This is a genomic window from Amycolatopsis sp. NPDC051371, from assembly GCF_040682155.1.
In the GTDB taxonomy this organism is placed as follows: domain Bacteria; phylum Actinomycetota; class Actinomycetes; order Mycobacteriales; family Pseudonocardiaceae; genus Amycolatopsis.
Window position 1 is genome coordinate 1 of record NZ_JBFBAG010000006.1, and the last position, 54,847, is coordinate 54,847.

General features: G+C 70.5%; 56 protein-coding genes (1 of these 56 cut by a window edge). 31 read left to right on the plus strand and 25 right to left on the minus strand.

Annotation, left to right across the window (positions count from 1 at the left end):
• Window positions 1-156: 156 nt before the first annotated feature.
• Complete coding sequence (locus AB0M59_RS09710; protein ID WP_364612205.1) at window positions 157-942, minus strand: hypothetical protein; 786 nt, start codon at window positions 940-942, stop codon at window positions 157-159.
• Window positions 943-1,389: 447 nt separating this feature from the next.
• On the opposite strand from AB0M59_RS09710, the gene AB0M59_RS09715 reads away from it, so the two are divergent.
• The 5 genes from AB0M59_RS09715 (at window position 1,390) to AB0M59_RS09735 (ending at window position 5,530) form a co-directional block, all read left to right on the plus strand.
• Complete coding sequence (locus AB0M59_RS09715) at window positions 1,390-3,717, plus strand: GH92 family glycosyl hydrolase (protein WP_364611488.1); 2,328 nt, start codon at window positions 1,390-1,392, stop codon at window positions 3,715-3,717.
• Window positions 3,718-3,765: 48 nt separating this feature from the next.
• Complete coding sequence (locus AB0M59_RS09720; RefSeq protein WP_364611491.1) at window positions 3,766-4,329, plus strand: TetR/AcrR family transcriptional regulator; 564 nt, start codon at window positions 3,766-3,768, stop codon at window positions 4,327-4,329.
• Between the two features lie 90 nt (window positions 4,330-4,419).
• Window positions 4,420-4,614 (plus strand): zinc finger protein, encoded by a 195-nt coding sequence (locus AB0M59_RS09725; RefSeq protein WP_364611494.1) that lies wholly within the window; start codon window positions 4,420-4,422, stop codon window positions 4,612-4,614.
• Window positions 4,584-5,024: a hypothetical protein gene (locus AB0M59_RS09730; RefSeq protein ID WP_364611497.1), complete on the plus strand. Its 441-nt coding sequence runs from the start codon at window positions 4,584-4,586 to the stop codon at window positions 5,022-5,024. The genes AB0M59_RS09725 and AB0M59_RS09730 overlap by 31 nt, the downstream gene beginning before the upstream one ends.
• A 26-nt stretch (window positions 5,025-5,050) precedes the next feature.
• Entirely contained in the window at window positions 5,051-5,530 is a 480-nt protein-coding gene (locus AB0M59_RS09735) for a DUF2127 domain-containing protein (protein ID WP_364611500.1), read from the plus strand.
• On the opposite strand, the gene AB0M59_RS09740 is transcribed toward AB0M59_RS09735, so the two are convergent.
• Complete coding sequence (locus AB0M59_RS09740; RefSeq protein ID WP_364611503.1) at window positions 5,527-6,237, minus strand: serine/threonine protein phosphatase; 711 nt, start codon at window positions 6,235-6,237, stop codon at window positions 5,527-5,529. The two genes, AB0M59_RS09735 and AB0M59_RS09740, sit on opposite strands and share 4 nt — an antisense overlap.
• Window positions 6,238-6,348: 111 nt before the next feature.
• Here AB0M59_RS09740 and AB0M59_RS09745 point away from each other — a divergent pair, with 111 nt between their 5' ends.
• On the plus strand, window positions 6,349-7,077 hold the full coding sequence (locus tag AB0M59_RS09745; RefSeq protein ID WP_364611505.1) for an AfsR/SARP family transcriptional regulator: 729 nt from the start codon (window positions 6,349-6,351) through the stop codon (window positions 7,075-7,077).
• On the opposite strand, the gene AB0M59_RS09750 is transcribed toward AB0M59_RS09745, so the two are convergent.
• Window positions 7,056-7,820 (minus strand): hypothetical protein, encoded by a 765-nt coding sequence (locus AB0M59_RS09750; RefSeq protein ID WP_364611508.1) that lies wholly within the window; start codon window positions 7,818-7,820, stop codon window positions 7,056-7,058. The two genes, AB0M59_RS09745 and AB0M59_RS09750, sit on opposite strands and share 22 nt — an antisense overlap.
• Window positions 7,821-7,905: 85 nt before the next feature.
• On the opposite strand from AB0M59_RS09750, the gene AB0M59_RS09755 reads away from it, so the two are divergent.
• Both AB0M59_RS09755 and AB0M59_RS09760 read left to right on the plus strand, forming a co-directional pair.
• Window positions 7,906-8,328, plus strand: coding sequence for a nuclear transport factor 2 family protein (locus AB0M59_RS09755; RefSeq protein ID WP_364611510.1), 423 nt, complete (start codon window positions 7,906-7,908; stop codon window positions 8,326-8,328).
• Between the two features lie 51 nt (window positions 8,329-8,379).
• The gene (locus AB0M59_RS09760) at window positions 8,380-8,949 is read left to right on the plus strand and encodes a hypothetical protein (protein WP_364611512.1); all 570 of its coding nucleotides are present in this window, start codon (window positions 8,380-8,382) and stop codon (window positions 8,947-8,949) included.
• Window positions 8,950-8,987: 38 nt separating this feature from the next.
• Here AB0M59_RS09760 and AB0M59_RS09765 read toward each other — a convergent pair whose 3' ends face one another.
• Together AB0M59_RS09765 and AB0M59_RS09770 are read right to left on the minus strand one after the other, a co-directional pair.
• Entirely contained in the window at window positions 8,988-10,832 is a 1,845-nt protein-coding gene (locus AB0M59_RS09765; protein ID WP_364611515.1) for a glycosyltransferase family 39 protein, read from the minus strand.
• On the minus strand, window positions 10,832-12,088 hold the full coding sequence (locus AB0M59_RS09770; RefSeq protein ID WP_364611518.1) for a bifunctional glycosyltransferase family 2/GtrA family protein: 1,257 nt from the start codon (window positions 12,086-12,088) through the stop codon (window positions 10,832-10,834). The genes AB0M59_RS09765 and AB0M59_RS09770 overlap by 1 nt, the downstream gene beginning before the upstream one ends.
• A 263-nt stretch (window positions 12,089-12,351) precedes the next feature.
• On the opposite strand from AB0M59_RS09770, the gene AB0M59_RS09775 reads away from it, so the two are divergent.
• Window positions 12,352-12,612 carry a hypothetical protein gene (locus AB0M59_RS09775; protein ID WP_364611521.1) on the plus strand — a complete coding sequence of 87 codons (261 nt, stop codon included), beginning with the start codon at window positions 12,352-12,354 and terminating at the stop codon, window positions 12,610-12,612.
• 44 nt (window positions 12,613-12,656) lie between these two features.
• On the opposite strand, the gene AB0M59_RS09780 is transcribed toward AB0M59_RS09775, so the two are convergent.
• Window positions 12,657-13,229 (minus strand): hypothetical protein, encoded by a 573-nt coding sequence (locus tag AB0M59_RS09780; protein WP_364611524.1) that lies wholly within the window; start codon window positions 13,227-13,229, stop codon window positions 12,657-12,659.
• On the minus strand, window positions 13,226-13,543 hold the full coding sequence (locus AB0M59_RS09785; RefSeq protein ID WP_364611527.1) for a hypothetical protein: 318 nt from the start codon (window positions 13,541-13,543) through the stop codon (window positions 13,226-13,228). The genes AB0M59_RS09780 and AB0M59_RS09785 overlap by 4 nt, the downstream gene beginning before the upstream one ends.
• A 279-nt stretch (window positions 13,544-13,822) precedes the next feature.
• Between AB0M59_RS09785 and AB0M59_RS09790 the strand changes: the two genes are divergently transcribed.
• Genes AB0M59_RS09790 through AB0M59_RS09805 form a run of 4 tightly spaced genes read left to right on the plus strand, consistent with a single transcriptional unit; the run spans window position 13,823 to window position 17,466 of the window.
• Window positions 13,823-15,097: a helix-turn-helix transcriptional regulator gene (locus AB0M59_RS09790; RefSeq protein WP_364611530.1), complete on the plus strand. Its 1,275-nt coding sequence runs from the start codon at window positions 13,823-13,825 to the stop codon at window positions 15,095-15,097.
• A gap of 11 nt (window positions 15,098-15,108) precedes the next feature.
• Window positions 15,109-15,858, plus strand: a complete 750-nt coding sequence (locus tag AB0M59_RS09795) for a hypothetical protein (RefSeq protein ID WP_364611533.1) — start codon at window positions 15,109-15,111, stop codon at window positions 15,856-15,858.
• Window positions 15,855-16,448 (plus strand): dCTP deaminase, encoded by a 594-nt coding sequence (dcd, locus tag AB0M59_RS09800; protein ID WP_364611536.1) that lies wholly within the window; start codon window positions 15,855-15,857, stop codon window positions 16,446-16,448. Before AB0M59_RS09795 ends, dcd begins: the two co-directional genes overlap by 4 nt.
• Window positions 16,432-17,466: a thiamine-phosphate kinase gene (locus AB0M59_RS09805; RefSeq protein ID WP_364611539.1), complete on the plus strand. Its 1,035-nt coding sequence runs from the start codon at window positions 16,432-16,434 to the stop codon at window positions 17,464-17,466. Before dcd ends, AB0M59_RS09805 begins: the two co-directional genes overlap by 17 nt.
• Here AB0M59_RS09805 and AB0M59_RS09810 read toward each other — a convergent pair.
• From AB0M59_RS09810 to AB0M59_RS09825, 4 genes are all read right to left on the minus strand, one after another.
• On the minus strand, window positions 17,463-18,080 hold the full coding sequence (locus AB0M59_RS09810) for a hypothetical protein (protein ID WP_364611542.1): 618 nt from the start codon (window positions 18,078-18,080) through the stop codon (window positions 17,463-17,465). The two genes, AB0M59_RS09805 and AB0M59_RS09810, sit on opposite strands and share 4 nt — an antisense overlap.
• Window positions 18,077-18,361, minus strand: coding sequence for a hypothetical protein (locus AB0M59_RS09815; protein WP_364611545.1), 285 nt, complete (start codon window positions 18,359-18,361; stop codon window positions 18,077-18,079). The genes AB0M59_RS09810 and AB0M59_RS09815 overlap by 4 nt, the downstream gene beginning before the upstream one ends.
• 80 nt (window positions 18,362-18,441) lie before the next feature.
• Complete coding sequence (locus AB0M59_RS09820) at window positions 18,442-19,104, minus strand: Crp/Fnr family transcriptional regulator (protein WP_364611548.1); 663 nt, start codon at window positions 19,102-19,104, stop codon at window positions 18,442-18,444.
• 20 nt (window positions 19,105-19,124) lie between these two features.
• The gene (locus tag AB0M59_RS09825) at window positions 19,125-19,742 is read right to left on the minus strand and encodes a hypothetical protein (RefSeq protein ID WP_364611551.1); all 618 of its coding nucleotides are present in this window, start codon (window positions 19,740-19,742) and stop codon (window positions 19,125-19,127) included.
• 307 nt (window positions 19,743-20,049) lie between these two features.
• Here AB0M59_RS09825 and AB0M59_RS09830 point away from each other — a divergent pair, with 307 nt between their 5' ends.
• Together AB0M59_RS09830 and AB0M59_RS09835 are read left to right on the plus strand one after the other, a co-directional pair.
• Window positions 20,050-21,036, plus strand: coding sequence for an XRE family transcriptional regulator (locus tag AB0M59_RS09830; protein WP_364611554.1), 987 nt, complete (start codon window positions 20,050-20,052; stop codon window positions 21,034-21,036).
• Window positions 21,033-22,205 (plus strand): hypothetical protein, encoded by a 1,173-nt coding sequence (locus tag AB0M59_RS09835; protein ID WP_364611557.1) that lies wholly within the window; start codon window positions 21,033-21,035, stop codon window positions 22,203-22,205. The genes AB0M59_RS09830 and AB0M59_RS09835 overlap by 4 nt, the downstream gene beginning before the upstream one ends.
• On the opposite strand, the gene AB0M59_RS09840 is transcribed toward AB0M59_RS09835, so the two are convergent.
• The 3 genes from AB0M59_RS09840 to AB0M59_RS09850 form a co-directional block, all read right to left on the minus strand.
• Complete coding sequence (locus tag AB0M59_RS09840; protein WP_364611559.1) at window positions 22,150-22,707, minus strand: GNAT family N-acetyltransferase; 558 nt, start codon at window positions 22,705-22,707, stop codon at window positions 22,150-22,152. The two genes, AB0M59_RS09835 and AB0M59_RS09840, sit on opposite strands and share 56 nt — an antisense overlap.
• Before the next feature lie 99 nt (window positions 22,708-22,806).
• On the minus strand, window positions 22,807-24,693 hold the full coding sequence (locus tag AB0M59_RS09845) for a glycosyltransferase family 39 protein (protein WP_364611562.1): 1,887 nt from the start codon (window positions 24,691-24,693) through the stop codon (window positions 22,807-22,809).
• A 4-nt stretch (window positions 24,694-24,697) separates the two neighbouring features.
• Window positions 24,698-26,236 (minus strand): ATP-binding protein, encoded by a 1,539-nt coding sequence (locus AB0M59_RS09850; protein ID WP_364611564.1) that lies wholly within the window; start codon window positions 26,234-26,236, stop codon window positions 24,698-24,700.
• A 188-nt stretch (window positions 26,237-26,424) separates the two neighbouring features.
• Here AB0M59_RS09850 and AB0M59_RS09855 point away from each other — a divergent pair, with 188 nt between their 5' ends.
• Entirely contained in the window at window positions 26,425-27,000 is a 576-nt protein-coding gene (locus AB0M59_RS09855; protein ID WP_364611566.1) for a hypothetical protein, read from the plus strand.
• Window positions 27,001-27,111: 111 nt separating this feature from the next.
• Here the strand turns inward: AB0M59_RS09855 and AB0M59_RS09860 are convergent, their stop codons facing one another.
• Entirely contained in the window at window positions 27,112-29,211 is a 2,100-nt protein-coding gene (locus AB0M59_RS09860) for a fatty acid desaturase (RefSeq protein WP_364611569.1), read from the minus strand.
• 138 nt (window positions 29,212-29,349) lie between these two features.
• On the opposite strand from AB0M59_RS09860, the gene AB0M59_RS09865 reads away from it, so the two are divergent.
• The 7 genes from AB0M59_RS09865 to AB0M59_RS09895 all read left to right on the plus strand — a co-directional run bounded on the left by AB0M59_RS09865 (window position 29,350) and on the right by AB0M59_RS09895 (window position 35,863).
• Entirely contained in the window at window positions 29,350-29,940 is a 591-nt protein-coding gene (locus tag AB0M59_RS09865) for a TetR family transcriptional regulator (protein WP_364611572.1), read from the plus strand.
• A 151-nt stretch (window positions 29,941-30,091) separates the two neighbouring features.
• On the plus strand, window positions 30,092-31,483 hold the full coding sequence (tig, locus tag AB0M59_RS09870) for a trigger factor (RefSeq protein WP_364611575.1): 1,392 nt from the start codon (window positions 30,092-30,094) through the stop codon (window positions 31,481-31,483).
• A 138-nt stretch (window positions 31,484-31,621) separates the two neighbouring features.
• Window positions 31,622-32,227 carry an ATP-dependent Clp protease proteolytic subunit gene (locus tag AB0M59_RS09875; protein WP_364611578.1) on the plus strand — a complete coding sequence of 202 codons (606 nt, stop codon included), beginning with the start codon at window positions 31,622-31,624 and terminating at the stop codon, window positions 32,225-32,227.
• A 26-nt stretch (window positions 32,228-32,253) separates the two neighbouring features.
• Window positions 32,254-32,907, plus strand: coding sequence for an ATP-dependent Clp protease proteolytic subunit (locus tag AB0M59_RS09880; protein ID WP_364611581.1), 654 nt, complete (start codon window positions 32,254-32,256; stop codon window positions 32,905-32,907).
• Window positions 32,908-33,135: 228 nt separating this feature from the next.
• The gene (gene clpX / locus AB0M59_RS09885) at window positions 33,136-34,431 is read left to right on the plus strand and encodes an ATP-dependent Clp protease ATP-binding subunit ClpX (protein WP_360276013.1); all 1,296 of its coding nucleotides are present in this window, start codon (window positions 33,136-33,138) and stop codon (window positions 34,429-34,431) included.
• Between the two features lie 50 nt (window positions 34,432-34,481).
• Entirely contained in the window at window positions 34,482-34,889 is a 408-nt protein-coding gene (locus tag AB0M59_RS09890) for a hypothetical protein (protein ID WP_364611584.1), read from the plus strand.
• A 53-nt stretch (window positions 34,890-34,942) separates the two neighbouring features.
• Window positions 34,943-35,863: an anti-sigma factor RsbA family regulatory protein gene (locus tag AB0M59_RS09895; protein ID WP_364611587.1), complete on the plus strand. Its 921-nt coding sequence runs from the start codon at window positions 34,943-34,945 to the stop codon at window positions 35,861-35,863.
• An 83-nt stretch (window positions 35,864-35,946) separates the two neighbouring features.
• Here AB0M59_RS09895 and AB0M59_RS09900 read toward each other — a convergent pair whose 3' ends face one another.
• Together AB0M59_RS09900 and AB0M59_RS09905 are read right to left on the minus strand one after the other, a co-directional pair.
• The gene (locus AB0M59_RS09900) at window positions 35,947-36,813 is read right to left on the minus strand and encodes an alpha/beta hydrolase-fold protein (protein WP_364612208.1); all 867 of its coding nucleotides are present in this window, start codon (window positions 36,811-36,813) and stop codon (window positions 35,947-35,949) included.
• A 177-nt stretch (window positions 36,814-36,990) separates the two neighbouring features.
• Window positions 36,991-37,698 (minus strand): TetR/AcrR family transcriptional regulator, encoded by a 708-nt coding sequence (locus tag AB0M59_RS09905; protein WP_364611590.1) that lies wholly within the window; start codon window positions 37,696-37,698, stop codon window positions 36,991-36,993.
• A 73-nt stretch (window positions 37,699-37,771) separates the two neighbouring features.
• On the opposite strand from AB0M59_RS09905, the gene AB0M59_RS09910 reads away from it, so the two are divergent.
• Complete coding sequence (locus AB0M59_RS09910; protein ID WP_364611593.1) at window positions 37,772-39,211, plus strand: carotenoid oxygenase family protein; 1,440 nt, start codon at window positions 37,772-37,774, stop codon at window positions 39,209-39,211.
• Here the strand turns inward: AB0M59_RS09910 and fdhD are convergent.
• Window positions 39,208-40,032: a formate dehydrogenase accessory sulfurtransferase FdhD gene (fdhD, locus tag AB0M59_RS09915; RefSeq protein ID WP_364611596.1), complete on the minus strand. Its 825-nt coding sequence runs from the start codon at window positions 40,030-40,032 to the stop codon at window positions 39,208-39,210. The two genes, AB0M59_RS09910 and fdhD, sit on opposite strands and share 4 nt — an antisense overlap.
• A gap of 104 nt (window positions 40,033-40,136) precedes the next feature.
• On the opposite strand from fdhD, the gene AB0M59_RS09920 reads away from it, so the two are divergent.
• The 4 genes from AB0M59_RS09920 to AB0M59_RS09935 all read left to right on the plus strand — a co-directional run bounded on the left by AB0M59_RS09920 (window position 40,137) and on the right by AB0M59_RS09935 (window position 43,958).
• The gene (locus tag AB0M59_RS09920; RefSeq protein WP_364611599.1) at window positions 40,137-41,492 is read left to right on the plus strand and encodes an OFA family MFS transporter; all 1,356 of its coding nucleotides are present in this window, start codon (window positions 40,137-40,139) and stop codon (window positions 41,490-41,492) included.
• Window positions 41,492-41,617: a hypothetical protein gene (locus AB0M59_RS09925; RefSeq protein WP_364611602.1), complete on the plus strand. Its 126-nt coding sequence runs from the start codon at window positions 41,492-41,494 to the stop codon at window positions 41,615-41,617. Before AB0M59_RS09920 ends, AB0M59_RS09925 begins: the two co-directional genes overlap by 1 nt.
• Before the next feature lie 58 nt (window positions 41,618-41,675).
• Window positions 41,676-43,085 carry an LCP family protein gene (locus tag AB0M59_RS09930; RefSeq protein ID WP_364611605.1) on the plus strand — a complete coding sequence of 470 codons (1,410 nt, stop codon included), beginning with the start codon at window positions 41,676-41,678 and terminating at the stop codon, window positions 43,083-43,085.
• A 297-nt stretch (window positions 43,086-43,382) separates the two neighbouring features.
• Window positions 43,383-43,958, plus strand: coding sequence for a hypothetical protein (locus tag AB0M59_RS09935; RefSeq protein ID WP_364611608.1), 576 nt, complete (start codon window positions 43,383-43,385; stop codon window positions 43,956-43,958).
• Between the two features lie 19 nt (window positions 43,959-43,977).
• Here AB0M59_RS09935 and AB0M59_RS09940 read toward each other — a convergent pair whose 3' ends face one another.
• From AB0M59_RS09940 to AB0M59_RS09960, 5 genes are all read right to left on the minus strand, one after another.
• The gene (locus tag AB0M59_RS09940; RefSeq protein WP_364611610.1) at window positions 43,978-46,284 is read right to left on the minus strand and encodes an FdhF/YdeP family oxidoreductase; all 2,307 of its coding nucleotides are present in this window, start codon (window positions 46,282-46,284) and stop codon (window positions 43,978-43,980) included.
• Between the two features lie 42 nt (window positions 46,285-46,326).
• The gene (locus tag AB0M59_RS09945; RefSeq protein WP_364611613.1) at window positions 46,327-47,625 is read right to left on the minus strand and encodes an MFS transporter; all 1,299 of its coding nucleotides are present in this window, start codon (window positions 47,623-47,625) and stop codon (window positions 46,327-46,329) included.
• A gap of 64 nt (window positions 47,626-47,689) precedes the next feature.
• Window positions 47,690-48,127: a MarR family transcriptional regulator gene (locus AB0M59_RS09950; protein WP_285480711.1), complete on the minus strand. Its 438-nt coding sequence runs from the start codon at window positions 48,125-48,127 to the stop codon at window positions 47,690-47,692.
• 74 nt (window positions 48,128-48,201) lie between these two features.
• On the minus strand, window positions 48,202-49,185 hold the full coding sequence (locus AB0M59_RS09955) for a hypothetical protein (protein WP_364611616.1): 984 nt from the start codon (window positions 49,183-49,185) through the stop codon (window positions 48,202-48,204).
• A 50-nt stretch (window positions 49,186-49,235) separates the two neighbouring features.
• Window positions 49,236-49,538: a hypothetical protein gene (locus AB0M59_RS09960; RefSeq protein WP_364611619.1), complete on the minus strand. Its 303-nt coding sequence runs from the start codon at window positions 49,536-49,538 to the stop codon at window positions 49,236-49,238.
• Between the two features lie 56 nt (window positions 49,539-49,594).
• Here AB0M59_RS09960 and AB0M59_RS09965 point away from each other — a divergent pair, with 56 nt between their 5' ends.
• Window positions 49,595-52,216, plus strand: coding sequence for a valine--tRNA ligase (locus tag AB0M59_RS09965; RefSeq protein WP_364611622.1), 2,622 nt, complete (start codon window positions 49,595-49,597; stop codon window positions 52,214-52,216).
• Window positions 52,217-52,276: 60 nt separating this feature from the next.
• Here the strand turns inward: AB0M59_RS09965 and AB0M59_RS09970 are convergent, their stop codons facing one another.
• Both AB0M59_RS09970 and AB0M59_RS09975 read right to left on the minus strand, forming a co-directional pair.
• On the minus strand, window positions 52,277-52,615 hold the full coding sequence (locus AB0M59_RS09970; RefSeq protein WP_364611625.1) for a hypothetical protein: 339 nt from the start codon (window positions 52,613-52,615) through the stop codon (window positions 52,277-52,279).
• A gap of 72 nt (window positions 52,616-52,687) precedes the next feature.
• On the minus strand, window positions 52,688-53,575 hold the full coding sequence (locus AB0M59_RS09975; RefSeq protein ID WP_364611628.1) for a LysR family transcriptional regulator: 888 nt from the start codon (window positions 53,573-53,575) through the stop codon (window positions 52,688-52,690).
• 86 nt (window positions 53,576-53,661) lie between these two features.
• Between AB0M59_RS09975 and AB0M59_RS09980 the strand changes: the two genes are divergently transcribed.
• Window positions 53,662-54,426, plus strand: a complete 765-nt coding sequence (locus tag AB0M59_RS09980; protein ID WP_364611631.1) for an alpha/beta hydrolase — start codon at window positions 53,662-53,664, stop codon at window positions 54,424-54,426.
• Between the two features lie 11 nt (window positions 54,427-54,437).
• On the plus strand, window positions 54,438-54,847 hold the 5' portion of the coding sequence (locus AB0M59_RS09985; RefSeq protein ID WP_364611634.1) for an alpha/beta hydrolase. The gene runs 367 nt beyond the window's last position; the window shows 410 of its 777 coding nt (coding positions 1-410); it begins with the start codon at window positions 54,438-54,440; the stop codon falls past the right edge of the window.

Sequence of the window (54,847 nt, forward strand, 5' to 3'; positions counted from 1 at the left end):
CCAGCTCGACCAGAGCGAAATCGAGCTGGTGCTGCTCGATCAGGATGATCACCCCGTCGACGGCCTGCTCGTTCAGCTTGCTGAACTGACACGCACCCAACGCCACATTGGGTGCGTCAGACGCACCGAACGCCACATTGGGGCGCTTGTCGGGGGCTACGGGTGGCGACTGACGGGTGGACGTGGGCGTTGTTTGGCCGCCGCGTACGCGGCACGAAGTTCGGCGATCACGTCGTCGGGTCGGGTGCGGAGCCGGATCGGCAACGTTTGCAGGAAGGCGATCCCGGCGGCCGCGTAGCGAGCGTTCCGATCGAGGGTGTTCGAGTAGTCCTCCCACTCGCTGTGCCACTTGCGCGAGTCGATCTCCCAGGCGAATGCGACGTCGTCGCACCAGGCGTCCGGCTTGGCGACGAACGTGCCGTGCTCGTCGAAGACTTGGACGTTCCACTCCGCGGGAGGCAGCCCGGCGAGTTTCCAAATCTGCCAAGCATCGGCCTCGGCAACTGATTCGGCCCCGCAGAGGATCGCCTGCAGGGCACGGCGTGGGATCGCCGAGCCCCGTTGGCTGCCGAGCCGGAGTTCCCGGTCGAGTTGTTCCGCCGTGCACCGCTTGCGTTGGACCGCCTCCGCCAGGATCGCTTGCACGGTGTCGAAGTCACGGATCCGGCGCGTCGCGTCGAGCGCCGCCCGATACGCGGGCGCGACCGGGATGCCACCTCGTGGGATCGGACTGGGCAACCTGGTCGTGCGTTCGACCAGGACGAATCCGGTGCTGGTGATCTCCCTTTCGTCCGACACGAGTATGTGCACGTCATCGGGCTCCGGGCAGTGCCGGAGCCCATGTCTTCGAAGCGCCCAAAGCCCGGTGAGCACAGCGGATCCGCCGCCCCGGATGAGCGCCGCTTGCAGCTTCTGCTCGCTCGTGGGTTCGGTGGGATGCAGAAGAATGACTCCTGGCAAGAGCCGTCGCCACGGACCACCGGGCAGGCAGCGTCGATAGACGCTGCTGCGGGGCATGCCGATCTCCTCGAGTTCGGCCGTGCGCACGACGTCCGGATTGTTCTTGTGGCCGGCAACCAATGGATGCCGTGCCCAGGTTCCCCTCGTCACCTGCCCAGCTTGACCACATTTCCGGGCGAAGCGCCAGCTCACAGCGTCGCGAACGGTCCTTTGGCGCCGTTTCATGGTCGGAATCCGCCACTCGCGGGGCTCCCGCCCGCGCGCCCCAATGTGGCGTTGGTTGCGTCTCACGCACCGAACGCCACATTGGGTGCGTGCCACGCACCGAACGCCACATTGGGGCGCTGGCGACCTCCGGGGCTTGATTTGTCCACCGGACAACGGAAAAGATCACACCGGAAATGTGACAACGTTGTCAGGAGGACACGGATGAGAACGCGGACGCGCGTCCTTGCCACCCTGCTCGCCGGAGCCACCGCCATGGCCCTCGCGACCCCCGCCCAAGCCGGTGGCAAAGCCGAGGATCCCACCACCCTCGTCGACACCTCGATCGGGAACAACGGGGACGGCACCACCTTCCCGGGCGCCACCACTCCCTTCGGGATGGTGCAGCTCAGCCCGGACACCCAGCTCAAGAAGTACGCGTCCTACGACTACGCGCAGGACACCACCCTCGGCTTCAGTCACACCCACCTCTCGGGCGTCGGCTGCCAGACCATGGGCAACGTCAGGTTCATGCCCACCACCGGCGCCGTCACCAGCAGCGATCCCGCGCAGTACGGCGCCAAGTTCAGCCACGCCGACGAAACCCGCCAACCCGGGTACTACGGCGTCAAGCTCGACAACGGCATCGACGCCGAACTCACCGCCACCCAGCGCACCGGCCAGCACCGCTACACCTTCCCGGACACGGCAAGCAGCGAGAACGTCCTCATCGAGGTCGGCGAGAGCAACGGCTACACCTACGCCGGCGACGTCCACGTCGTCGGGGACGACACCGTCGAGGGCTGGCTGCAGGGCGGCAACTTCTGCTGGGAGACGCAGAAAGAGCGCTACAAGGTCTTCTTCAGCGCCAAGTTCGACCGCAAGTTCACCAGCTTCGGGACTTGGACCGACAACAAGCTGACCGCGAACCAGCGCGACGCCGAGCTCGGCTCCCAGCGCACCGGCGCCTGGCTCACCTTCGGCACCGACAAGAGCCAGGTCGGCGCCTCTGTCGGCCTCTCCTACACCTCTGTCGACGGCGCTCGGCTCAACCGCAGCACCGAGCAGCCAAAGTCGTTCGACAAGGCCGAAAAACAAGCGCACGACACCTGGGAAGACGAGCTGAACCGCATGCGCGTCGCAGGCGGGACGACCGCCGACCGGCGGACCTACTACAGCGCGCTGTACCGGTCGCTGCTGCACCCGTCCGTCGGGTCCGATGTGGACGGTTCCTACCGCGGCTTCGACGACGAAGTACACCGAAGCCGGGACACGTACTATCAGATGTTCTCGCTGTGGGACACCTACCGCTCGCAGAACCAGCTGGTCGCGCTGCTGCACCCGGACAAGGCCGCGGACATGACCAAGTCCGTCCTCAAGATCTACCAGGACGGCGGCTGGGTGCCGCGCTGGGCGCTGGCCGGCGGCGAGACGAACGTGATGAGCGGCGACCCCGTCACGCCGTGGGTGGTCGACAACTACCGCCGCGGCATCCTCGACGACAAGACCGCGCGCCAGCTCTTCGGCGCGTTGTGGCGCAACGCCAACGAGGTCCCCGCGGACCAGTCGATCTTCCGCGGCCGCGACGGCAACCCGTCCTACGTGAAGAACGGCTGGATCGGCTACCAGGATCTGCCTGGCTACACCTACGGTGACACCCGCCAGGCCGGTTCGGCGACCCTCGAGTACGCCCTCGCCGACTGCGCGCTGTCCACCATGGCGCAGGGCCTCGGGTACCAGGACAAAGCCAAGACGCTCCGGGACCGCTGCGGCAACTTCTCGAAGCTCTGGGACACCAGCGTCGAATCCCACGGCTTCACCGGCTTCCCGCGCACCAAGGCCGCGGACGGCACCGGCGTCGGCGACCCCGACCCGGCGCAGTCCATCGGCTTCCACGAGGGCACGCCGTGGCAGTACCAGTGGCTCGCCCAGCAGGACACGGCGAAGCTGTTCGGCCTGATGGGCGGCCCGGCGCAGGCCGAGAAACGGCTCGACACGTTCTTCGACACGCCGTTGCTGCTCACCGACCCGGCGAAGGCCGCCGCGGACTCCTGGGTCCTCGGCGCGTACGACTACCACAACAACTTCGCCTTCAACCCGAACAACGAGCCCGACCTGCACGCGCCCTGGATGTACAGCTGGACCGGCGCGCCGTGGAAGACGTCGGCCGTGCTGCGCGCCGCGCGGACGCTCTTCACCGACACGCCGTACGGCATGCCGGGCAACGACGACCTCGGCACGATCTCGTCGTGGCTCGTCTTCGGCATGGCCGGCGTCTTCGAGGCCCAGCCCGGCTCCGGGACGTACCTGCTCAGCACGCCGATGTTCGAGAAGGTCGAGATCCACCCGGCCGGCGGCCGCGAGATCGAGATCGACGCGCCCGGCGCGAGCGCGGCGAAGCTGCAGTACACAAAGGACGTCCGGATCGGACACCGCGGGTACGACCGCAGCTGGATCTCCCACGAGGACCTGCTCCGCGCGGGCAAGATCGAGTTCCGCCTGAGTGACACCCCGACGAGCTGGGGGACGAAGTCGGCGCCGCCGGCGATGTGATCGCGCAACGGCCTCCTCGGCACTCGGGGAGGCCGTTACGATCCCCGCATGCCGACGCCGGACACCCGTGAGCGCATCCTCGGAACCGCCACGCGGCTGTTCGACCGGCACGGGGTCCACGCCGTCGGGCTGCAGCGGATCATCGACGAGTGCGGCTGCGGCAAGAACCTGCTCTACACGCACTTCGCGAGCAAGGACGACCTGGTCGTGGCGTACTTGGACCGGTGCGGCGCCGACTGGGATCGCCTCGTGACCGGCGTCCGGGCGGCCACTCCGGAGCGGCGGCTGGTGGAACTGGTGCGCGAGGCCGGGGTGCGGGCGACCGCGCCCGGCTCGCGCGGGTGCGCACTGCGCGCGACGCTCGCGGAGTTCCCGGAGCGGCGGCACCCGGCCCACCGCGTGGCGGTGGACCACCTGGTGCGGGCGCGGACGCAGCTGCGGGAACTGGCGGCGGAGACGTCGGCGGCGGACCCCCAGCGGCTGGCGGACCGCGTGATGGTGATCATCGACGGCCTGTACGCGAACGGCCCGATCTTCGGCGACGACGCGGCCAAGGCAGCGGTCGCCTTCGCGGAAGACGTGGTGCGCGCGGAGACCTCAGCGGACGGCTGATTTCGGGCGTGCGCGGCGTGAACGCGAACCGCGTGTCTCACCCGCTCAGTGTGTTGGTGTCAACCGGATCTGACAGGTTGAATCGACGTCATGTTGAGGTGGCAACAAGCGGAGGGAAAGCGTCATGCGCTCGACGGGGCCTTCCCGCCGCGTCCGCAAGAACAGTTCGAGGCCTTGTGCGGGGCGGAAGTGACCGTCGCGGTGCGCGACATTCCGCAGCTCGGCGGGAACTGGTTCGACCCGACCTGCGCCGAATGCCGCGCCGCGTGGCTGGCTCGGTGCTGACCGGCGCCGACCGGGACCAGCGGCTGGTCGAGCGCGTCCACGACCTGCACGGCTCGCTCGGCCTCGACGTCGCGTGGCTGGCGCGCACCCTGGACGACGAGTCGCCCCGGCCCGACATCCTCCGCGACCTGGGCGAACGGCTCGCCGAGCTGGGCGCGGACCTCGTCACGCGCGCCGACGAGCTGGACGCCCGGGTCCGCGCCACCCTCCCGGAGCACGGGTGGCTCCCCGAAGCGGGCGCACGGCGGCGCGCACTGGCCGTCGCCCACCAGGTCGGCCCGCACCCCCTCCGGTGCGGGCCGATCTTCCTGGCCGTCTGCGGCGCGGCGTGCTTCCCCTTCTACGGCACGGACCCCGCGGGCCGGACAGCGCGGCACGAACGGTGCGAAAGGTGCCTCCAGGTGCGCTGACCTGCCGTTCGTGCTGAGCTGGAGGCATGGCTGAGGCGAAGACGAACGCGACCGAGCGGTTCTTCCGGATCGCGATCGCGATCAAGGGTCTCGACGGCGCCCTGCAGGTCGTCGGGGCGCTGATCCTCGCGTTCATCCCCGCGTCGACCGTCAGCGGGTTCACCCACGCGGTCATCACGCGCGACCTGCTGGGCGACCCGTCCGGCACCCTCGCGCGCCACCTGGAGTCGGCGACGGAGAACTTCCTCCACGGCGACACGAAGACGTTCGCCGTCGCATACCTGCTCGCCCACGGCCTGATCAAGCTCGGCCTGGTCTGGGCGCTGGCGCGCAAGATCGTCCGGGCGTACCCGGTCGCGGCGCTCGTCCTCGCGGCGTTCGTCGTCTACGAGATCTTCCGGGCGATCCACACGCACTCGATCGCGCTGCCGTTCTTCGCCGCGCTCGACGTCGTGATCATCGTCCTGGTCCTGCGCGAGTACCGGCAGCTCAGGCGGGGGCGCTAGGCGGCGACGGGAAATCGCACCGTCGTGCTGTCGGCCTCCAAGGGTTCGACGTAGAGGGCGGTCGCGTTGTCCGAGCCGCCGCGGGCGAGCGCCGCGTCGACCAGCTCGGCCGCGCCGGTGCCCGGCCGGGCCAGCACCGCGCGGATCCCGCTGCCCGTCAAGGGCTTGTGGACGCCGTCGCTGGTCAGCAGCAGACCGGCACTCGACGTCTCCGCCGTGCCGATCTCCTCCGGCTTGGTCGTGCGGACGCTCGTGGTGACGACGTGCTCCATCCGCGGGGTCACCGGCTGGTGGCGGGCGCGGAAGTACTCGGCGAGCGTGTGGTCGGTGGTCAGGCGGCCGAGCGTGGTGCCGTCCCAGGCGTACGCGCGGGCGTCGCCGACCCAAGCGATGCGGTACCCGCCGTGCTCGGCCGGCATGGCGACGACGAGCACCGCGTCCCCGAGCGTCTGCTCGCGAACCGCGCGCTGCGCCGCGAGAACGGCTTCGACGGGTCCTTTGTGGACCGGAGTGCGGGCGGCGGCCGCGGCGGCGACGCGGGCGGCCCGCGCGGCGGCGGGCTCGTCCCCGACGCCGTCGGCGAGGGCGAACACGATGCCGGGGCCACCGGCCGCGGCGTACGCGCCGACGGCGTCGGCGTTGAGCGAGCGCGGCCCCTGGGCGCTCGCGGTGTGCCAGCGCGGGTAACCCGGACGTGTCGTGATCATCGCGGCCTCCTCGTCCCTCTGACCTCCATGATCCGCGCTCAACCTGTGGGCCGTCTGAGACTTTCCTGTGCCGGCGGTGTCGGTCCGGGTACCTTGGGAACGGGGTGGGGCATGGAGTTCCGGATTCTCGGTCCGCTGGCGGCGATCCGCGCGGACGGCCGCCCGGCCGTGCTCGGCGGGCGGAAACCGCGGACGCTGCTGGCGGCGCTGCTGCTGGCGCGCGGGCGGGTGGTTCCCGATGAGCGGCTCATTTCGCTGCTGTGGGACGGCGTCCGGCCGTCGACGGTCGAGGCGCAGCTGTGCACGTACGCTTCCCGCTTGCGCAAGGGACTCGGGCGGCCCGCGCGGCTCGTCCGGTCGGGTGGCGGGTACCTGCTCGCCCCGGACGGCGGCACGGTCGACGCGGAGGAGTTCGAGCGGCTGGCCGCTTCCGGCCACGACGAGCTGCGCGCGGGTGCGGCGGGGCGCGCGGCGGAGCTGTTCGGCGCCGCGCTCGACCTGTGGCGTGGTCCCGTTCTCGCCGGCATCGCCGAACCGCTCCGCGCGGGGGAGGCGGCGCGGTTCGAGGAGCTCCGGCTGGCCGTCCTGGAAGGCCGGATCGAAGCGGAGGTGGCGGCCGGCGACCACCTGCGGGCGGTGCCGGACGCCACCGGTCTCGTGCTCGAACACCCGCTGCGGGAACGCGCGCGGGCGCTGCTGATGGCCGCGCTCTGCGCGAGCGGGCGCCCGGCCGACGCGGTGGCGGTGTACCACCGGGGCCGGCGGATCCTCGACGAACGGCTCGGGATCGCGCCGGGCCCGGTGCTGCAGGCGGCGTATCAGCGGGTGCTGTCCGGGTAGGGCGACGAGCGGAAGTCCCGGTCGAGCTCGGCGGTCGAGCGCGGCAGCCAGTACCGGGCCTGCGCGCGGATCTGCTCGCGCGGCAGGCCCGGGTTGACGTGCCGGTGGTCGGGCTTCGCGATCGACTGCAGCGCCCAGGCGAAGCCGAGCATCGGGGTGATCCGCGCCCAGCGGCGGCGGTCGATGTCCAGCACCATCTGCGCGCGCTGGACGGCGTGCCAGAAGTGGTAACCCGACGGCGGATCGCCGTCCATGGTGTGCACTTCGGACTCGACCTCAGCCCGCCGCGGGTCGAACAGGATCCCCTGCCCGAAGGCGGCGAAGGCCCTCGTGAGGCCCTCTTCGTCGCCGCGGTAGAAGCGGTCGAAGTTGCCGAGCTGCAGGGTTGACAACGTTCTCAGCGGCTGCTCGATGGGCTTGACGAACTCCGCGTAGTTGTTCGGGTAGCCCGGTTCGAGGCTCAGCGCCCGCCACTTCGCCGGCAGGCCCTCCGGGGCGTTCTGCTGGATGAAGGGGAAGAGCACCGCGTAAGCGTCCTGGACCTCCTGCGCCGGGTGGTACAGCGCGATTTCGTCGAGCTGGTACCAGAGTTCGTTGGCCCTCCGGTCGCCCAGCATGCCCGGCACGGGCGGCAGGGCCGTCGTCGTCGCGGCTCCGGCCGTGCCGGCCATGAGCGTGGTGCTCGCGACCGCGACAGCCGCTCCCGCACCGAGTTTGAGCAGGTTCCTGCGATCGAGCGTCATGGATTCACCCCCGTCGGCGGCCCCCTGCCGCCGTCGCCGCCACAGTACGGAAAGTTTCCATACTTTCTCTGTACGATCGTCTCCCGTGGACGATTACCGCGCGCTCGAGAACCTGATCGCTTCGTACGCCGCGCTGGTCGACGCGGGGGACTTCGACGGCGTCGGCGTGCTGTTCGCGGACGGGGCGTTCGTGGGCAGCGGCGGGGCCCTCCACGGCGCCGAGGTCACGCGGATGCTGCGTGACACGGTGATCGTCTACGACGACGGGACCCCGCGGACCAAGCACGTCACGACGAACATCGCGCTGGAGGTCTCCGGCGACACGGCGTCGGGGCGCGCCTACTTCACCGTGCTGCAGGCGGCGCCGGGGCTGCCGCTGCAGACGATCGCGGCGGGCCGGTACGCGGACTCGTTCACGCGCACCGCGGACGGGTGGCGATTCACCGAACGCCGAGCCACGGTCGATCTCGTCGGCGACGTCGGTCACCACCTGCGGCTCCGGCCGTAACGACCCGCTGACCTGCGACGACTTCGGGTACAGGACCCGAAGGAGCCGGCCATGGGCGGAGCGTCGCAGGACTTTCGGCCACTCATGGTGTTCGGCGCGCGCCGGGACCACGCGGGAATGGTGGACCAGGGCGACCTGCTGGCCGCGGTCGAGCTGCAGGCCCAGCTCGGGGCATCCGTGCGGCTCGTCGAAGCCGAGGCGCTCACGGAAGCCGAGATCCGCGAAGATCTCATCCTGATCGGGGGCCCGGACGGCAATTCCCTGACCGGAAGGGTCCTCGAGCGCCTGGATGGTGTGCTTTCGCTCGGGTTCGCCGAGCACGGCTCCTCGGTGTACGACCGCAAGTCCGGCTTCGCGGCCTCGCCGCGGTACGACGACGCCGGTGATCCGCGCGTGGACTACGGCCTGGTCATCCGCGCCGCGAACCCCTTCGCGCCGGAAACCGCGGAGGTCGTGATCGTCGCGGGGTGCGGGGGTTACGGCACCGCGGCCGCGGCGGAGGCGTTCGACGAGGCGGAAGCCCTGGGCGGGTACCGGCATTTCGAGGCTCTCGTCGAGACGACGGTCTTCCGCCGGGCCCACCGCGACACGTTGGTCCGCGAGGCCCGGGGGATCGCGTAGAAAGGCCCGGACTTCCGTGGGGAAGCCCGGGCCTTCGATCACTTCTGCAGGTCGTAGACCGTCTGGCCGTCGACCGTGGTGGCGGTGAAGTTCGCCGTCACCCACGCGGTGATCTCCGAGGAGCCGCCGCCCGGGCCGCCGCCGCGGCCGCCGTCGATGTAGTACTCGACCTCGCCGGCCGCGACGTACGCCTTGAACTCGTCCAGCGTCGGTGCCGGGTCGGAGCCGCTCCAACCGCCGATGCCGATCACCGCCTTGCCGCTGGCCAGTTCCAGCGACGCCGCGTTCTGCGAGCCGGTCGTCGCCGCGGCCCACTTCGTCGTCGTCTTCGCCAGCAGCGCGCCCACCGCGCTCGAGGACGACTCCTCGCCGCCCATGCCGCCGCCCATCGCGCTCGACGTCGGTCCCGAGGTCGGGATCGAACCGCTGTGCGCCACCGACGCCGTCTCGACGCCGTAGGCAGCGGTGGAGACGCCCAGCGTCAGGACGACCGCCGCCGCCACGATCGTGGCCGCCTTGCGGAAGGTGGGTACGCCCATCACCAGCACCGTCCCGGCCAGGACGCCGAGCACCGCCACGATCCAGCGCAGCGCCGGGAACCAGTCCGGCGTCCGGTCGAGCAGGATGAACGACCACACCGCCGTCGCCACGACCATCCCGGCCAGCGTCGCCCGCGGGCCCAGGTGGTCCCGGCCCTGCCACAGCGCGCGGCCCGAGATCGCGACCAGCGCGGCGATCGCCGGGGCGAGCGCGACCGAGTAGTACGGGTGCACGATGCCGCTCATGTAGCTGAACACCACCGCCGTCACGACCAGCCAGCCGCCCCACAGGACCAGCGCCAGGCGCGTCCGGTCGGTGCGCGGCGCGCGGCGGGTGAACCACAGCCCGGCGACCATCCCGATCAGCGCGGCTGGCAGGAGCCACGAGATCTCCGTGCCGAAGCTCGACCCGAACATCCGGAAGAGGCCGGACGCGCCGCCGAAGCCGGTGTTCCCGCCGCCCATGCCGCCGCCACCGCCGGGGCCGCCACCGTCGCCGCCGCCGAAGATGCGTGACAACCCGTTGTAGCCCAGGGCAAGCTCGAGCAGACTGTCCCCTTCGGACCCGCCGATGTAGGGCCGTGACGCCGTCGGCCAGAGGTCGACCAGCGCGATGTACCAGCCGGCCGAGACGACCAGCGCCGCGACCGCGCCCCCGAGGTGCAGCAGCCGCTTGCCCAGCGACGTCGGTGCCGCGATCAGGTACACCAGCCCGAACGCGGGCAGCACCAGGAACGCCTGCATCATCTTCGTCAGGAAGCCGAAACCGATTGCGACACCGGCCAGCGCGAGCCACTTGGGGCTGGCCTTTTCCGTGGCCCGCACGACGAAGTAGGCGCCGGCGACCATGAGCAGCACGAGCAGCGCGTCCGGGTTGTCGAACCGGAACATCAGCGCCGCCACCGGGGTGAGGGCCAGCATCGCGCCGGCCATCAGCCCGGCGATCGGACCCGAAGTCCGTTTCACCGTCAGATAAAGGATCCCGACGGAAGCGACGCCCATCAGCGCCTGCGGGGCCAGCACCGTGAAGCTGGAGAACCCGAAGATCCGTGCGAAAGCGGTGGCGACCCACAACGCCGCGGGCGGCTTGTCGACCGTCAACACGTTGCCCGAGTCGAGCGACCCGAACAGCCACGCCTTCCAGTCCTGCGTCCCGGACTGCACGGCGGCGGCGTAGAAGGAGTTGCCGTAGCCGGACGCGGTCAGGTTCCAGAAGTACAGCACGGCGGTCGCGGCCAGCAGCCCGAGCACCGACGGGCGGACCCAGCGCGGCGGCGCGTGCGCCACGGACTCCTTGCGGTGACGCGGTTCCTGCGTCACGGTGCCGGACAGGACGGCGGTCATCAGAACTCCTTCTGGGTAGCGGCCTGGCGGCGCGGGTTGAACACCCAGCCGCGCAGGAGCAGGAACCGGAGGACCGTCGCGGCGAGGTTCGCCAGCACGAGCACGGTGATCTCCAGGACCAGGCCGGGGGTGGTGGATCCGTGGAGCAGGGCCAGGGATCCGCTCGTCAGGGCGAGCCCGAGGCCGAAGACGATCAGCCCTTCGAACTGATGCCGCCCGGCGCCGGTGCGGCCGCGGATGCCGAACGTGAGCCGCCGGTTGAGCGCGGTGTTCGCGATCGCCGTCACCAGGAGCGCGGCGAAGTTCGCCGGCTGCGCGCCGACGGCCGTGCGCAGCAGCAGGAACAGCACGAGGTAGGCCAGCGTGCTGCTGACGCCGATGGCGGCGAACCGCACGAGCTGTGTCACCAGCCGCGGCGGCACGCCCGGCGCGTCGACGCCGATCGGCTGCCGGCCGAGCTGCTCGCGCAGCCGGCTGATCGGGATCTCGCCGGTGAAGGTGGCTTTCGTGACGCGGGCGATGCCTTTGAGGTCGGCGGTGGCGGTCTTGACGATGTTGACCGACGAGTTGGGGTCGTCGACCCAGTCGACCGGTACCTCGTGGATCCGCAGCCCGGCGCGCTGGGCGAGGACGAGCAGTTCGGTGTCGAAGAACCAGCCGGTGTCCTCGACGTGCGGCAGCAGTTCACGCGCGACGTCGGCGCGGATGGCCTTGAAGCCGCACTGCGCGTCGCTGAACTTCGCGGCGAGCGTCGAGCGCAGGATCAGGTTGTAGGCGCGGGAGATGAACTCGCGCTTCGGCCCCCGCACGACGCGCGCCCCGCGGGCGAGCCTGCTGCCGATGGCGAGATCGGAGTGCCCCGAGAGGAGAGGGGCGACGAGCGGGCCGAGCGCGGCGAGATCGGTGGAGAGGTCGACGTCCATGTAGGCGAGGACGGCGGCGTCGGAGGCCCGCCAGACGGCGTTGAGCGCGCGGCCGCGACCCTTCTCGTCGAGGTGGTGGACGGCCACCTCGGGGAACTCCCTGGCGAGTCTTTCGGCCACCCGCAGCGTCGCGTCGGTGCTCGCGTTGTCGGCGATCGTGATCCGGTAGGGGTAGGAGACGTGTTCGGCCAGGTGCGCGTGCAGCCGTCGGATGCACGGTTCGAGGTCGGCCTCTTCGTTGTAGACCGGGATGACGACGTCGAGGACGGGCTGCGGACCGGCCAGATCGACCGGGACGGTCCCGGGCCGTGCTGCGGAGGCGGTGGCTGTCATGCCTCATACAGTCGCGTGCCCCGCTTTGGTGATCGTGTGATCGCCCTGTGCGGTTGCTGTGCGCCGCACCCGGCTCGATCCGGGACTTCACCTCGGCACGGGTCGGCCGGGCGCTCGATCGCTGTGGGAAGGCTGCGGAGCCGGTCTCGGCCTGTGGGCCTGGGGCAGTGGCGATCTTCCGATCCGGATGACCCTCACCGTCGCCGCCCTGCTCGTGGCTGCGTCGGCTCGCCCGCCCGCTCCACCGATGGGAGTCGATCATCGTGAAGGCTTGGTTGCAGACCTTGTTCCACACCGCAATGGCTCATGGCGCCACTGGCGTCATCGTCTTCGTGCTGGTGGTCGCTCTGGCCTGTGTTGTGTCCGGAACCTCCGCGACGGTCATCTACGCCATCGCGGTCCTGATCACCGCCTGCACCCTGCTGACCATCGCAGTGACTACCGCCCTTCGAGGTCATCACTCTGCGGATGCCGATGAAGAAAAGCGCCCAGCTCAGCGGTTTGAACGTGACCGCTCGGAGTGAACGCGCCGCACCCGGCGCCCACCTCGTGGACGCCGGGCACGGACTCAGCTGTGCGCCCGCAGCGGCACGACCTCACCGGGCGGCACGGCGCGGCCGGGTTCACGCCGGACCGCGGTGGTGCAGATCGTCAAAGTGATCAGCGCCGCGTACTTCGGGTGCCGGTCCACGTAGACCTCCGTCGCGAAGCACGCCGCCGCCAGGATCGCGCGGCCCGCGTGGATCTGCTCGAACCCGATGCCCGCCGGGCAGAACAGCGAGACCACGGTGTCGCCGTCGACCGGGCGGGTCCACAGGATCGCCGGGCGGCGGCCGTCCACCGTGCAGATCCGCGCGCCCGCGAAACCCGTGCGGAGGCGGTGCTGCACGACGATCGCGCGCAGCCGGCCGCGGAGGTGGCGGCGGGCCGCGCGCCAGTAGAAGACCCAGTTGAACGCCACCACCAGGGCCACCAGGGACCAGACCAGCCCCAGCGAGAGGACGACGTTGACCAGGGCGTAGGGCAGGAGCGTCACGGCGAGGATCTCGTAACGCCAGTGGTAGAGCCACAGGACCGGGTTGGGCCGCTTGACGTGGGTCAGCTGCCGGGCCAGTTCGGTGGCGTGGTCGTCGCGGGTCATGACCGTGCTCCTTTCCCTCCGTCGGCGGCCGCGACCGCGGGCGCCGAGCGAACGACTCCGGTACCGGCGCAGGCCGGGCAGGCCACGCCGTCGGTGAGGGTGAGCCCGTGACCGCCGCAGGAACCGCAGGCGTGCACGGTGTCCCAGCGCGGGTCGCGGTAGACGCGGGTGCCTCGGGCCCCGCGGTGGACTTCCCAGCCGCGCGCGGTGGCGCGGGCGTCTTCGTCGGCTGCGAACAGCCACTCGCCGAGGCGGAGCACCAGCCGGTCGAACCAACCGGGCTCGCGGGACGTAGGTAGGTTGTGATCTGGCATCGTGACACCCCCGGGAACACCGCACGGACTCGGACGGGCAGCCCGGCAAGGGCGCCCACGGGCGGCTCGGGGAGGCCGCCGGGCACTTTGCGTAGTGCCCCAGCTGCGCGTGGTCGCGTTCCACTACGGCGAATAGGGGGTCCGCGAGCTGGGGATTCAACCCGTTCGGGCGAGTCGGCCCCAGTCCGCACCAACAAAGAGTCGCCGATGGGATAAAGTGCGCTCTGTGTCCACATATTGTCACCTCCCTACGTTCGCCTACCTGAGTAGGTAAGGTAGATGTCGAGTGCTTACCTACATTCTACGACCGCCGGGCGGTCGTTAGGTAGTGATGATGTGGTAACGACCGAGCACGTCGGGGCCGAACTGCGCCGGCTGCGCAAGGCCGCCGGGCAGACCCAGGCGGACGTGGCCCGGATCGTGGGCGTGAGCCGCGCGAACCTGACGCAGTGGGAGACCGGGCGCTACCTGCCGTCGGTCGAGAACGCCCGGCTGCTCGACGATCACTTCCGTGCGGCGAATGCGCTGGTGGAGATGGCCGAAGCGGCCCGCTCACCCGCGCCGGCGACCGCCGGGACCCTGACCACCGGCGGCTCCCTGCTCGAGGTTTTCCGCCGGGCCGGGACCAGTCTCGCCGAGGAGCTGATCCGCGACGAAAACGGTCGCGCGGTCGGCTGGCGGCACAACCTCCAGAAGCGGGGCGCGCACACGACGCTCGCCACCGCTTACGGGATCTCGGCGATGGTCGTGGTAGGCGAGCCCTACATCGACCTACATGCCGTCGTGAAGGACCTTTACGACAAGCGTTCCGAGTTCGGCTGGCGGGGCCGGTCGGAGGGCCGCCGTCCCGAGGTCACGGCGGCGGTCGTGGGCGCCCTGTTCCAGGCCAGCACCATCCTCTCGGCCGAGGAGGGGCTCGCCCACATCGAGCACTCCCTCGACGACCGCACCCGGACGCGGCCGTTCCTGCTCGCGGCCGCTCTGCGCACTTCGGTCCGGCTCGGGCCGGACGCCCCGCTCACCCGGCGCCTGACGGACGACCTCCTCGCGGCCCGGCTCGACTTCGACGGCGTCCCGCTCTGGGGCGAGAAGAAGGAAGACGGACTGGTCGCACCCGAGCCCTCCACCGCCCACACCGCGCGGGCGGTGGTGGCCCTGCGCGAGCTGCTGCGCTCCGGGCACGGCAGCGACGAAGTCCGTGACGCCGTCGAGGTCGGCACCCGGTGGCTCGTCGAGCGGATCCACCCCGATGACGGCGTGTCCGAAGACCTCGCACTGCCGCAGCCGAACGGGCCGGACGTGCGGGTCACGATCAAGCACTTCACCTCCGCCTGGGTTCTCCAGGCACTGGCCGAGGCGCCACAAGTGCCGGTGGCCAGGCTGAGCCGCGCGCTGAATTCGTTGTGGGAACGCTACGAACCCTCGCTCGGCCTGTGGGCCTGGGGCAGTGGCGACCTCCCGATCTGGATGACGCTCGACGCCGTGACGGCTCTGCGCGCCGTCGCTCTGGCGTTCCCGGCCCCGCAATTCCTACCTCCGTCAGCCGCAGAATAGAGACCCGCACCATGAGCACGACCCCTCCGGTGGTCAACGGCGACCACCCGTTCCCGCGACAGCTCGCGGAAGCGTTGCGCGGCAACGGTTCCCGGCCCGGCTTGGACCAGCTCCAGGCGACGGCGGAGCACATCCGCGCCCACCGCGGCGCGTTCGCGGACTGGCTGCGCGACCTGGCCGCCGACGCCCCGGCCGTCGCCGAGATCGCGAAACGCTCTTACTGGCACCCCAACGGCTTCGCGAAGATCGTCCTCCACACGGGCGTCGAGCCCGAGTTCCGCATTCGCTTGCACGTCTGGCCGCGGAGCGAAACGGTGTCACGCGGGGAGTCCAATCCGCACAGTCACCGCTGGGAGTTCGCGTCCCACGTCCTGACCGGCACCGGGATGCACATGGTCGACTTCGCCGAGACCGTCGAGGGCGGCAAGCCCTTCCGGCGGTTCCGCTACGGCGCCGACCCCGCGGACCCCGCCGCCTTGGTGCCGGACGGCGAGGTGCGGCTCAAACGCCGGGCGGTGCCGCACGTCCAAGGCGGCGACGTCTACACGTGCGACACCTCGGTCGTCCACACGGTGCGGCCGATCGACGCCGGGCTGACCGCGACGGTCGTGGTCCAGGGGCCCCGCCGGACGCCCACCACCGTCGTCTACTGCGAGCCGGGGGAAAGCGACGACCAGCCGAACTTCGACCTCACCGGAGAAGATTTCGACGAGCTCGTGACCGCGGTCCTGGCGAGCCTCGACAGCGAGGTCGCACCATGATGCTCGTGAAGCGGGACCGGCAGGGCGTGCTGACCGACCGGGGCATCCAGCGGGCCCACGCGACGGGTGAACTGCGGGTGGACCCGTTCGACGCCGCGCTCGTGCGCCCGGCGGCGCTCAGCCTGCGGCTCGGGCACGAGGCGTTCTCCCTCGTGGCACACGGGCCGGTCGACGTGGCGGACCGCTCGACCCACCCCGAACTGGTCCTGAAGGAGCCGGACAGCCGCGGCCGGCTGGCCATCGAGCCCGGGGAGGTCGTCCTGGCGCCGACGCTGGAGAAGATCGGCCTGTCCGAGAACCTGGCCGGTCTCGTCGACGGCACCAGCGACTACGCGCGGCTCGGGATCGGTGTCGTGCTGTGCGGTCAGGTCAGCCCCGGCTTCGGCCGCGACACCGGTGCCGTGCTCACCCTGGAGATCGTCAACCACCTCCGGCACCCGGTGCTGTTGTATCCAGGCGCCCGGATCTGCAACTTGATGCTGTTCGCTTCGTCCGGGAGCGAGCGGCCCTACGGCGCCATGCCGCACAACTATTCGAGCGACCACGCGGTCGTCGCGTCCCGATTGGCGGATCATGTCCGGCACGACTGAGCTTTGCCTCGGCGACCTGGGTGAGCAGCGGATCCAGCGGGAAGTACTGCAGCCGAGGTACGGCGGCACCGAGGGTTTCGGGGACGACAGCGCGTTCCTGGCGAAAGTGGATACGCCGAGTGAGCTCGTCGCGACCACCGACAGCTGTCCGACGCCGGTGGTCAACATCCTTCGCGAACCCGATCTGTTCCACGCCGGCTGGTTGCTGGCCACGATCAACCTGTCCGACCTGGCCGCCGCCGGAGCCGAACCGCTCGGGCTCGTCGTCAACTACACCCTGCCCAAGACGACGACCGTGCGGGCGTTCCAACGGCTGCTCGACGGTGTCGACGCTTGCTGCGCCGCGCACGGCACGAAGGTCGCGGGCGGCGACATCCGGGACGGTGCCCTTCAGCTGACCGCGACGGCCATCGGGCGGTGTGCGCCGGGCAGCAGGCTGCGGCGCTCCGGTGCGGCGGCCGGGGACCGCCTTCTGCTCGTGGGCTCCCCCGGCTACCTCTGGGCCGCGGCGCTGCTGGAGACCGGGCGCGCGACGCTCCCGGAACCGGCCAGGACCGAGATCTGGCAGCGCGCCTGCCGCCCGATGGCGCAGCTCGATGCGGGGAAGCTGCTGGCCGGATACGCGCGGGCCGCGATGGACGTCTCCGACGGCCTGTTCGCGACGGTCCGCACGCTGTGCGAGGCGAACGGCCTCGGCGCGGCGGTCACCGGCGAGTTCGAACTCGAGGAACCGCTGGCGGAAGTGGCCGCCCAGTGCGGTCTGCGCCCGTTCGACCTCGCGCAGACCTGGGGCGACTGGGGTTTGGTCGCGGTGGTCCGGACCGAGGACGTCAAGGTGGTCGAAAAGACCCTGCGCGCGGAAGGCGTCGCGGTTCAGGAAATCGGAACGCTCACCGAGGACAAGCAGCTGAACGTGGGAACCGCTCCCTGGCAAGGGATCGCCCAGGAGCGGTTCTCGACGAATTCGTGGCACGGCGGTGAACTGTCCACTTTGGTCACCGAGGTGCTGGGTCTCTAGCTGTGCGCCCGCAACGGCACCACGTTGCTCGGCAGGACCGTCCGCTCACGCGGGGCCTCGGTCGGGCTGATCGTCAGCGTCACGAGGCTCGCGTACCGCGGGTGGCGGTCGACGTACACCTCCGGGACCGCGCACGCCGCCGCGAGGACCGCGCGGTTGCGGTGCAGGTGCTCGAACGCTTCGCGGCCGAACAGCGACACCACGACGTCGCCGCCGCGGGGGCGCGACCACAGGATCGCCGGGAGGCGGCCGCCGGGCAGGCGCAGCAGAGGGAACGCCGCGCGCAGGCGGTGCTGCAGCCGGACCGCCTGGAGCCGGGTGCGCACCTGGCGGCGCCGCAGCAGCGCCCACCCGACTGCGGCGGCGAAGACCCCCGACGCCCACAGCGGGCCGGCCCACAGGGCGAACGTCACCAGGACGTAGGGGAGCAGCGTCACCGCCAGGATCTCCCACCGCCAGTGGTAGAGCCGGGCGGGGAACGACGCTTGCCTGCTGGTCATTTCCGTGTTCCTTCCGGTGAGCCGGCGGCGCAGGAGGCCGCCGAGGTGGCGCGAGAGACGTCCGGCGGCGATGCCGGCCACGAGGGCCGCGACGATCGCCAGCCCGGGCGTCATGTCGGAATCCGTGTCTTCGGGGCGGGCTCTTCCCGGCCTTCGGGCCGGAGGTCGCGATCCCGGCCGAGCTTGTAGGTCCAGCGCCACCCCGCCCAGATCGCGACGACCGAACCCAGCAGGACCAGCACGAAGGCCTGGCCGACCAGGCCGTCGAGAGGTGCCAGCCGAAGCAGCACCAGCAGCGCCCAGATCTGCGTCGCGGTGAACGGGATGACGAGCCCGGCCGCGAAGACGCCCCGGCGCCAGCGGCTCTGGCTCGGTGCGGTGGTGTAGGGGTCCATGAATGCCCTCCTCTGCCCGTGGATCCAGGAAACCTCCGGCTCGCCGCACCGTCTGTGTCAGCTGACACAGAAGGCGGGATTCAGCTCGCCAGTCGTCGAAGTTCGGCCAGGCGGTGGATCGTCACCTGTCTTCTGCCGGTGCTGATCACGCCCTGGCGCCGCAGATCGCGGGTCGCGCGGGCCCAGGACTCGCGGGAGATCGCCGCGGTCATCGCCAGCTCGGCCTGCGTCGCGGGGACGGAGATCCGGATGTCCGGCCCGTGGGCGACACCGTGCTGGACGGCCAGCTGCATCAGCTGCGCGGCCACCCGCCGCGCGGCGGCACCGCCCCCGAGCTCCAGCCACTGCCGGCCGACCGACCGCAGCCGCGTCGACAGCACGAGCAGCAGCGCCCAGGAGATCCGCGACCGCGTCCGGCACAGCGTGGCGAAGCGGTCGCCCGGCACCTCGAGCACGTCCACGTCGTCGAGCGCTTCGACGGTCGCCGAGCGCGGTTGCGCGTCGATCGCGGCCAGCTCGCCGATGACGTCGCCCGGACCGCGCACGCCGACGACGACCTCGCGCCCGTCCGGCGTCCCGTGCACGATCCGCACGTGCCCGGCGAGCAGCACCAGCACGACGCTTGAGCGGTCGCCTTCCCGGCAGAGGGTTCCGCCGCGCGGACAGGTGCGCCGCGTGGCGGACTCCGTCAGCACCCGGCGATCGGCCGGGGCCAGGTCGGCCCAGAATCCCGTCGGTTCCACGTCCCCACCTCGCTCCGGTCCTACGCGGTCAGTCCCTTCTCCGGCACGCCGACTTCGGGCGTGCAGAGCCAGCCTCGGAGCCGCTCGTCGCCGAGCTTGATGTAGACGGCCTGGGTAAAGGCGCTCCGGTCGATGCCGGGGTAGCCCTGCCGCACGACCGCGCGGTGGATCTCCTGCGAGACGGCGAGCGCGAGCGGCGCGGTCGTTTCGCTCAGCCGCCGCTTCAGCTCGGGGGCGTCGACCAGCCGGCAGGCGATGTCGACGTCCTCGCCGTAGGAGGCGCGCGAGTCGCGGTGCACCTCACCGGCGTGCACGGCGACGCGCAGCCGGAAGGCGAGTTCGGGGTGACTTTCGGTGTGCTTCTCCAGCAGATCGCCCAGCGCGGGGACGACGGTGGTGAGCAGGAGCGTCTTCGGCAGCTGGTCGAGGGGCTTGATCAGGCACAGTGCTCCGTCGCCGCGGTCAACGAAGGGATCGCGGTGCTTCCTGCCGATCCCGCCGGCCGCGAGGGCCTCGTCGAGCAGCTCGAAGAGGACCGTGCGGAGCTGGGTGCGCACCGAGTTCGTCCGCGCGGTCGACTTCTCGATGTCGACCGCCACGATGGCCCGGTGCCGGGGTATGTCAGCTGAGGTGTCCATGGCCCGCTCCCTGCCTTCAGGTGTGAACTGAAGTTCAGTCAACTTAACTGTAGGGGTTGAAGTACCCTGGAACAACCAAGTTGAATCGGCGTTACCCGTTTGGCACCAGGGAGTTCGGGTCGACGTAACGTTTCAGTCCCACCTGTAGCGGGTCGACGACATCGCCTTTAGCTACAGGGAGTATTATCGCACCACTCTTGGCACTACTGAAATTTACTGAAGGGCGGCGAAGATCGTGTCCCCAGTCGAGCCGCAGCCTGCGCTCGCTCGCCGCCTCAAGGCCCTGAGGGCGAGACACTGGCCCGACGTGGGAATCAGGCAAGGGCAGCTCGCCAAGGTGTTCGGTGGGGTCAGTGCCTCGCTCATTTCGTCGTGGGAGAACGCGGAGAAGCCGGTCAGTCCGCCCGTCAAACGGCTCGAGGCCTACGCGACGCTCTTCGCGACTCGGCGCTCGTTGTCCGGTGGGTCCCTGCGGCTCCTCACGCTCGAAGAACTGACGGACGACGAGCGCGCCCAGCGCAAGGAACTCCTCGAAGAGCTGCTGCGGCTGCGCGAAGGCAAGGAAACCCGCGGAGTCGGCGCGAGTGACGTCTGGACTTTTCCCGAGGGTGAAGATGTCACTATCGTGTGCGCTGAACTGCCCCGCGAGCTCCGGGACCACATGAGCTACGCGGACCCGGAGAGTGCCGATTTCGTCACTCTCTACACTTACGCCGACCCGGACGCGCTGATCGAGCTTTACGGACACATCCGGGCGCGCAACCCCGAAAACAACGTCAGCTTCCTCAAGACCGAGGATCTGACCCCCGACGACTACACGACCCACCTCGTACTTCTGGGTGGCGTCGACTGGAACACCGTCACCGCCGCCGTGATCGAGCGGGTGGACCTGCCGGTGGAACAGGTAGTGCGCGCCGAGAACGAGCCGACCAGCGAACCTGGCGGGTTCCGGGTGCAGCGTGACGGCGGGACAGTGCTCTTCCCGCCCCTCCTGGACAGCGAAGGTCACCTGTTGGAAGACGTGGCACATTTTTACCGAGGCGTCAGCCCGTTCAACCAAAAGCGCTCCGTGACCGTGTGCAATGGTATGTACGGTCGTGGCACTCTCGGCGCGGTGCGCGCCTTGACGGACCGCAGGTTCCGTGATCGCAATCGCGACTACCTGCGAACCCGGTTCGCCGGCGCGGAGTCCTACAGCATCATCAGTCGAGTCCCGGTGCTGGCGGGCAAGGGGCTGACTCCGGACTGGACGCTGCCCGAGAACCGCCTGCACGAGTGGCCCGAGGTCCCGTGAACGCGCGGCAGCACACCTCGCACCGGGGCTTGCTGACCCACTTCAAGGCCCCTGCTGCGCACGAGACGCTGGACGCGATCATCGTGCCCCATGGACGCCCGGCGGCCTATCTGGGAGAGGCCATCAACGCCGCCAAGCTTCTCGATGCCCACTTGGTGCTTCTCTGCAGCATGCGGGCCAACGCTTCGAGCGCGGCGTTGGCCGCGAAGCAGGAGGGCGTCCGGGTGACGGCCTTCGACGTCCACCTCCTGCCCGACCGGGTCGTGCCGAGGTTCGCGACGGACAAACTGCTCAGATTCGGGAAATTCCACCGGGCTGTCGACACCAGTCTCAAGCGGAACCTCGGCCTGCTTGTGTCGATCCTCGCCGGGTGGGAGCGGATCCTCTTCCTCGACGACGACATCATCCTGCCGCAACCGAGCGATCTCACGGCGGCGGCGGGCCTGCTCGCCGAGCATCCGGTCGTCGGCCTGGCGAACGCGGGAATGAAGGACAACTCGGTGGTCTGTCACGCGGTGCGTGACGCCGGTGGCAAACAGGACACGTTCATCGGCGGGGGCGCGCTCGTGGTCGGCGAAGCCGCGTTTTCTTCGTTCTTCCCCAACATCTACAACGAGGACTGGTTCTTCCTGCTGGACGGGCTGCGGCTGCGGCCGTCGGCTGAGGTCGGGACCGCTTGGCAGTATCCCTATGACCCGTACAACGATCGCCGAGCCCGCGGGGAGGAGCTGGGGGACACCCTCGCCGAGGGGGTGTTCGGTCTTCTCGACAACGGTCGCGGCCTGGCCGACGCCACGCACCGATACTGGGAAGAGTTCCTGCGCGAGCGGCGGCAGATCATCAGCACGACCATCGATCGGGTCCGGTCCTCGGAGATCGAACCGGAGCAGCGGGCAAGGATGGTCGCAGCGCTCAAGGCTTCGATCGGGCGCAGTCACCTGATCAGCCCGGAGCTGTGCGTCAGCTACCTGCAAGCCTGGCAGGCCGACTGCCTGCGTTGGCAACGGCACATCAGAGAGCTCCGGCGCGACCGCAGGGGTGGGCTGGGGATCGACGGTGCGCTGGCCACCCTCGGTATCGGCCACCTCACCCAGCCCGGCATCGACGGCCGGATCAGTACCGGCTCGACGCGCCGATCGCCCTGGGCTCGCCCCGCGGTGCCGGCGTGACCACACCCAGGTCCTTCACCAGGACGCAGCAGCGTTCCGGTACTTCGAGCACCCCGCCGTCGCGCAAGTTCACCTGCGCGTAGCAAGTGACCATGCCGTGGCCCCAGTCCTCGTAGCCCAGCCGGTCGTACAACCGGGCCGCGGCCGGGTTGTCCGTGCGGACCGCCAGCGCGACCCGGTCGTGGCCGAGCCCGATGAGGTGCTCCTCCACCGCGTCGACCAGGGCCGCGCCGACTCCGTGGTTGCGCAGCTCCGGGTGAACCTGCAGGTGGGTGAGCAGGGCGACGCCCGGCAGGTGCCGGCGGATCGGCGGCTCTTCGGCCTCCTCCAGCCACAGGTACACGGAACCGGCCGGACGCGGACCGAGCCACGCGAAGAAGAGGACTCCCTGATCTTTCCGCTGGCGCAGCCAGCGATCGATGAGGAATCCGCCGTCGCCGAGGGCTGCGGCGAACGGGGGCAGGTCTGCGGATCGGGCCCGCCATACGTGGGGCTCGGTCATCTGCAGAAGCTCCGTTCTCCGGGTACTTCCATAGTGCCGGAGGCGGCACGGAGTTGACCAGGTCATCCGGCCTTGACCCTGCTTTCGTCGGTCCGTCCCTCAGGCGGCCGTGAGGTCGTAGACCGTCACGCCGTCCACCGTGGACGACTGGTACGTCGAGGCCACCCACTCCGCGATCTGCTGGGCCGCGTCCGAGCCGGTGCTGCCCTGCATCGTCAGGCCGTCGCCGAGGAAGTAGTGGATCTGCCCGCTCGCCACGTACTGCTGGAACTGTGCCAGCGTCGGATACGGGTCGGTGCCGTTGAAGCCGCCCACCGCCATCACCGGCGCGTCGCTGGCCAGCTGGTAGCCGGCGGCCGCGTTCGACAACACCGTCGCCGCCGTCCAGGTGTACTTCGACGCGTCCTGCCGGAGCAGTGCCGTCAGCTGAGCGCCCGGGAGGGTCGTGCTCAGCAGCGATCCCGGGCCGCCGCCGAAACCGCCTCCGCGACCGCCGCCGGGGCCGCCACCGCCGAAGCCGCCCGGGCCGCCGCCGAAGCCGGACGAAGGGCCCGCCGACGGGATCGCTCCGCTGTGGGTCGTCGCCGCTGTCGCCACCGTGTACGCGCCGGTGCCGGCCAGCACCACGACCAACGCGAACGCGGCCACCGCGGACGCCGCCCAGCGGGTCAGGTGCGCGGCGAAGAACAGCGCCACGGCCGCCAGCAGACCGCCGACCAGCACCGTCGGGGCCAGCCACGGCTGCCACGACGAGTCCGACAGCAACAAGTACGTCGTCACGGCGGTCAAGGCCACGCCACCGCTGAGCAAGCCGGACGCCGCGGGACGCGACCGCAACAGCCACAGCTGGACCGCCGCCGTGCCCACCAGCGCCGCGATCGCCGGGGCCAGCGCGACCGTGTAGTACGGGTGGATGATCCCGCCCATGTAGCTGAACACCAGGGCCGTCACCAGCAGCCAGCCGCCCCACACCAGCAGGGCCGCCCGCGATCGGTCGGTGCGCGGTGCGCGGCCGGTGAACCACAGGCCGGCGCCCAGTGCGAGCAGCGCGGCGGGGATCAGCCACGCTATGCCGCCCGCCATCTCGCTGCCGAACAGGCGGGTCAGGCCGGTCGAGCCCCAACCACGGCCGCCACCGCCGCCGACGCTGCCCACCTCGTCGCCCGTGATGCGGCCGAAACCGTTGTAGCCGAACACCAGCTCCCACAGCGAGTTCGTCTGCGAACCGCCGATGAAGGGCCGGTCGGCCGCCGGCCAGAGCGCGACGACCACGAGGTACCAGCCCGCCGCCACGATCGTCGAGACGAGAGCGCCCAGCAGGTGCAGCAGCCGCTTGCCCAGCGACACCGGCGCGGCGACGAGATACGCGAGGGCAAAGGCCGGCAGCACCAAGAACGCCTGCAGCATCTTGGCCAGGAAGCCGAACCCGACCGCGACGCCGGCCAGCACGAGCCAGCGAGGGCTCGCCTTCTCGAGTGCGCGGACCACGCAGTACGCGCCCGCGACCAGCAGCAGCACGAGCAGCGCGTCGGGATTGTCGAAGCGGAACATCAGCGCCGCCGCGGGCGTCAGGGCCAGCACCAGGCCCGCGACGAGCCCGGCGGCCGGGCCGGAGGTCCGCTTGACCGTCGCGTACAGCAGCCAGACCGAGCCGACGCCCATCAGCGCCTGCGGCACCAGGACGCTCCACGCGTTGACGCCGAACACCCGCGCCGAGAGGCCCATGACCCACAGCGCGGCCGGGGTCTTGTCCACGGTGATCGCGTTCGCGGCGTCGCTGGAGCCGAAGAACAGCGCCTTCCAGCTCTCCGAACCGGCCTGCGCGGCCGCGGAGTAGAAGGCGTTGGCCCAGCCGGAGGCGCCGAGGCCCCACAGGTAGAGCACGGCCGTCCCGAGCAGCAGCACGGCGAGCGCGGGCCGGTGCCAGGTCCGGCGGGCGGGCGACGAAGGGGTCACGACGGTTTCGCGTGACGCGAGAGCGGTCATGAGATCAGCTTCCGGTCTCCAGCTGGGGCCGGGTTGTGCCGACGCTGTGCACTCGCTGTGCGGGCACGGCCACGGGCAGCCGCACCGCGAACTCCGTCCGGCCGGGACGGCTGTGCACGTCGATCGTGCCGTGGTGGGCGACGACGACGGCGCACGCGATCGCCAGCCCGAGCCCGGTGCTGCCGGCGTTGCGGGAGCGCGACGAGTCGCCGCGGGCGAACCGCTCGAAGACGTCCGGCAGCAGGTCCGGCGCGATGCCGGGCCCGTTGTCGGTCACCGTGAGCACGGCGCTGCCGTCGCCCGAGCGGCCGAGCGAGGTCGTCACCGTGGTGCCGGACGGGGTGTGCGTGCGGGCGTTGGCCAGCAGGTTCGCCAGCACCTGGTGCAGCCGCTGGACGTCGCCGAACACGAGCACCGGGTCCGGGGGCAGCTCGAGCAGCCACCGGTGCTCGCGTCCGGCGACCCGGGCGTCGCCGACGGCGTCGGCGACCAGCCGGGTGAGGTCGATGTCGCGCACGTCCAGCGGGCGGCCCGCGTCGAGGCGCGCCAGCAGCAGGAGGTCCTCGACGAGCGCGCTCATCCGGACGGCCTCGGACTGGATCCGGTTCATCGAGTGCGCGACGTCCGGCGGCACCAGCGCGCTGCCGCGGGCGGCCAGCTCGGCGTACCCGCGGATGGCGGCCAGCGGCGTCCGCAGCTCGTGGCTGGCGTCCGCGACGAACTGGCGGGTGCGCAGTTCGCTGTCGTGCCGGGCTTCCAGGGCCTGCGCGACGTGGCCGAGCATCAGGTTCAGCGCCGAGCCGACCTGGCCGACCTCGGTCCGCGGGTCGGTGTCGGCCTCCGGGACGCGGATCGACAGCGCCACCTGCCCGCGGTCGAGCGGCAGCTCGGTGACCCGCGCGGCGGTGGCCGCGACGCGCTCGAGCGGCCGGAGCGTCCGGCGGACCGCGAACGCGCCGAGGAAGGCCGCGCCGAGCACGCCCGCGGCGGCGACGCCGAAGAGGATCAGCCCGACGGTGAGCAGCGTGTCGTCGACCGGCTTCAGCGGCAGGCCGGTGACCACGACGTCGGACATCCCGGGGACTGGCAGCGCCATCAGGCGGTACTCGCCGAGATCGTCGAAGGACAGGGTGTGCGGCTTGCCGTCGGCCGGCACCGAGAGCATGACGGCCTGCTGAGCCGCGGTGAGCTTCAGGCGTGAACCGTGCTCGGAAATGCTGTCGTCGTGGACGAGCAGCTGTCCGTCGAAGGTGCCGCTCACGGTGCCGACGTTCTGCCCGAGCGGGTGTTCGCCCGCTTGGTCGTCGGGCTGCGGACCCCCGTCCGGGGGGTGGGCGTTGCTCGCGAAGACGAGCGAGCGCGACGCCGCGGCGGACAGCTGCTGGTCGATCTGGCGGGTGAGGAACAGGTCGAGCGCGAGCTCGCTGACGATCCCGACGATCAGGCACACCACGGTGAGCAGCACGACCATCGAGCCGGTCAGCTTCGCGCGCAGCGAAAAGCGCCCCCGGCGGGGGTGCGGCGGGACGGTTCGCGCGGCCATGGACCAAGCGTCCGTCCGCGCCGTGTGTGCGGGTTGTGTGCTGCCTGTGAGGCGGCTGTGGGGTGACCGCCCGGTCGCGGATGTCCGAATCCTCCGGTCACAGGAACGGCTGACGGCAAGCACAGTCCGCACACAGCGAGCGGCCCCACCGTGGATCGCATCGAAGCATCTCGTTAAGGAGCAACACCATGACCACACCGCAGGCACCGTCCACTCCGGACCAGACGTGGGGCGCGGCCCCCGCACCGGGCGCGCCGCCGCGGCCGGGCTGGTCGCCGGGCAAGAAGATCGCGGCGGGTGCCGTCGCGGTGGCGATCGTGGCCGGCGGGGGAGCGGCGGTCTGGGCCGCTTCGTCGTCTTCGGCGTCGACCGACAGCGCCACCGGGCCGGGCGGGATGCAAGGCGGCCCCGGCGGCATGACGGGCGGCGCCGGCGGCCTGGGTTCGGCGTTGCACGGCGAGTACGTGTCTTCGGACGGGAACGGTGGCTACGTCACGAAAATCATGCAGACCGGCGAAGTGACGGAGCTGAGCGCGACATCGCTCACCGCGAAGAGCGACGACGGGTTCTCGAAGACGTACACGATCACGTCGGCCCAGGCGACGGGCCTGGCGACCGGCGACACGGTGACGGTGGTGGCGACGGAGTCGGGCGACACGGCGACAGCGACCTCGGTGACCGACGGCGCGGCCGGCGGTCAGGGCCAGCTGCCGGGCGGCGGCCAGGGAACCCCGCCTTCGGGAGCCCCGACCCGGACCGGCTGACGCGAGTTTCGAGCGCCCCAATGTGGCCTTGGTTGCGCTCAACGCACCCAAGGGGCCCTTCGGTGCGTTCAACGCACCGAAGGCCACATTGGGGCGCTTGGCCCGGGTGGGTCAGCGACGGTCGTAGTCGACCGCGACCTCCGGGGTCGTCGCGCGGGAGCGGCACGTCAGGATCCGGGCCGAAGCGACGTCGTCGACCGTCAGCGCGTACCGGACGTCCATGTCGACCTGGCCGTGCAGCAGCGTCGCCCGGCAGGTGCCGCACGCGCCGCCCGTGCACGAGTACGGCACCTCGAACCCGGCCCGCAACGCCGCGTCCAGCACGGTCTCGCCGGCCGACGCCGGGACGCACGTCGTCGTCCCGCCGAGCGTCACCGCCACCTGAGCGGGCGTGCCCGCCGGGTCGCGCAGGGGGGCCGCGCCGCGGAAGAGTTCGAAGTGGACGTTCTCGTCCGGGACGTCCGCGTCGGCCAGCGTCCGGCGGACCAGGTCCATCAGGCCGCGCGGCCCGCACAGGAACCACTCGTCGACCTTCGCCGGGTGCAGGCGGTTCTGCAGCAGCGCGCGCAGCCGCGTCCCGTCGAGCCGCCCGCGCTGGTAGCGCTCGTGCGAAATCGCGAGGGCCTCGCCGATCGTGTCGAACTGCCGGGGCCGGTGCGCGTGCAGGTCCGGGTCGCGCTCGTCGGTCCGGTAGTGGACGACGTGCAGGCGCCCGCCGAACCCGTCGGCGAGCGCGCTCAGCTCGCGCGCGAAGAGCGTCGTCGCGCCCGAAGTGTTTACGTACAACAGGGTCGCGCGGCTGTGCGGCTCCGCGGCCAGCGCACTGACCACCATGGACAGCACCGGCGTGATGCCGCTGCCCGCGGCCAGCGCGACGTAGTGCGCGGTCCGCGAAGGATCGGGTGTGAGCGTGAACCCTCCCGACGGCGGCAGCACGTCGAGGAAGTCGCCCACGGCCAGCGTCGTGGTCGCGAACCCGGAGAACGCCCCGCCCGGACGCCGCTTCACCGCGATCCGCAGCTCGCCCGACGCCGCCGGCGCGCAGATCGAGTACGTTCGGCGCACCGGCCGCCCGTCGAGCACCGCGCGGACCGCCACGTGCTGGCCCGGGAGGAACCGGAACTCGCTCGCGAGCTGCGGCGGGACGTAGAAGGTGATCGCGACGGCTTCCGCGGTCAGCGGGCTGATCTCGCGCACGCGCAGCCGGTGGAAGCGGCTCGGCCCGAGCGGGGGCGCGGCCGGCGCGGGCACGGCGACGTCGGGTTCGGTTTCCAGGCCCACGGCCACCCGATACTCCTCGGCGGTCAGGTCCCGGCCCCAGGCGGTGCTGATCGGGACGTCGTGGGCCAGGTAGGCCTCGCGGTTCTCCAGCCAGACCCGCCGGTACCGGTGGAACGGCACGGCCGGGTGCAGGTGGTGCACCAGGTGCAGGTTCTGCGCCATCAGCACCGGCGTCAGCAGCCGTTCGAGGCCGATCCGGACGCGGGTGGTGCCGAACCGGCCGCGCGGCCCGGCGGCGGGCAGGCCGTGGTGCGGCAGCCAGCCGAACGACCAGGCGAGCAGGCCCAGCCCCAGCCGCTGCGGCAGCAGGTACACGAACAGCAGCTCGGCGCCGTACCCCGCCGAGACCAGCGCCGCCGCGGCCGACAGGGCGGCCGCCAGCACCACCAGCGTCTCGGCCAGCTCGTGCGGGGGCCGGGACCGCAGCCGGGCGAAGTAGCAGCGCGCGTAGGAGACGTCGAGCGTCAGCCAGCGCAGCGGAAGCTGCCAACGGGGGCCGCGCGACGTCCAGGCGTCCGGATCGGCGCGGACCGACGCGTTGGTGTGGCGGTGGTGTTCACCGTGGACGTGCCGCAGGGAGGGGAACGAGGCGTACGCCGCGACGAACGGGACGGCCAGCCGGCCGAGCACCTCGTTGACCCAGGTCAGCTTCCCGGCCGAGTGGTGCGCCGACTCGTGCACCACCGTGTACATCGCGAAGGTGACGACGGTGTTCAGCACGACGGTCACGACCACCGGCACCAGCCCGGCGAGCAGCAGCCAGGTGGCGACGCCCCACAGCGCGGCGGCACCGGCGAACAACAGCAGCGACGGCACCGAGACAGCGGGCAGCGCGATCCGGGGGGAGGGCACCGCGCGGGCGGTGACCACCCCGGTCGCGGGCGCCGCCACTGTGACGGAACCGTGCGGCTCGGTGACGGCGACGGACATCGAGCGGTCTCCTCGGTCGAGAAGCTCCTGGCCAGGCGGGAGTCACCGTAGACAACCCGTCCGGGTTTGTAAACGTTGGAGCAGGCTTCGAAAAAAGGTGTCGGCCAGCGGAACGGAAGCCGCGGGTAAGCTCACGGTGTGAAGGCGGTCACCCACCCCGTCCCGGCGCGCACCCGGGAGAAGCTGCTGGCCGCGGCGGCCGACGTCATCCGCGCCGACGGCTGGGCCGCCGTGACGATGGGCAAGCTGGCGGCGCAGGTCGGCGTGAGCAGGCAGACCGTCTACAACGAACTGGGCTCCAAGGCCGAGCTCGCCAAGGCGCTGATGCTGTGCGAGACCGACCGCTTCGTCGAGCGCGTGAACGACGACGTCGCCGCGCACCCGGACGACCCGGTCGAGGGCGTCACGGCCGCGTTCCGGCACAGCCTCGAGGCCGCCCACGCCAACCCGCTGCTGGAGATCGCTCTCGGCGGCCAGCAGGGCGGCCGCGACGACTTCCTCCCGCTGCTGACCTCGCAGCCGGAGGCGGTGCTCGGCCGGGCCGTCGAGGCCGTCGCGGCGGTGTTCGCGCGCAGCTACCCCGGGGTTGCGCTGACGGCGTCGGAGTGGGCGGTGGCGGTCGAGGCGTTCGTGCGGCTGCTGCTTTCCCACCTGGTGCAGCCGAGCGGCTCGGCCGAGCACGCGAGCGGCCAGATGCGCTGGGTGATCGGCCGGATGCTCGGGTCGTGACGCGGTCCGCGCATCGGTCCTGACGCCGCAGGTGGCCCCCGCCCCGGCGGCGATGGCCACTGGCCTAGACTCGGACGTCCCGGTCTGCAGGTGACCGGGGCCATTTCCGCAGGATTGTCCTACACAATCGTTACCGCTCGAGGAGAAGACCTTGAAGAGCACCGTCGAGCAGCTGAGCCCGACGCGAGTCAAGATCAATGTCGAGGTGCCGTTCGACGAGTTGAAGCCGAACTTCGACCGCGCCTACCGCAAGATCGCCCAGCAGGTGCGCATCCCGGGCTTCCGGCCCGGCAAGGCGCCCGCTCGCGTCCTGGAAAGCCGGATCGGGCGCGGCCCGGTGCTCGACGAGGTCGTCAACGAGGCCATCCCGGCCAAGTACATGGAGGCGGTCCGCGAGAACGAGGTCCGCACGCTCGGGAACCCGGAGTTCGACGTCACGAAGCTCGAGGACCGCGACGTCCTCGAGTTCACCGCCGAGGTGGACGTGCGCCCGGCGATCGAGCTGCCCGACCTCGAAGGCTTCGCGGTCACCGTGGACGACGTCGAGCTGACCGACGCGGAGGTCGACGAGCAGCTCGACGAGCTGCGCGCCCGCTTCGGCACGCTGACCGGCGTCGAGCGCCCGGCCGAGACCGGTGACTTCGTCTCGATCGATCTGGCCGCGACCGTCGACGGCGAGGCCGTCGAGGAGGCCGCCACCACCGGGCTGTCCTACGAGATCGGCTCCGGCCAGCTCGTGGACGGCATCGACGAGGCCATCGTCGGGGCGAACGCCGGCGAGACCAAGACGTTCACCACCCAGCTCGTCGCCGGCGACCACGCCGGCAAGGACGCCGAGGTGACCGTGACCGTCCAGTCGGTCAAGCAGCGCGAGCTGCCCGAGGCCGACGACGAGTTCGCCCAGATGGCGAGCGAGTTCGACACGATCGAGGAGCTCAAGGGCGACCTTCGGGACCGCCTCGGCCGCGTCAAGAAGATGCAGCAGGGTGTCCAGGCGCGCGACAAGGTGCTCGACGAGCTCCTGGAGCGCACCGAGGTGCCGATCCCGGAGAAGGTCCTCGACTCCGAGATCGAGAACCGCAAGCACGACGCGATCCACCCGTTCGACCACGACGAGGCCCAGTTCGCGCAGGCTCTCGAGGCCGAAGGCCGCACGCTGGAGGAGTTCGACGCGGAGACCCGCACCGAGTCGGAGAAGGCCGTCCGCACGCAGCTGCTGCTGGACACCATCGCCGACAAGGAAGAGGTCTCGGTCAACGACGGCGAGCTGACCGAGCGGATCATCTACCAGGCCCAGCGCTTCGGGATCAGCCCGGACGAGTACGTCCAGCGCGCCCAGCAGTCCGGCCAGCTGACCGCGATCTACGCCGATGTGCGCCGCGGCAAGGCGCTCGCCTCCGTGGTCCGGAAGGCGAACGTCACCGACGGCTCGGGTGCCGAGGTCGACCTCTCCGAGCTGTTCGGCAGTGACGAGCCGGCCGCCGACGAGGCAACTCAGGAGACGCAGGTCACCGACGAGGCGGCGAAGACTCCGGCGGAGTGAAGCTGTGAGCGAACTTGGGCGGTGTCAGGCATTCTGCACCGCCCAAGTTCGTTAGGGTCGGATACAAGATCTCAAGCATCTGAAACGACAGCGGCGGCCGTCAGCACCGGGCCGCCGCCGGCGAAAAGGCAGGCAGACGTGACGCAGCACACGCCCGAGGCGCGGACCGGCACCGCAGGGCTCACCCTCACCGACTCGGTGTTCGAGCGATTGCTCCAGGAGCGCATCGTCGTCCTCGGTTCCGAGGTCAACGACGAGATCGCCAACCGGATCACCGCGCAGCTGTTGCTGCTCGACGCCGACGACGCCGAGTCCGACATCCGCTTCTACATCAACTCGCCGGGCGGTTCGGTCACCGCCGGGTTCGCCATCTACGACACCATGCAGCTCATCCGCCCGGACGTCGCGACCTACGCGATGGGCATGGCGGCCTCGATGGGGCAGTTCCTGCTCTCCTCGGGCACGCCGGGCAAGCGGTACGCGCTGCCGCACGCGCGCATCCTGATGCACCAGCCGTCGGCCGGCGTCGGCGGCACGGCGTCGGACATCGCGATCCAGGCCGACCTGTTCAACAAGTGGAAGCAGGAGCTGGCCAAGATCACGGCCGACCAGACCGGCCAGACGGTCGAGCAGATCATCAAGGACGGGGACCGCGACCGCTGGTTCACCGCGCAGGAGGCGAAGGACTACGGGTTCGTCGACCACGTCCTCACCGCCAACATCGCCCGTCCGGGCTCGAACTGAGCGCGAAGCACACAGGAGACTCGATCATGAGCAACTTCAGGCTCCCGGGTGACTTCCGGGCTCCGAACACTCCCCAGTCGCGGTACATCCTGCCGTCGTACGTCGAGCGCACCAGCTACGGCGTCAAGGAGTCGAACCCGTACAACAAGCTGTACGAAGAGCGGGTCATCTTCCTCGGCGTGCAGGTGGACGACGCGTCGGCCAACGATGTGATGGCCCAGCTGCTGCACCTCGAGCACGAGGACCCGGACCGCGACATCCTGGTCTACATCAACTCGCCGGGTGGCTCGTTCACCTCGCTGATGGCGATCTACGACACCATGCAGTTCGTCCGCCCGGACATCCAGACGTACTGCCTCGGCCAGGCCGCCTCGGCCGCCGCGGTGCTGCTGTCGGCCGGCACGCCGGGCAAGCGCTACGCGCTGCCGAACTCGCGCGTGCTGATCCACCAGCCGGCCACCGAGGGCACGTACGGCCAGGTCTCCGACCTGGAGATCCAGGCGAACGAGATCCAGCGGGTGCGGCGCCAGATGGAGGTCATCCTGGCGAAGCACACGAACAAGGACCCGGACCAGATCCGCAAGGACATCGAACGGGACAAGATCCTGACCGCCGACGAGGCCAAGGCGTACGGCATCATCGACGAGGTGCTTCCGTACCGCAAGGCGTCGGCTCTCTAGATCCGCCAGGCCGGTGTGTGTCGAGGAGACGACATACACCGGCACTCTGGTTTAGGGTCGTCCTCTGACGTGCTCCCGGCGCTCGTGGGTGTTCCCGCCCACGGCATCGGACGGGTACCGTCAGTGGCAATGCGTGAGGCTCCGCTCGGTCGTCCGTGACCGGGGCAGCACCGTCGCAACACACGTCAGGCGCGGCAACCCGCGCCGGAGGGGACGAGGTCACAGGCCATGGCACGGATCGGTGACGGCGGAGACCTGCTGAAGTGTTCTTTCTGCGGGAAGAGCCAGAAGCAGGTGAAGAAGCTCATTGCCGGCCCCGGGGTCTACATCTGCGATGAGTGCATCGACCTCTGCAATGAGATCATCGAGGAGGAGCTGGCCGAGGCCGGCGACGTCAAGCTCGACGAGCTGCCCAAGCCCGCCGACATCCACGAGTTCCTCGAGCAGTACATCATCGGGCAGGAGGACGCCAAGCGGACTCTCGCAGTAGCGGTCTACAACCACTACAAGCGGATCCAGGCGGACGACAAGGCCGGGCCGAAGGACTCCAAGGAGGAGTCGGTCGAGCTGGCCAAGTCGAACATCCTGATGCTCGGCCCCACCGGGTGCGGCAAGACCTACCTCGCGCAGACGCTGGCGAAGCTGCTCAACGTGCCGTTCGCGATCGCGGACGCCACGGCGCTGACCGAGGCCGGGTACGTCGGCGAGGACGTCGAGAACATCCTGCTCAAGCTCATCCAGGCGGCGGACTACGACGTCAAGCGGGCCGAGACCGGGATCATCTACATCGACGAGGTCGACAAGATCGCCCGCAAGAGCGAAAACCCGTCGATCACGCGGGACGTCTCCGGCGAGGGTGTCCAGCAGGCGCTGCTGAAGATCCTCGAGGGCACCACCGCCTCGGTGCCGCCGCAGGGCGGCCGGAAGCACCCGCACCAGGAGTTCATCCAGATCGACACGACGAACGTGCTGTTCATCGTGGCCGGCGCGTTCGCCGGGCTGGAGAAGATCATCAACGAGCGGGTCGGCAAGCGCGGGCTCGGCTTCGGCGCGGAGATCCGCACGAAGTCCGAGATCGAGGAGAGCGACGTCTTCTCGGACACCATGCCCGAGGACCTGATCAAGTTCGGGCTGATCCCGGAGTTCATCGGCCGGCTCCCGGTCGTGGCGACGGTCAACCACCTGGACAAGGAATCGCTGGTCAGCATCCTCACCCAGCCGCGCAACGCCCTGGTGAAGCAGTACAAGAAGCTCTTCGAGATGGACAACGTCGAGCTCGAGTTCACCAAGACCGCGCTCGAAGCGATCGCCGACCAGGCGGTCCTGCGCGGGACCGGTGCCCGCGGGCTGCGCGCCATCATGGAAGAAGTGCTGCAGCCGGTCATGTACGACATCCCGAGCCGCGACGACGTGGCGAAGGTCGTGATCACCGAGCAGACCGTCCGGGAGAACGTGAACCCGACGATCGTCGCCCGGCAGCCGACGCGGCGCACGCGCAGCGAGCGCGGCGAGAAGTCGGCCTGAGGCCGGGCGTCTCCGGGCCACCCGGCCCGGAGACCCGACAGGAAAGCTGAATGACTGCTGACTCTATGCCGGTTACCGGCGGGGGCGCCGCCCCCGCCGGTGGTGTGCAGGCACCGCCGCCGCCCGAACCGGCGCCGGTGCCCACCGGGCCGGTCCTCGGGTTCCGCGAGCTGAGCGAACGCGTCATCGCGTCCGTGTTCGACCGGTACCCGTGGCTGAACCGGGTACTGATGGGCGTGCTGGCCGTGTGCGCCGGCGCGTGCGTCGTGGCCGTGGTGTCCCGGCTGTCGCCGTTGCCGCTGATTCCGGTGCCGCTCTTCGTCATCGCGGGTTACGCGCTCTGGCGGGCCCGTGGGGTGTCCGAACGGCGTCCGCTGGTCAACTGGGTGCTGCTGTTCGGCCTCGCGACGATCGTCGGCTTCTGGCTGATCTCGGTCGTCGGCCGCTGGGTGGAGTGAAGTACCTCCGTCCGAAGCGTTTGCGCCCGGCCGTCTCCGGGTAGCAAGCACCCGTGGTAGGTGCCCTCAGACCGTTTCGGCATCCGGCACTGTTCTACCGCGGTGACAGTGAGTACCTGGACGGCGTCGTTCCGTTCCTGCTCGACGGTCTTGGCCGAGGCGAACCTGTGGCCGTTGCCGTTCCCGCGCGCAATCTCCTGCTCATCGAGAAGGCCTTGAACGACCGTGCCCGCGAGGTGCGGCTGACCGACATGTGCCGGGTGGGCCGCAACCCGGGGGCGATCCTGCCGACGGTCCTGCTCGCCTTCGCCGGCGAGCACGCGGGCCCGGTGCGGATCGTGGCCGAGCCGCTGTGGGGTGACCGCTCCGGCGCCGAGTACCCGGCGTGCGTCCTGCACGAGGCGCTCATCAACCACGCGCTCGCCGGGCGGGACCTGGCGGTGCTCTGCCCGTACGACATCGCGGCGCTGCCGCCGGACGCGCTGGCCGACGCCGAGCGCACCCACCCCGAGGTGTGGGGGCCGGCCGGGCCGTTCGTCAGCCGCCGGTTCGACCCGGACGGCGCCCGCGCGGAGCTCATGCGGCCGCTGGACCCGCCGGCGGCGGCGATCGAGCGGAAGTTCGACATCGGGCAGCTGGCCTCGCTGCGCGGGTTCGCGGAGATCTGGGCCGCCCGTCACGGCCTGCGCCGCCCGCGGCGTGACGACTTCACGCTCGCGATCGCCGAGCTGACGACGAACAGCATCCTCTACGGCGGCGGCGCGGGCGTGCTCCGGCTGTGGGCGGAGGAGCACCAGGTGGTCGGCGAGGTCACCGACACGGGCACGATCACCGAACCCCTGGCCGGCCGGATCCCACCGGCCGCGGCGACGCTGGGCGGCCGCGGGCTGCTGCTGGTGAACCGGCTGGCGGACCTGGTCCGGACGTACTGGGTCCCGGGCCGCACGACGACCCGGGTCCACTTCACCTGCTGACCGCCGTGCCCGACGGCATGAACGACCCTTTCATCGCGTCCGACGCCGTGAACGACCCTTTCCTGGCATCGGAGCCGGGCCGGTCAGTCCTTGCGGGGGACGTGCTTGCCGAGGAAGCTGATCATGCTCGGCACCACCGTCCGGTTGAACGGGTCGCCGTGCTTGCCGTGGGCCGTGTGGGCGACCGCCGGGTGGGCCGCCTCGATGTAGCGGCGGACGCCCGTGATGAACGAGTCCTCCGTGCCGCACCAGATGCCGTTGGCCACGGTCTTCGTCTCGTCGATGTGCCGCAGCGGGTCCAGCGCCGTCCAGTCGTTCAGGCCCGTGAAGATGTGCCGCTTGGCCATCTCCTGCCAGGACAGGATCAGCGCCGGGGCCAGCGTCGCGACCGCGGCCGGCGGCTGGCGCCGCTCGACCCGGCGGCGCGTGTACACCAGCGCGCCGAAGCCGCCCATCGAGACGCCCGTGCAGGCGAACGGCTGCCCGGTTTCGCCGGCGAAGCCGCGGGCCCACAGCCACTGTGGGACCTCCTCCAGCAGCATCGCCATCGGGTCGTCGCCGGGGTGCACTTCGTGCCAGTAGTTGTCGCCGCCGTCGACGGCGACGAAGCCGAACGCGGGGACCGCCTTGCGCGCGACGTCGCTGGAGAGCTGCTTGAGCGTGCCGGTCGGGGCCGCGCTGCGGGCGTTGCCGTGCAGGCCGTGCAGCATGAGTGACATCGGCAGCCCCTTCGGCGGGGTCTTCGACGGCAGGATGAACACCAGGTCGACCATCCGGCCGCGAGCCTGGGAGTAGACGCGCTCGACGCGGGTGCTGCCGAGCTGGGTCGTCGGGTTCGACGACGTGACGCCCAGCGTCCGCTGCAGCGCCTGGCTGAACGGCAGCTTGCCGGTGGCGGTGCCGACGGCCAGGCCGCCCACGGCCAGCCCGGACGCCCCCGCGATCAGCACCGAGCGGCGGCTGAGCCACCGCCGCGCGTCCCGGACGGCCGCCGCCCCCGCCGGGAGTGGGGGCTCGGCCTCGCCGTGATCCCCGTGTTCCTCGTTCACCTGTCTCCGTCCCCCGCCTGCTGCTTCTAGGACGCCGCGCACCCGCTCCGCGTTCCCCTCGCGTCCCTTCTCGCCGGGTTAGTCGTTCCCACCCTGCCCGGCGTTTCGGGTTCTCGCTCGCCAAGCCGCCTTCGCTGCCTCGGTCGAGTGTTCCGCCCGCTCCACAGTGTCCCCGAGACCCACCGCCAGGGTGATCCCCAGGGGTATCAAAATGTGGTCGATGCCCTGCTCACCGGCGCCGAAGTGCCCGGACGCCTCGAGCGTGACGAAGCCGTGCAGCGCGCTCCACAGCTGGGCGGCCGCCTGGTACTTGTCGGCGGGCCGGAACCGGCCGGCCTCGATGGCCCGCTCGGTCGCCCGGACGATGTGGTCGAACGCCTCCAGGCCCTCCTGAGCGGCTTCGCGGCCCTCTTCGGTGGTCAGGTCGGACAGGGTCGCCCGCTCGCCGCCCGGCGCGGACTGGCCGAACGTCACCGCGAACAGCTGCGGCTGCTCGGCGACCGCCTGCCGGTAGGTCCGGGCGAGGCTGAAGATGTCCGCCACCGGGTCCTCGGTCTCGCCGACCTCGGCCAGCCAGGCGCTGAGCTTCAGGAACCCCGTGCGCGCCACTTCGTCGACCAGCGCAGTCATGCCCCCGAAGTGCGTGTACACGGCCATCGTCGAGACGCCGACCTCCGCCGCCAGCTTGCGGGCCTGCAGGGCCTCGGGGCCGCCCTCGTCGAGCAGCCGGATGGCGGCCTCGACGAGCCGCTCCTTGACGTCGGTCGCGCGCGGTTTCGGGCTCATGCTTGCCAGTATCTCATAACCCTGTTATAAATTGAGCTATAACCGCGTTATAGCAGCTTCGGAGGGGTCAGGCATGGGCAACAAGTTCCTCGAAGGAAACTTCGCCCCGGTGAGCCGGGAGCACACGATCACCGAGCTGGCCGTCACGGGGCGGATCCCCGGCTTCCTCGACGGCCGCTACCTGCGCAACGGGCCCAACCCGCTGTCCGAAGTGGACCCGGCGGCCTACCACTGGTTCATGGGCGACGGCATGGTCCACGGCGTGCGCCTGCGCGACGGCAAGGCCGAGTGGTACCGCAACCGGTGGGTGCGCAACCCGGCCGTGGCGGCGACGCTGAACGGCGAGGACGCGAGCCGCTTCTGCGGGCTGGACGCGCTCGGCGCCAACACCAACGTCCTCGGCCACGCCGGCAAGACCCTCGCCCTCGTGGAGGCGGGCGCGCCGATCTACGAGCTGACCGACGAGCTCGACACCGTCGGCCGCTGCGACTTCGACGGCACGCTTCCCGGCGGCTACACCGCCCACCCCAAGCGCGACCCGCGCACCGGCGAGCTGCACGCCGTGTCCTACTTCTTCGGGATGGGCCACAAGGTCCAGTACTCGGTGATCGACGCCGCCGGCCACGCGCGCCGCACGGTCGACGTCGAGGTCACCGGGTCGCCGATGATGCACGACTTCTCGCTGACGGAGAAGCACGTCGTGTTCTACGACCTGCCGGTGACCTTCAACGCGGAGATGGCGGTCGCCGCGAACGTGCCGGGCGCGCTGCGGACTCCGGCGAAGCTCGTGCTCTCGGCCATGGTCGGCAAGGTCCGGGTGCCGGACCCGGTGACGGCGATGATGGCGCGCAAGATCGGCGCGAACGGCGGCCTGCCCTACCGCTGGGACCCGAAGTACCCGGCGCGGATCGGCGTCATGCCGCGCGAGGGCGGCAATGGCGACGTGCGCTGGTTCGAGGTCGAGCCGTGCTACGTCTTCCACCCGCTCAACGCCTACGACGACGGGGACTCGATCGTGCTCGACGTCGTCCGCCACCCGAAGATGTTCGACACCGAGCTGCACGGTCCGGACGAGGGCGGCCCGACGCTGGACCGCTGGACCGTCGACCTCACCGCGGGCAAGGTCATCGAGGAGCGGCTCGACGACCGCGGCCAGGAGTTCCCGCGCGTGGACGAGCGCCTGGTCGGCCGGCGCCACCGCTACGGCTACGCGATGTCGGCCGACGGCGGCGCGAACCCCGGCGGGTCACTGTTCAAGCACGACTTCTCCACGGGCTCGCGGCAGGAGCGCGCGTTCGGCGAGGGCCGGCAGCCGGGCGAGTTCGTCTTCGTCCCGTCCCACGAGGACGCGCCGGAGGACGACGGCGTCCTGATGGGCTTCGTCTTCGACCCGGCGACGCAGCGCAGCGATCTCACGCTGCTCGACGCGGGGACGCTCGAGACGGTCGCCGCGATCCACCTGCCCGACCGCGTGCCCAACGGCTTCCACGGCAACTGGGTCGAGTCGGTCTAAGTGAGCACCCGGTGGTCGCCGGTGTAGAGGTTCATCGAGTCGCCGCGCAGGAAGCCGATCAGCGTCATGCCGTTCTCCTCGGCCAGCTCGACCGCCAGCGACGACGGCGCGGACACCGCGGCCAGCAGCCCGATCCCGGCCATCGCGGCCTTCTGCACCAGTTCGAACGACGCGCGCCCGGAGACCAGCAGGCCATAACCGGGCGCGGGCATGCGACCCGCGAGGACGGCCCAGCCGAGCACCTTGTCGACCGCGTTGTGGCGCCCGACGTCTTCGCGGACGACGGCGATCTCACCGTCCGGGGTGAACAGTCCCGCCGCGTGCAGCCCGCCGGTGCTGGCGAACACCTTCTGCTGCGCGCGCAGGGCGTCCGGCAGAGCGGAGAGGGTCTCGGTCTTCACCGCGAACGCCGCTTCGGCGGGCGGGAAGCGGGTCTTCAGCTTGACCGCGTCGAGCGCGGCCTTGCCGCAGACCCCGCACGAGGACGTCGTGTAGAAGTTGCGTTCGACCCCGGTGTCCGGCGGCGGCACGCCGGGCGCCAGCGCGATGTCCAGCACGTTGTAGGTGTTGCGGCCCTGGTCGTCGACGCCGTCGCAGTAGCGGGCGACCGCGATGTCCTCGCGGCCGCCGATCACGCCCTCCGACAGCAGGAAGCCATGGGCCAGCTCGACGTCGTGGCCCGGCGTGCGCATCGTGACGGCCAGCGCCTTACCGCCGACCCGCAGTTCCAGGGGTTCTTCGGCGGCCAGCGCGTCGGGGCGGCGGCGGTCGCCGGTCGCGGAGATCTTCCGCACCGGCCTGCGCACGGTCACCCTGCCCATCGCCCACACCCTTCTCCACCGGAAAGTTTGACACCCGCATGATGCAACGCCGGGTATTTAGTAATACATTCCCTCCATCATCCCCACTCTAGGAGAGGGATCCGATGGCTCTCGGCTTCCTGGACCGTTCCCGGATCGTGGCACCCCCAGGCTGGACGCGCTGGCTGGTGCCGCCGGCGGCCCTTTCGGTACACCTGTCGATCGGGCAGGCCTACGCGTGGAGCGTGTTCAAGACTCCGCTCGAGAAGACGATGCACCTGAACGGGACGCAGAGCTCGCTGCCGTTCCAGCTCGGCATCGTCATGCTCGGCCTGTCCGCGGCGTTCGGCGGCACGCTCGTCGAGAAGAACGGCCCGCGCTGGGCGATGTTCGTGTCGATGTGCTGCTTCGCCAGCGGATTCCTCATCTCCGCCCTCGGCGTGGCGACCGGCCAGTTCTGGCTCGTCGTCCTCGGCTACGGCGGGATCGGCGGCGTCGGGCTCGGCATCGGCTACATCTCGCCGGTGTCCACGCTCATCAAGTGGTTCCCGGACCGCCCCGGCATGGCGACCGGTATCGCGATCATGGGCTTCGGCGGCGGCGCGCTGATCGCGTCGCCGTGGTCGTCGTCGATGCTCGGCACCTCGCCGACCACCGGCACGATCGCGACGGCCTTCCTGGTGCACGGCGTCGTCTACGCGGCGTTCATGTCGATGGGCTGGCTGCTCGTGCGCGTTCCGGCCGACGACTGGAAGCCGGCCGGCTGGCAGCCGAAGACCGACCACGGCAAGGCCATGATCAGCACCGCGAACGTCTCGGCCAAGAACGCGATCAAGACGCCGCAGTTCTGGCTCCTGTGGGTCGTGCTGTGCTTCAACGTCACCGCGGGCATCGGCATCCTGGAGAAGGCGTCCCCGATGATCGTGGACTTCTTCAAGAACACGTCCACCCCGGTCGGCACGGCCGCGGCGGCCGGGTTCGTCGCGCTGCTGTCGCTGTGCAACATGCTCGGCCGGTTCGTCTGGTCGTCCACTTCGGACCTGGTCGGCCGCAAGAACATCTACCGCACCTACCTCGGCGTGGGCGCGGTGCTGTACCTGGTGATCGCGCTGACGGACAACTCGTCGAAGGTCGTCTTCATCCTCTGCGCGATGGTGATCCTGTCCTTCTACGGCGGCGGGTTCGCGACCGTGCCGGCCTACCTGAAGGACCTCTTCGGCACTTACCAGGTCGGCGCCATCCACGGCCGGCTGCTCACCGCGTGGTCGGTGGCCGGTGTGCTCGGCCCGCTGATCGTCAACGCGATCGCCGACAACGAGAAGTCGGCCGGCAAGTCCGGCCCGGCGCTCTACCAGCTGTCGTTCTACATCATGATCGGCCTGCTGGTGGTCGGCTTCGTGGCCAACGAGCTGGTGCGGCCGGTGAAGGAGAAGTTCCACGAGCCCGTCACCTCGGACGCGGCCGCGAGGAGTGAGGCGTGATGACGGAGCCTTCGACGAAGCCGAACCGGGTCCCGCTGATGGTGCTGGCGTGGGCGTGGGTCGTGCTGCCCTTCGCCTACGGCGTGTACCAGCTGTTCCTGAAGCTGGTGCAGCTCTTCGGCTAGGAAGCTGTGACCTGACTCACCCGTGCAGCAGGAGGCGGCCCGGCGGCGTCGGTAGGTCGTGCACCTACTGGGGAAGATCGCCGTCGCCGGGCTCGCCTTCGCCGTCCTGTCCGGGACCGCCTACGGCTACTCGAACCTCCACGCCCTCGACGACGTCACGCGCGACAGCGTGATCGACGCCGACGGCGGCACGGCGCCCGGGGAGCAGCCTGCCGACGGCTCGCTCGACATCCTGCTCGTCGGCCGGGACTCCCGTACCGACAAGGAGGGGAAGCCGCTTCCCGCCGACGTCCTGCGCGAGCTGCGGGCCGGCGCCAACGGTGACGACCTCACCGACACCCTCATCGTGCTGCGGATCCCGAACGGCACGCACGACGTGAAAGCGTTCTCCATCCCGCGCGACAGCTACGTCTCCATGCCCGGCGGGAAGGGCAAGATCAACGCCGCGTTCGGGCGCGCGAAGGCCGCCGAAGCGAAGCGGCAGCGTGATTCCGGGGAGACCGACAAGGCGAAGATCGAGCAGGCCGGCCTCACCGCGGCGCGGCGCGGGACGCGGCAGGCCGTCGAGGACCTCACCGGCGTCAAGATCGACCACTTCGCCGAGGTCAACCTGCTCAGCTTCTCCGAGATCAGCAAGGCGGTCGGCGGCGTCGACGTCTGCCTCAAGCAGGCCACCAAGGACCGCAACTCCGGCGCGGACTTCCCGGCCGGGCAACAGCGGATCTCGGGCGCGGACGCGCTGGCCTTCGTCCGCCAGCGCGACAACCTCATCGGCGGCGATTTCGACCGGGTGCGGCGCCAGCAGGTGTTCCTCGCCAGCCTCGCGCGGCAGGTGCTCTCGGCCGGCACGCTCGCCGATCCGGGGAAGCTCGGCGATCTCATCGACGCCGTCAAGCGGTCGGTCGTCCTCGACAACTCGTGGAACCTGCTCGACTTCGTCGCGCAGATGCGTGGCGTCAGCGGCGGCGGGATCCAGTTCGACACGATCCCCGTCGGCAACCGCGACTACCGCTACGACCCGCAGAACTCGCGGGCCACGGCGGTGCAGGTCGACCCGGCCGCGGTGAAGGCCTTCGCCGCGGCCCTGATCGGGTCCGCCGCGCCGAAGACGCAGCCCGCCGCGGCCCCGGTCACCGTCGACGTCTCCAACGCGGGTCCGAAGGAGGGCCTCGCGGCCCGGGTGGCCGGGTTCCTGGGGGACCACGGGTTCGCCAAGGGCGCCACCGGCAACACCGACTCGCGGCGGACGTCACTGGTCCGCTTCGGCGCCGATCTCGCGCAGCGTGGCGCGGAGGTCGCGAAGCTGCTGGGCGGGTTGTCGACGCAGGAGTCCCCGGCCGTGCCGGCAGGCCACATCGAGGTGGTGCTCGGGTGGGTGTACGCCGGTCCGGGGTCGACCGGTGGCGGGGGCGCCCCGGCCGCCGGCGACGAGCCGATCACCTCGAGCGGGGTCGTCTGCGTGAATTGATCGCGCGGGGCAATGGAATGCCCGGCCTTTCATCGGGTTCCGCGAAAATGCGCGAGGAATTTCCGCGAAGTGCCGCGAATCCGTTTTCCGCCGACCGGACCACGGCGGACCACGTGGGTGACTGGTCTTGACGCTGCCTCCCTGGTGAGGCAGTGTGCGATGACCGTCGGCGCAGCGTCGCGCGACGGACCGGAAAAGATCACCGGACCGGTGACGACCCGGAAAGTCAATTTCAGGAATAAGGAAAGTCCGGAACCTATGCGTAGCAGCGTTGCCCGCGGAGGGTGGCTCCTTCCGGTGCTCGCTTCCGCCGTTTTGTGCGCGGGATGCCAGTCGACGTCCGCTTCGGCGCACTACCCCGACTCGATCGACGCCTGCAAGCTGCCCGGGGCGGACGCGCGTGACCGGCTCGCCCCCGGCACCGTCGAGGTACCGGCGAACTCGGTGAAGACCGCCGATGCCAAGGTCGTCCCCCAGGACCGCTCCACCGAGGGCAACGAGCTCACCACCTGCAAGCGCCTGTTCGCCCGCGATCTCGGCGGCGGGAAGCCCAACATGCAGGACTACCGGCTCGTCACGATCGCCGTCGTGCGGTTCACCGACTCCGATCCGGCCCAGGGCGCGACGAAGGCCACCCAGCTGATGACCGACGCGCTCGGCGACCACTCGGGCGTCCGGCTCGCCACCGGCGTCGGCGACGAGTCCGGGTTCTCCGAGCAGTGGGCCGCCGTGCGCTCCGGGAACGTCGTGCTGGGCGTGGCCATCGCCGACGGTGGCACGGAGGCCGCGCTGATCCCGCCGGCGACCCTCGACAACGTCCAGGCCGTGGTCACCGACATGACGAACACGCTGCGGCGCGACTACCAGGGCTGAGTCTTACCAGGGCTGAGTCTCAGGGCCGGGGCTCGAGCCGCACCACGATCGCCTTCGACACCGGCGTGTTCGACTTCTCCGCCACCGAGTCCAGCGGCACCAGGGCGTTGGCCTCGGGGAAGTACGCCGCCGCGCACCCGCGGGCCGTCGGGTAGGCCACCACGCGGAAGGACGGCGCGCGGCGGTCGCCGTCCCGCCATTCCGAGACCAGGTCCACCATCGCGCCGTCGGTCAGGCCGAGCGCCGCGACGTCGTCCGGGTTCACCAGCACGACCCGGCGGGCGTTCTCGATGCCGCGGTAGCGGTCGGACAGCCCGTAGATCGTGGTGTTGTACTGGTCGTGGCTGCGCATCGTCTGCAGCAGCAGCCGGCCCTCGGGCACCCGCGGATACTCCAGTTCGGACACCGTGAAGTTGCCCTTGCCGTTGGCCGTGCCGGTGAACTCGCGGGAGTCGCGCGGCGCGTGCGGCAGCACGAACCCGTCCGGCTCGCGGACGCGGCGGTTGTAGTCCTGGCAGCCCGGCACGACGCGGGAGATGCGGTCGCGGACCAGGTCGTAGTCGCTCTCGAACGTCCGCCACGGCACGGCGTGCCCGGCGCCGAACAGCGTCTCGGCCAGCCGGCAGACGATGGCGACCTCCGAAAGCAGGTGCTCGCTCGCCGGCTTGAGGCGCCCGCGGGAGGTGTGCACCTGCGACATCGAGTCCTCGACGGTGACGAACTGCTCGCCGCTCGCCTGGAAGTCGCGTTCGGTGCGCCCGAGCGTCGGCAGGACCAGCGCGGTGCGGCCGTGGACGACGTGCGAGCGGTTCAGCTTCGTCGAGACGTGCACGGTCAGCGAGCACGACTGGAGCGCCTTCTCGGTCGCCTCCGTGTCCGGCGTCGCCGACGCGAAGTTGCCGCCGACGGCGAAGAACACCTTGCCGCGGCCGTCGCGCATCGCGCGGATCGCGTCGACGGTGTCGAAGCCGTGCTCGCGCGGGACCTCGATGCCGAACTCGCCGGCCAGGGCGTCCATGAAGGACTGCGGCATCTTCTCCCAGATGCCCATCGTCCGGTCGCCCTGGACGTTCGAGTGTCCGCGCACCGGGCACAGGCCCGCGCCCGGCTTGCCGATCATGCCGCGCATCAGCGCCAGGTTGGCGATCTCGGAGATCGTCGGGACGGCGTGCTTGTGCTGCGTCAGGCCCATCGCCCAGCAGTAGATCGTGCGTTCCGAGGAGGCGATCATCCGCGCGACGCGCTCGATCTGCTCGCGCGGCAGCCCGGTGGCGCGCTCGACCTCGGGCCAGTCGATCTCGCGCAGGTGCTTGGCGTAGTCGTCGAAGCCGTCGGTGACGCGCTCGACGAAGTCGCGGTCGACGATCGCGCCCGGCGCCTCCTCGTCCCAGGCCAGCAGCAGGTGCCCGACCGCCTGGAACAGCGCGAGGTCGCCGCCGAGGCGGATCTGCGCGAACTCGTCGGCCAGCGGGGTGCCCTTGCCGACGACGCCGCGGACGTTCTGCGGGTTCTTGAACCGCATCAACCCCGCCTCGGGCAAGGGGTTCACGGCGATGATCTGCGCGCCGTTCCCCTTGGCCTCTTCGAGCGCCGAGAGCATCCGCGGGTGGTTGGTGCCCGGGTTCTGCCCGACGACGACGATCAGGTCGGCCTTGTGGATGTCGGCCAGGCTCACCGAGCCCTTGCCGATGCCGGTGGTCGCCGCCAGCGCCGCGCCGGAGGACTCGTGGCACATGTTGGAGCAGTCCGGCAGGTTGTTGGTGCCGAACGAGCGCACCAGCAGCTGGTAGAGGAACGCGGCCTCGTTGCTGGTGCGGCCCGAGGTGTAGAAGATCGCCTCGTTCGGGTCGGTCAGCGCTTTCAGCTCGCCGGCGACGAGCTCGAAGGCGTCGTCCCAGGAGATCGGTTCGTAGTGCGTCGCGGCTTCGCGCAGCACGAACGGCTCGGTGACGCGGCCCTGCTGGCCGAGCCAGTAGTCGGTCTTCTCCCGCAGCTCGGCGATCGGGTGCGCGGCGAAGAACTCCCGGCCCACCCGGCGTTTCGTGGCTTCCTCGGCGACGGCCTTGGCACCGTTCTCGCAGAACTCGGCCAGCTTGCGCTTCTCGCCGTCGACCTCGCGGGGTTCCGGCCACGCGCAGCCCGGGCAGTCGAAGCCCTCGCGCTGGTTCAGCAGCCGCAGCGCCTTGACGGTCCGGCCGGTGCCCATCTGCTCGACGCTGCGCGCGAGCGACACGGCGACGCCGGGTATCCCGGCCGCCCAGCCCTTCGGCTTGCCCACCTCGAGGCGGGCTTCGTCCACGTCCTGCGACGGCGCTTCACGGGTCATGTGTTCATCGTGCGCCTCGATGATCGTGAGCGCGAACAGGGGTCAGGCTTTGGCGGCGCGCAGGCCCCGGTCGGCGATGGTGACGGCGAGCAGGACGACGCTGATCACGATGAGCGCCATGGCGAGCCGGTGCAGGCCGGCCGAGTCGGCGTGCGGGCCGTAGCAGAGCGCGATGAGCGTCGACGCCACGATCGCACCCAGGTACTGGGCCGTGCGGAACAGCCCGCTCGCGGTGCCCATCTGCCCGGCGGGCGCTTCGCGGTAGAGCGTCGTCTGGTTCGCGACGCTCGTCAGACCCTGGGCCAGGCCGAACAACGCGGCCAGCGCCAGCAGCGCGCCGACCCACGTGCCGTCGTGGACGAGCAGCAGCAACGCCGATCCGCCGACCAGTGCGACCGCGACCGTGACCAGCCGCGCCTTGATGCCGGAGCCGCGCCCCGAGAACGCCGCCGCACACACCGCCGTGCCCGACATCGGCAGCAGCATCAGCCCGGCCGCCTCCTCGGACAGCTGCCGCGTCGTCTCCAGCCACTGGACGTAGCCGAACATGATCGCGTAGATCGCCATGAAGCTCAGGGCCTGCCGCAGGTACGTCCGCAGGATCGCGCGGTTGGCCGCGAGCATCCGCAGGTCGAGGAACGGGTCGTCGCGACGCAGCTCGACCAGCGCGAACGCGACGTCGAAAGCCACGACGACGGCGAGCAGCCAGGGCTCCGCCGGGTCCATCAGGAAGAACAGGAGCGCGAGCAGGGTCGCCGAGAACAGCGCGATGCCCAGGAGGTCGATCGGCTTCGCGGTGCGCTCGCCGCGGTCGTCCTTCGGCACCCACAGCAGCGCCAGCACCAGCGACAGCCCGGCGAGCGGGATGTTCACGGCGAAGATCGCCGGCCAGCCGAAGAGGCCGATGAGCAGGCCGCCCAGCGTCGGACCGATCACCATCACCGTCTGCGCGGACATCGACAGCACCGCCAGCACCCGCGCGGGCACGCCCTGGCCGCTCGCTTCCGCGTGGTGGCGCAGCACGGCCATCGCCGCCGGGAAGCCGGCGCACGTGCCCAGGCCCAGGACGACCCGAACGCCGGTCAGCCAGCCGACCGAGAGCGGGATCATGCCCGCGATCCCCGCGATGATCACCAGCACCGCCCCGCCGAGCAGGACGCGGCGCGCGCCGTAGCGGTCCACGAGCAGTCCGACCACCGGCTGCCCGACCGCGGTGGCCAGGTAGAGCGCCGAGATCAGCCAAGCCGTCTGGCCCGGGCCGGCGCCGAAGCTCTGCCCGATCGGCACGAGCGCGACGGCGATGAGGGTGGAGTTGATCGGGTTGAGCACCGCGCCGGCCACCAGCGGGGTGACCAGGCGGGTGCCGAACTTCGCGGGAGCGGTGATGGTGCTCGTGAGATCTCCTTTAGTGCTGGGCGACGCGCTGCAGCAGCGGCAGCGCGCGGGTGACGGCGTCGAGCTCGGCGGGGGACAGCGCGTCCAGCAGCGCCTGGGCCAGCCACTCGTCGCGGTGCTGCAGGATGCCGCGCACGGTGTCGGAGCCGGCCTCGGACAGGCTGATCACCACGCGGCGCCGGTCGGCCGGGTCGGGGGTGCGGGCGAGGTAGCCGAGCTCGTCGAGGACGCCGAGGGTGGCGGCCATCGACTGCTGCCGGACGTGCTCGGCGGCCGCGAGCTCGCCCTGGGTGGCGGGGCCGTCGCGGTGGAGCCGGTTGAGCACGGCGGACTGCGACGGTGTCAGGATCCCGGCGTTGTCGACCTGGCGCAGCCGGCGGTGCAGCTGCCCGACGACCGCGCGGATCCAGCCGGCGCTCTCAGCGACGTGTGCGGGTACTTCGCCCATGCACACAGTTTAACTGTACAGTCCAGACTGTGCATCTGGATGTGATGCACCCCCTTGCAGGGAGTGCGGGAAGCTCAGTTGCAGCCGTCGAGGTTCGGCACCGGGTACTGCGGGTCGTAGTAGCCGGGCGCGTCCTGGTCGTCGCCGGTGTTCGGGCCGGACTGCGGGTTCGCGTAGCCGGGGGCCAGGTACCCGTCCTTCGCGGCGGCGCACCCGACCGCCGAGAACGCACTCTGACCGCCCTCCAGCCAGAGCCCGTAACTGCTCTTGGCGAAGTTCTTGCCGCTGCGGAGCACGTACGTCTCGTCCACGCGCAGGAAGCTGACGATCTCGGCCGGGCTGGTCAGCCCCTCGGGGTGGACGTTGTCGAAGGCGTAGGCGATGACGTATTTGGCGTCGACGACCAGTTCACCGGCTTTGGCGCCGGGGTGCGAGGCGAGCGTGCCGAACGTGCGCGGTCCGGCGTCGAGCAGGTGGTAGCCGTCGGCGATCTCGGTCACGTACGAGTCGAAGCTCGCCACGCCCTTGGCCGGCTTGCGGGCGAACACCGGGGTCAGCTGGTCGCGCAGGTCGGGCGCGACCAGGGCGAGGAAGGCCTTCGGGTCGTGCCCGGTGAGCACCGCGGGATCGAGCCGGGCCGCGGAGATCGCCTGCTTGACCTTCGCGTAAGCGTCGGCTTCGGCGGTTCCGGCCGGGGCCGCGGTGATGCCGTCGAGACCCTTCGGCCAGTCCTGGGCGGGTGTGTTCGCGTACGGCCGGGCCAGGTCGACGTGGGCGAACTGCGCCACTTGCGTCGGGTTCGGCGTCTCCGGGACGGCCTCGCGCGCCGGGGGCCGGCGGCCGACCAGCACGATCGCCGTGGTGATCACGGCGAGGATAGCCACCAGCACGCCGAACACCCACCAGCGGCGCCCGGGCTTCCGAGGGCGGCTTCTCTGCTGCTTGCGAAACTGCTTGCGGTCCTTCTTGGCGCCCAGCCAGGCGTCCGTCTGCGCGTGCTTGCGCCACTCCGGGTCCATCAGGTCCGGGTGCGAATCGAGCAGGTTGTCGTCGTCCACGTGCTTTCCCCCAAGGTCGATGACTGATCATCGACAGCGGGGGAGGAGCGTTACGAGCCGAAGAACAGGAACGAGTCCTCGTTGACGCCGATGCCCTGGATCTGGTGCACGACGATCGCCGCCGCGACCAGGACGACGACCAGCAGCAGCGCCAGCACACCGGGCCAGCGGCTGTGCCCCGGCTGCTGGTGACCGCCCGCGCGGCGCTCGCGCTTGCGGCGCTTCTTCAGCTCCTTCTTCGCACCCAGCCAGGCGTCCCGCTCGGCGTGTTGCTGCCAATCCGGGTTCATCAGGTCCGGGTGCGTCTCGAGGCGCCGGTCGTCCGGATCCTGCGGCTGTTGAGGCTCTGCCATCCCGAGTGCCTTCCCCCTGGGTGACCCGCCGTGACGGGTTCGTAGACTTGTCCATTGTGACCGAGAACGCTCCGCAGCAGACCACCGACCTTCCGGGTGCCTGGGACCCGGCCGCCGAAGAAGCACCGATGTACGACCGCTGGGTAGCGGCCGGGTACTTCACGGCCGACGCCGCGTCGGGGAAGCCGCCGTTCTCGATCGTACTGCCGCCGCCGAACGTCACCGGCAGCCTGCACATGGGCCACGCCCTCAACCACACGTTGATGGACGCGATGAGCCGCCGCCGGCGCATGCAGGGCTACGAGGTGCTGTGGCTGCCGGGCATGGACCACGCGGGCATCGCGACGCAGAACGTCGTCGAGCGCCAGCTGGCCGGCGAGGGCCTTTCGCGCCACGACCTGGGCCGCGAGAAGTTCGTCGAGCGCGTCTGGGAGTGGAAGGCCGAGTACGGCGGCCGGATCCTCGGCCAGATGAAGCGCCTCGGCGACGGCGTCGACTGGTCGCGCGAGCGCTTCACCATGGACGAGAACCTGTCCAAGGCCGTCCAGACGGTGTTCAAGAACTTCTTCGACGAGGGCCTGATCTACCGCGCCGAGCGGATCATCAACTGGTGCCCGCGCTGCCAGACCGCGCTCTCGGACATCGAGGTCGACCACAACGACGACGACGGCGAGCTCGTGTCGATCCGCTACGGCGACGGCGACAACGCGATCGTCGTCGCGACCACCCGCGCGGAGACGATGCTGGGCGACACCGCGGTCGCCGTCCACCCTGACGACGAGCGCTATGCGCACCTGGTCGGCACCGAGGTCGAGCTGCCGCTGACCGGGCGTCGCATCCCGATCGTGGCCGACAAGCACGTCGATCCCGAGTTCGGCACGGGTGCGGTGAAGGTCACTCCGGCGCACGACCCGAACGACTTCGAGATCGGCCGCCGGCACGACCTGCCGATGCTGACGATCATGAACGAGCGCGCCGAGATCACCGCGTCGGGGCCGTTCGAGGGTCTCGACCGGTTCGAGGCGCGCCCGGCGGTCGTCGCCGCGCTGCGGGAAGCCGGCCGAATCGTGGCCGAGAAGCGCCCGTACGTGCACGCGGTCGGGCACTGCTCGCGCTGCGACACGGTCGTCGAGCCGCGGCTGTCGCTGCAGTGGTGGGTCAAGGTCGAGGAGCTGGCCAAGCTGGCCGGCGACGCCGTCCGTGACGGCCGGACGAAGATCCACCCGTCGGAGCTGGGCAAGCGGTACTTCGACTGGGTCGACAACATGCACGACTGGACGATTTCGCGCCAGCTGTGGTGGGGGCACCGCATCCCGGTCTTCTACGGCCCCGACGGTGAAGTCGTGTGCGTCGGCCCGGACGAGCAGCCGCCGTCCGGTGACGGCTGGACGCAGGACCCGGACGTGCTCGACACGTGGTTCTCGTCGGGCCTGTGGCCGATGTCGACGCTGGGCTGGCCTTCCTCGTCGGAGGACCTGGCCAAGTTCTATCCGACCAGCGTGCTGTCGACCGGCTACGACATCCTGTTCTTCTGGGTCGTCCGGATGATGATGTTCGGCGTGCACCAGATGGACGGCAAGCAGCCGTTCGACCACGTGTACCTGCACGGCCTGATCCGGGACGCGCAGGGCAAGAAGATGTCCAAGTCGCGCGGCAACGTGATCGACCCGCTGGAGTGGATGGACGCGTACGGCGCGGACGCCACCCGCTTCACCCTGGCCCGCGGCGCGAACCCGGGCGCGGACATGGCCTTGGCCGACGAGTGGGCGGCGGGCTCCCGCAACTTCTGCACGAAGCTGTGGAACGCGACGAAGTTCGCGATGATGAACGGGGCTTCGGTCGCTGAGCCGTTGCCTTCCGCTTCCACTTTGACGGAAGCGGATCGGTGGATCCTCGGCCGCCTCGGCGCGCTGGTGTCCGAAGTGGACGGCCTGTTCGAGGACTTCCAGTTCGCGAAGGTGGCGGGCGCGCTCTACCAGTTCACGTGGAACGAGCTGTGCGACTGGTACCTGGAGCTGGCGAAGGTCCAGCTGTACCAAGGCGATGACGCGCGGGTCTCCGCGACGCGGTCGGTGCTGGGCCACGTGCTGGACACGGTGCTGCGGCTGCTGCACCCGTTCATCCCGTTCATCACGGAGAAGCTCTGGACGGCGTTGACCGGCGGTGAGTCGCTGGTGGTCGCTTCCTGGCCGGTTCCTTTCGAGGGCTACGCGGATTCTTCGGCCGACGCCCGGATCGCGGACGTCCAGAAGCTGGTGACGGAGATCCGCCGCTTCCGCGCGGACCAGGGCCTGAAGCCGGGCCAGAAGGTGGCGGCCCGCCTGGCGGGCTACGCGGGCGGTCACGAGTCAGCGGTCCGGTCGCTGGTTCGGTTGACTGAGCCTTCTCCCGAGTTCGCCGCGAGCGCGTCGCTCGAGGTGGCCCTGGCGGACGGCGTGGTGACGGTGGAGCTGGACCTGTCAGGCACGGTCGACGTGGCGGCCGAGCGCAAGCGGCTGGAGAAGGACCTCGCGGCGGCCCAGAAAGAGCTGACGCAGACGGAGGCCAAGCTGGGCAACGAGGCGTTCATCGCGAAGGCCCCGGAGCAGGTGGTCGACAAGATCAAGGTCCGCAAGGAGACGGCGGTGTCGGACATCGGCCGGATCACGGCGCGGTTGGCGGCGCTTCCGGCTTCCTGAGGTTGTTGACCGAAGCCCGGCGCTCCTTCGGGAGTGCCGGGCTTCGGTCAGCGCCGGCGGTCAGGAGGAGCGGGCGGCGTCGTAGCACCGCCGCTGTTCCCGTTTCCACACCTCTTCGTCATCGAGACTCGCGTACTCGTCGCGCAACCGACGGGCGAGCACGTAGAACCCGCTGCTCGGCAGCCGGCTGTCTTTCGACACGACGAGCGCGCTCCATAGCGGTTCGTCGCGATCCGCCGCGCGGGCGGACACCTGCTCGAGGAACTGGCCCAGATGGTTCGGTTGCACACCGACGCGCCGACCGAGCGGGACGTACTCGATCAGACCTTTCCCGGACGCGACGCCGTACAAGATGTCGGCAATGCGATCCACGCGGTCCATCTCGAATGTCTCGGGCATCGAGCCGTCTCCTCATCGCGAACGGTGATCGGTAGTCGCCGTATGGGTCGCCCGTCGAGGGCAGGCCGTTACTCAGCCGGCTTCGATGGTTCGCGCCGCTTCGATCAGCGCCACCAGCTCCGGGGTCAACCGCCGGTCCGTGGGCGTCGCCAGGTAAGTCTGCATCCGAGGCGTCGGCTCCACCAACGGCCGGAAAACCACCCCCGGAATCGGCAACAGATTGGCGTGCGCCCGGTAGAACACCGTCCAGTGTGGACGACCAAAGCCCAGCGTCCCCAACGTGTCCTGAGCCGTAGTGAACTCCGTGCCCAGCACGGGCTCGAACCCCGCCTCGCGACAGCAAGCCAGCACAAGATCGTACAAAGGCTGATTCCGCGAAGGCGAACTCAACCGCACAGGAAGCGAAGCGAGCGAAGCGAAAGAAACCTCCGAAGCGGAAGCCAGCGGATGAGAAGCAGGCAAAGCGACCAGCACCTCGTCCATCCACAAGGGAGTGAAGTCAAGACCGGAAGAAGGCCACGAGCCCCGCACGATGGTCGCGGAAAGCGAACCATCGCGGACCCGCTGGAGCCGTTGCGAAGTCGGCGCGTGGACCAACTCCAAAGAAGCCGAAGGCGCAAGGCGGGCGAAAGCTCCCAGCAAGACGTCCAGCCGATCACCCAGACCCTCGCTCGTCCCCAAGCGGACCAGAGACTCAGCAGAACGGAACTCGGACACCGAATCCGAAGCCCGCTCGGCCGCCGCCAAGACGGCGCGCGCGTGCGGCAAAAACCGCTGCCCCGCCTCCGTCAAGACCACCGAACGCGTCGAACGGGCGAACAGCGACACGCCCAGCGAACGCTCCAGCCGCCGGATCTGCTGGCTCACCGCCGGCTGGACGATGTGCAGCCGCTCCGCCGCGCGCCCGAAGTGCAGCTCCTCGGCCACCGTCACGAAGTACTTCAGCTGGCGAAGCTCCACGGGCAACCCCATTCATAAGCGTTCGTGATGAGTGTAGGAGCCGACTGATCCTCGATCACCGAGAACCCGGCCGCGAAGCTCAAGGCATGCCCTACGCAACCGTGAACGACACCCGCCTCTACTACGAAGACGCCGGCACCGGCCCGGCCCTGCTGCTCCTGCACGGCTGGGGCGCCAGCGGCCGCGTCTGGCAGTCGAGCCTGCCCGACCTCGTCCGCGACCACCGCGTCATCACGCTCGACTGGCGCGGTTGCGGCCGCTCGGACCGCCCGCTCGACGGCAACACCATCGCCGGCGTCACCGCCGACCTCGTCGCGGTGATCGAAACCCTGGGAATCACCCCCACCGTCGTCGGGTCCAGCCTCGGCGGCGTCTTCGCCACCGAACTGGCGCTCGCCCGCCCCGAGCTGGTCGAGCACGTCGTCGCCGTCGACAGCCCCGGTTACTGGCCGAGTACCGGCATGCTCGAAACCGTGCGGGAGCTGCGGGAGAAGCTCGTCGACGACCGTTTCGGCACCGTCGCCGGCTGGGTGCCGGGCTGGTTCGGCCCGAAGGCCTCGCCCGGCTTGATCGACTGGACCGTCCGCCAGCTGCTCGACTCGGGCGTCTACATCGACGCGCTCTTCACCGAGATCACCACCTACGACCCGCGGCCCCGGCTGAAGGACCTCAAGGTCCCGATCACCTACCTGCACGGCGAGGTGGACACGCAGATCCCCCTCGAAGTCCCGCGCGCCTGCGCGGCCGAGACGCCCGGCGCCCGGGTGCACGTCCTCGCCGGCTGCGGCCACATCCCGCACCAGGAAGACCCGCGCGCGTTCACCGCCGCCCTCCGCGCGATCACCGCCTGAAGGAGGCGACCGTGCCGAAAGTGACGCTCGAAGACACCGTCGTCCACTACGACCGGACCGGCGAAGGACCCGCGCTGCTTCTGCTCCACGGCACCGCCGCGTCGCGCGAGCAGTGGGGACCGCTGATCGCACAAGCAGAACACTTCACGGTCTTGGCGCCGGACTTCCCCGGCTCCGGCCTGACCACCGACCGCGGCGGCCCGATCAGCGTCGAAGACCTCGCCGCCCAGGCCGAAGCCGTGCTGGACCACGCGGGCGTCGACCGCGCGCACGTCGTCGGCCATTCGCTCGGCGCGGTCGTGGCGGCCCACCTGGCCGGTACTCGCCCGGATCGCGTCCGGAAAGCGGTCCTGCACGCCGCCTGGCCCGTCACCGACACCAGGCAGGACGCCGAGTTCCGCTACTGGCTGGACCTGCTCGA

Excerpts from the sequence above, each read along its gene's own strand:
- AB0M59_RS09715 (WP_364611488.1), top strand. The coding sequence starts at position 1,390 with ATGAGAACGCGGACGCGCGTCCTTGCCACCCTGCTCGCCGGAGCCACC.
- AB0M59_RS09720 (WP_364611491.1), top strand. The coding sequence starts at position 3,766 with ATGCCGACGCCGGACACCCGTGAGCGCATCCTCGGAACCGCCACGCGG.
- AB0M59_RS09725 (WP_364611494.1), top strand. The coding sequence starts at position 4,420 with ATGTTGAGGTGGCAACAAGCGGAGGGAAAGCGTCATGCGCTCGACGGG.
- AB0M59_RS09730 (WP_364611497.1), top strand. The coding sequence starts at position 4,584 with ATGCCGCGCCGCGTGGCTGGCTCGGTGCTGACCGGCGCCGACCGGGAC.
- AB0M59_RS09735 (WP_364611500.1), top strand. The coding sequence starts at position 5,051 with ATGGCTGAGGCGAAGACGAACGCGACCGAGCGGTTCTTCCGGATCGCG.
- AB0M59_RS09740 (WP_364611503.1), bottom strand. The coding sequence starts at position 6,237 with ATGATCACGACACGTCCGGGTTACCCGCGCTGGCACACCGCGAGCGCC.
- AB0M59_RS09745 (WP_364611505.1), top strand. The coding sequence starts at position 6,349 with ATGGAGTTCCGGATTCTCGGTCCGCTGGCGGCGATCCGCGCGGACGGC.
- AB0M59_RS09750 (WP_364611508.1), bottom strand. The coding sequence starts at position 7,820 with ATGACGCTCGATCGCAGGAACCTGCTCAAACTCGGTGCGGGAGCGGCT.
- AB0M59_RS09760 (WP_364611512.1), top strand. The coding sequence starts at position 8,380 with ATGGGCGGAGCGTCGCAGGACTTTCGGCCACTCATGGTGTTCGGCGCG.
- AB0M59_RS09765 (WP_364611515.1), bottom strand. The coding sequence starts at position 10,832 with ATGACCGCCGTCCTGTCCGGCACCGTGACGCAGGAACCGCGTCACCGC.
- AB0M59_RS09770 (WP_364611518.1), bottom strand. The coding sequence starts at position 12,088 with ATGACAGCCACCGCCTCCGCAGCACGGCCCGGGACCGTCCCGGTCGAT.
- AB0M59_RS09780 (WP_364611524.1), bottom strand. The coding sequence starts at position 13,229 with ATGACCCGCGACGACCACGCCACCGAACTGGCCCGGCAGCTGACCCAC.
- AB0M59_RS09785 (WP_364611527.1), bottom strand. The coding sequence starts at position 13,543 with ATGCCAGATCACAACCTACCTACGTCCCGCGAGCCCGGTTGGTTCGAC.
- AB0M59_RS09790 (WP_364611530.1), top strand. The coding sequence starts at position 13,823 with ATGTCGAGTGCTTACCTACATTCTACGACCGCCGGGCGGTCGTTAGGT.
- AB0M59_RS09795 (WP_364611533.1), top strand. The coding sequence starts at position 15,109 with ATGAGCACGACCCCTCCGGTGGTCAACGGCGACCACCCGTTCCCGCGA.
- dcd (WP_364611536.1), top strand. The coding sequence starts at position 15,855 with ATGATGCTCGTGAAGCGGGACCGGCAGGGCGTGCTGACCGACCGGGGC.
- AB0M59_RS09805 (WP_364611539.1), top strand. The coding sequence starts at position 16,432 with ATGTCCGGCACGACTGAGCTTTGCCTCGGCGACCTGGGTGAGCAGCGG.
- AB0M59_RS09810 (WP_364611542.1), bottom strand. The coding sequence starts at position 18,080 with ATGACGCCCGGGCTGGCGATCGTCGCGGCCCTCGTGGCCGGCATCGCC.
- AB0M59_RS09815 (WP_364611545.1), bottom strand. The coding sequence starts at position 18,361 with ATGGACCCCTACACCACCGCACCGAGCCAGAGCCGCTGGCGCCGGGGC.
- AB0M59_RS09825 (WP_364611551.1), bottom strand. The coding sequence starts at position 19,742 with ATGGACACCTCAGCTGACATACCCCGGCACCGGGCCATCGTGGCGGTC.
- AB0M59_RS09840 (WP_364611559.1), bottom strand. The coding sequence starts at position 22,707 with ATGACCGAGCCCCACGTATGGCGGGCCCGATCCGCAGACCTGCCCCCG.
- AB0M59_RS09845 (WP_364611562.1), bottom strand. The coding sequence starts at position 24,693 with ATGACCGCTCTCGCGTCACGCGAAACCGTCGTGACCCCTTCGTCGCCC.
- AB0M59_RS09850 (WP_364611564.1), bottom strand. The coding sequence starts at position 26,236 with ATGGCCGCGCGAACCGTCCCGCCGCACCCCCGCCGGGGGCGCTTTTCG.
- AB0M59_RS09855 (WP_364611566.1), top strand. The coding sequence starts at position 26,425 with ATGACCACACCGCAGGCACCGTCCACTCCGGACCAGACGTGGGGCGCG.
- AB0M59_RS09860 (WP_364611569.1), bottom strand. The coding sequence starts at position 29,211 with ATGTCCGTCGCCGTCACCGAGCCGCACGGTTCCGTCACAGTGGCGGCG.
- AB0M59_RS09880 (WP_364611581.1), top strand. The coding sequence starts at position 32,254 with ATGAGCAACTTCAGGCTCCCGGGTGACTTCCGGGCTCCGAACACTCCC.
- clpX (WP_360276013.1), top strand. The coding sequence starts at position 33,136 with ATGGCACGGATCGGTGACGGCGGAGACCTGCTGAAGTGTTCTTTCTGC.
- AB0M59_RS09890 (WP_364611584.1), top strand. The coding sequence starts at position 34,482 with ATGACTGCTGACTCTATGCCGGTTACCGGCGGGGGCGCCGCCCCCGCC.
- AB0M59_RS09905 (WP_364611590.1), bottom strand. The coding sequence starts at position 37,698 with ATGAGCCCGAAACCGCGCGCGACCGACGTCAAGGAGCGGCTCGTCGAG.
- AB0M59_RS09910 (WP_364611593.1), top strand. The coding sequence starts at position 37,772 with ATGGGCAACAAGTTCCTCGAAGGAAACTTCGCCCCGGTGAGCCGGGAG.
- fdhD (WP_364611596.1), bottom strand. The coding sequence starts at position 40,032 with ATGGGCAGGGTGACCGTGCGCAGGCCGGTGCGGAAGATCTCCGCGACC.
- AB0M59_RS09920 (WP_364611599.1), top strand. The coding sequence starts at position 40,137 with ATGGCTCTCGGCTTCCTGGACCGTTCCCGGATCGTGGCACCCCCAGGC.
- AB0M59_RS09925 (WP_364611602.1), top strand. The coding sequence starts at position 41,492 with ATGACGGAGCCTTCGACGAAGCCGAACCGGGTCCCGCTGATGGTGCTG.
- AB0M59_RS09940 (WP_364611610.1), bottom strand. The coding sequence starts at position 46,284 with ATGACCCGTGAAGCGCCGTCGCAGGACGTGGACGAAGCCCGCCTCGAG.
- AB0M59_RS09950 (WP_285480711.1), bottom strand. The coding sequence starts at position 48,127 with ATGGGCGAAGTACCCGCACACGTCGCTGAGAGCGCCGGCTGGATCCGC.
- AB0M59_RS09960 (WP_364611619.1), bottom strand. The coding sequence starts at position 49,538 with ATGGCAGAGCCTCAACAGCCGCAGGATCCGGACGACCGGCGCCTCGAG.
- AB0M59_RS09970 (WP_364611625.1), bottom strand. The coding sequence starts at position 52,615 with ATGCCCGAGACATTCGAGATGGACCGCGTGGATCGCATTGCCGACATC.
- AB0M59_RS09980 (WP_364611631.1), top strand. The coding sequence starts at position 53,662 with ATGCCCTACGCAACCGTGAACGACACCCGCCTCTACTACGAAGACGCC.